Origin of the sequence: Acinetobacter sp. YH12097 (assembly GCF_013419225.1) — a bacterium.
Classification (GTDB): domain Bacteria; phylum Pseudomonadota; class Gammaproteobacteria; order Pseudomonadales; family Moraxellaceae; genus Acinetobacter; species Acinetobacter amyesii.
On the sequence record NZ_VPAN01000002.1, the window covers coordinates 115,344 to 173,014 of the forward strand.

48 protein-coding genes, 1 tRNA gene and 3 pseudogenes (2 of these 52 cut by a window edge) are annotated in these 57,671 nt (G+C 39.9%); 33 read left to right on the plus strand and 19 right to left on the minus strand.

Annotated features, from left to right (window positions below; genetic code table 11):
* On the plus strand, positions 1-2,297 hold the 3' portion of the coding sequence (locus FTU37_RS02085; RefSeq protein ID WP_180123706.1) for an ABC transporter permease. The gene continues 205 nt to the left of window position 1, outside the view; only the last 2,297 of its 2,502 coding nucleotides appear in the window; the start codon falls outside the window, past its left edge; it ends in the stop codon at positions 2,295-2,297.
* A 129-nt stretch (positions 2,298-2,426) separates the two neighbouring features.
* Here FTU37_RS02085 and FTU37_RS02090 read toward each other — a convergent pair whose 3' ends face one another.
* Entirely contained in the window at positions 2,427-3,251 is an 825-nt protein-coding gene (locus tag FTU37_RS02090; protein ID WP_180041178.1) for a rhomboid family intramembrane serine protease, read from the minus strand.
* A 78-nt stretch (positions 3,252-3,329) separates the two neighbouring features.
* Here FTU37_RS02090 and mtgA point away from each other — a divergent pair, with 78 nt between their 5' ends.
* Positions 3,330-4,007, plus strand: coding sequence for a monofunctional biosynthetic peptidoglycan transglycosylase (gene mtgA / locus FTU37_RS02095; RefSeq protein WP_078193019.1), 678 nt, complete (start codon positions 3,330-3,332; stop codon positions 4,005-4,007).
* A 146-nt stretch (positions 4,008-4,153) separates the two neighbouring features.
* A complete protein-coding gene (ppk1, locus tag FTU37_RS02100) occupies positions 4,154-6,235 on the plus strand; it encodes a polyphosphate kinase 1 (protein ID WP_180123707.1) in 2,082 nt (693 codons plus the stop codon).
* Positions 6,236-6,319: 84 nt separating this feature from the next.
* On the opposite strand, the gene FTU37_RS02105 is transcribed toward ppk1, so the two are convergent.
* The 5 genes from FTU37_RS02105 to rubA all read right to left on the minus strand — a co-directional run bounded on the left by FTU37_RS02105 (position 6,320) and on the right by rubA (position 11,023).
* Positions 6,320-6,931 carry a response regulator transcription factor gene (locus FTU37_RS02105; RefSeq protein WP_180113885.1) on the minus strand — a complete coding sequence of 204 codons (612 nt, stop codon included), beginning with the start codon at positions 6,929-6,931 and terminating at the stop codon, positions 6,320-6,322.
* A gap of 757 nt (positions 6,932-7,688) precedes the next feature.
* Positions 7,689-8,594: a LysR family transcriptional regulator OxyR gene (gene oxyR, locus FTU37_RS02110; protein WP_078189933.1), complete on the minus strand. Its 906-nt coding sequence runs from the start codon at positions 8,592-8,594 to the stop codon at positions 7,689-7,691.
* A gap of 11 nt (positions 8,595-8,605) precedes the next feature.
* Positions 8,606-9,544: an alpha/beta fold hydrolase gene (locus tag FTU37_RS02115; RefSeq protein ID WP_218954628.1), complete on the minus strand. Its 939-nt coding sequence runs from the start codon at positions 9,542-9,544 to the stop codon at positions 8,606-8,608.
* A gap of 58 nt (positions 9,545-9,602) precedes the next feature.
* Positions 9,603-10,781, minus strand: a complete 1,179-nt coding sequence (locus tag FTU37_RS02120) for an NAD(P)/FAD-dependent oxidoreductase (RefSeq protein ID WP_180123708.1) — start codon at positions 10,779-10,781, stop codon at positions 9,603-9,605.
* A 77-nt stretch (positions 10,782-10,858) separates the two neighbouring features.
* Positions 10,859-11,023, minus strand: a complete 165-nt coding sequence (gene rubA / locus FTU37_RS02125) for a rubredoxin RubA (RefSeq protein WP_005179369.1) — start codon at positions 11,021-11,023, stop codon at positions 10,859-10,861.
* A gap of 527 nt (positions 11,024-11,550) precedes the next feature.
* Here rubA and FTU37_RS02130 point away from each other — a divergent pair.
* Positions 11,551-12,096 (plus strand): adenine phosphoribosyltransferase, encoded by a 546-nt coding sequence (locus tag FTU37_RS02130; RefSeq protein WP_078189930.1) that lies wholly within the window; start codon positions 11,551-11,553, stop codon positions 12,094-12,096.
* A gap of 90 nt (positions 12,097-12,186) precedes the next feature.
* Here FTU37_RS02130 and FTU37_RS02135 read toward each other — a convergent pair whose 3' ends face one another.
* A complete protein-coding gene (locus FTU37_RS02135; RefSeq protein ID WP_078189929.1) occupies positions 12,187-12,693 on the minus strand; it encodes a YqiA/YcfP family alpha/beta fold hydrolase in 507 nt (168 codons plus the stop codon).
* 460 nt (positions 12,694-13,153) lie between these two features.
* Here FTU37_RS02135 and lysS point away from each other — a divergent pair, with 460 nt between their 5' ends.
* Positions 13,154-14,680 carry a lysine--tRNA ligase gene (gene lysS / locus FTU37_RS02140; RefSeq protein ID WP_078193012.1) on the plus strand — a complete coding sequence of 509 codons (1,527 nt, stop codon included), beginning with the start codon at positions 13,154-13,156 and terminating at the stop codon, positions 14,678-14,680.
* Between the two features lie 358 nt (positions 14,681-15,038).
* Here lysS and trpS read toward each other — a convergent pair whose 3' ends face one another.
* Complete coding sequence (gene trpS / locus FTU37_RS02145; RefSeq protein ID WP_168379231.1) at positions 15,039-16,052, minus strand: tryptophan--tRNA ligase; 1,014 nt, start codon at positions 16,050-16,052, stop codon at positions 15,039-15,041.
* A gap of 202 nt (positions 16,053-16,254) precedes the next feature.
* Here trpS and FTU37_RS02150 point away from each other — a divergent pair, with 202 nt between their 5' ends.
* Positions 16,255-17,181: a DUF808 domain-containing protein gene (locus tag FTU37_RS02150; RefSeq protein ID WP_180007458.1), complete on the plus strand. Its 927-nt coding sequence runs from the start codon at positions 16,255-16,257 to the stop codon at positions 17,179-17,181.
* A gap of 46 nt (positions 17,182-17,227) precedes the next feature.
* Positions 17,228-18,133: a neutral zinc metallopeptidase gene (locus tag FTU37_RS02155; protein WP_180007459.1), complete on the plus strand. Its 906-nt coding sequence runs from the start codon at positions 17,228-17,230 to the stop codon at positions 18,131-18,133.
* Positions 18,134-18,190: 57 nt separating this feature from the next.
* Here the strand turns inward: FTU37_RS02155 and FTU37_RS02160 are convergent, their stop codons facing one another.
* On the minus strand, positions 18,191-18,748 hold the full coding sequence (locus FTU37_RS02160; RefSeq protein ID WP_180026473.1) for a hypothetical protein: 558 nt from the start codon (positions 18,746-18,748) through the stop codon (positions 18,191-18,193).
* A 219-nt stretch (positions 18,749-18,967) separates the two neighbouring features.
* Between FTU37_RS02160 and FTU37_RS02165 the strand changes: the two genes are divergently transcribed.
* Both FTU37_RS02165 and FTU37_RS16650 read left to right on the plus strand, forming a co-directional pair.
* On the plus strand, positions 18,968-20,467 hold the full coding sequence (locus FTU37_RS02165) for a sodium:proton antiporter (protein ID WP_180007461.1): 1,500 nt from the start codon (positions 18,968-18,970) through the stop codon (positions 20,465-20,467).
* Positions 20,468-20,589: 122 nt separating this feature from the next.
* A pseudogene (locus tag FTU37_RS16650) lies at positions 20,590-21,022 on the plus strand (transposase); the annotation flags it as partial.
* Between the two features lie 59 nt (positions 21,023-21,081).
* On the opposite strand, the gene FTU37_RS02175 reads toward FTU37_RS16650, so the two are convergent.
* Positions 21,082-21,222 (minus strand): hypothetical protein, encoded by a 141-nt coding sequence (locus tag FTU37_RS02175; RefSeq protein WP_180026472.1) that lies wholly within the window; start codon positions 21,220-21,222, stop codon positions 21,082-21,084.
* A gap of 132 nt (positions 21,223-21,354) precedes the next feature.
* On the opposite strand from FTU37_RS02175, the gene FTU37_RS02180 reads away from it, so the two are divergent.
* Positions 21,355-21,672: an MGMT family protein gene (locus tag FTU37_RS02180; RefSeq protein ID WP_180123709.1), complete on the plus strand. Its 318-nt coding sequence runs from the start codon at positions 21,355-21,357 to the stop codon at positions 21,670-21,672.
* A 110-nt stretch (positions 21,673-21,782) separates the two neighbouring features.
* Here FTU37_RS02180 and FTU37_RS02185 read toward each other — a convergent pair whose 3' ends face one another.
* On the minus strand, positions 21,783-22,223 hold the full coding sequence (locus FTU37_RS02185; protein ID WP_078189919.1) for a universal stress protein: 441 nt from the start codon (positions 22,221-22,223) through the stop codon (positions 21,783-21,785).
* A gap of 294 nt (positions 22,224-22,517) precedes the next feature.
* Positions 22,518-22,934 (minus strand): hypothetical protein, encoded by a 417-nt coding sequence (locus tag FTU37_RS02190; protein WP_218954629.1) that lies wholly within the window; start codon positions 22,932-22,934, stop codon positions 22,518-22,520.
* A gap of 167 nt (positions 22,935-23,101) precedes the next feature.
* On the opposite strand from FTU37_RS02190, the gene FTU37_RS02195 reads away from it, so the two are divergent.
* Positions 23,102-23,178, plus strand: a tRNA-Met gene (locus FTU37_RS02195).
* A 265-nt stretch (positions 23,179-23,443) separates the two neighbouring features.
* On the opposite strand, the gene FTU37_RS02200 is transcribed toward FTU37_RS02195, so the two are convergent.
* Both FTU37_RS02200 and FTU37_RS02205 read right to left on the minus strand, forming a co-directional pair.
* Positions 23,444-25,069 (minus strand): NAD+ synthase, encoded by a 1,626-nt coding sequence (locus FTU37_RS02200; protein ID WP_180123710.1) that lies wholly within the window; start codon positions 25,067-25,069, stop codon positions 23,444-23,446.
* Between the two features lie 375 nt (positions 25,070-25,444).
* Positions 25,445-25,957 (minus strand): hypothetical protein, encoded by a 513-nt coding sequence (locus tag FTU37_RS02205; RefSeq protein WP_180123711.1) that lies wholly within the window; start codon positions 25,955-25,957, stop codon positions 25,445-25,447.
* 30 nt (positions 25,958-25,987) lie between these two features.
* Here FTU37_RS02205 and FTU37_RS02210 point away from each other — a divergent pair, with 30 nt between their 5' ends.
* The 6 genes and pseudogenes from FTU37_RS02210 to FTU37_RS02235 form a co-directional block, all read left to right on the plus strand.
* Positions 25,988-27,625: an AAA family ATPase gene (locus FTU37_RS02210; RefSeq protein ID WP_373686260.1), complete on the plus strand. Its 1,638-nt coding sequence runs from the start codon at positions 25,988-25,990 to the stop codon at positions 27,623-27,625.
* A complete protein-coding gene (locus FTU37_RS02215) occupies positions 27,613-29,049 on the plus strand; it encodes a VWA domain-containing protein (RefSeq protein ID WP_180123712.1) in 1,437 nt (478 codons plus the stop codon). The genes FTU37_RS02210 and FTU37_RS02215 overlap by 13 nt, the downstream gene beginning before the upstream one ends.
* A gap of 240 nt (positions 29,050-29,289) precedes the next feature.
* A complete protein-coding gene (locus FTU37_RS02220) occupies positions 29,290-30,246 on the plus strand; it encodes a metal-dependent hydrolase (RefSeq protein WP_111884407.1) in 957 nt (318 codons plus the stop codon).
* Between the two features lie 12 nt (positions 30,247-30,258).
* Positions 30,259-31,123 (plus strand): annotated as a pseudogene (locus tag FTU37_RS02225) (SDR family NAD(P)-dependent oxidoreductase).
* Entirely contained in the window at positions 31,120-31,320 is a 201-nt protein-coding gene (locus FTU37_RS02230; RefSeq protein ID WP_180123713.1) for a hypothetical protein, read from the plus strand. The pseudogene FTU37_RS02225 and the gene FTU37_RS02230 overlap by 4 nt, the downstream one beginning before the upstream one ends.
* Positions 31,321-32,760 (plus strand): annotated as a pseudogene (locus FTU37_RS02235) (flavin-containing monooxygenase); the annotation flags it as partial.
* A 334-nt stretch (positions 32,761-33,094) separates the two neighbouring features.
* Here FTU37_RS02235 and gltA read toward each other — a convergent pair.
* Entirely contained in the window at positions 33,095-34,372 is a 1,278-nt protein-coding gene (gene gltA, locus FTU37_RS02240) for a citrate synthase (protein ID WP_078189909.1), read from the minus strand.
* Positions 34,373-35,399: 1,027 nt separating this feature from the next.
* Here gltA and sdhC point away from each other — a divergent pair.
* From sdhC to sucD, 9 genes are all read left to right on the plus strand, one after another.
* Entirely contained in the window at positions 35,400-35,798 is a 399-nt protein-coding gene (sdhC, locus tag FTU37_RS02245) for a succinate dehydrogenase, cytochrome b556 subunit (RefSeq protein WP_078189908.1), read from the plus strand.
* The gene (gene sdhD / locus FTU37_RS02250) at positions 35,798-36,163 is read left to right on the plus strand and encodes a succinate dehydrogenase, hydrophobic membrane anchor protein (RefSeq protein ID WP_078189907.1); all 366 of its coding nucleotides are present in this window, start codon (positions 35,798-35,800) and stop codon (positions 36,161-36,163) included. The genes sdhC and sdhD overlap by 1 nt, the downstream gene beginning before the upstream one ends.
* Positions 36,164-36,175: 12 nt before the next feature.
* Positions 36,176-38,074: an FAD-binding protein gene (locus tag FTU37_RS02255; protein ID WP_078189906.1), complete on the plus strand. Its 1,899-nt coding sequence runs from the start codon at positions 36,176-36,178 to the stop codon at positions 38,072-38,074.
* 14 nt (positions 38,075-38,088) lie between these two features.
* Positions 38,089-38,796, plus strand: a complete 708-nt coding sequence (locus tag FTU37_RS02260) for a succinate dehydrogenase iron-sulfur subunit (RefSeq protein ID WP_078189905.1) — start codon at positions 38,089-38,091, stop codon at positions 38,794-38,796.
* Positions 38,797-39,591: 795 nt separating this feature from the next.
* Complete coding sequence (locus FTU37_RS02265) at positions 39,592-42,414, plus strand: 2-oxoglutarate dehydrogenase E1 component (protein ID WP_111884450.1); 2,823 nt, start codon at positions 39,592-39,594, stop codon at positions 42,412-42,414.
* Positions 42,415-42,430: 16 nt separating this feature from the next.
* The gene (gene odhB / locus FTU37_RS02270) at positions 42,431-43,648 is read left to right on the plus strand and encodes a 2-oxoglutarate dehydrogenase complex dihydrolipoyllysine-residue succinyltransferase (RefSeq protein ID WP_078192990.1); all 1,218 of its coding nucleotides are present in this window, start codon (positions 42,431-42,433) and stop codon (positions 43,646-43,648) included.
* A 60-nt stretch (positions 43,649-43,708) separates the two neighbouring features.
* Positions 43,709-45,139 (plus strand): dihydrolipoyl dehydrogenase, encoded by a 1,431-nt coding sequence (gene lpdA, locus FTU37_RS02275; protein WP_078189903.1) that lies wholly within the window; start codon positions 43,709-43,711, stop codon positions 45,137-45,139.
* Between the two features lie 181 nt (positions 45,140-45,320).
* The gene (sucC, locus tag FTU37_RS02280; protein WP_168379216.1) at positions 45,321-46,487 is read left to right on the plus strand and encodes an ADP-forming succinate--CoA ligase subunit beta; all 1,167 of its coding nucleotides are present in this window, start codon (positions 45,321-45,323) and stop codon (positions 46,485-46,487) included.
* Between the two features lie 13 nt (positions 46,488-46,500).
* On the plus strand, positions 46,501-47,391 hold the full coding sequence (gene sucD / locus FTU37_RS02285; protein WP_168379215.1) for a succinate--CoA ligase subunit alpha: 891 nt from the start codon (positions 46,501-46,503) through the stop codon (positions 47,389-47,391).
* 1,015 nt (positions 47,392-48,406) lie between these two features.
* Here the strand turns inward: sucD and FTU37_RS02290 are convergent.
* The 3 genes from FTU37_RS02290 to FTU37_RS02300 all read right to left on the minus strand — a co-directional run bounded on the left by FTU37_RS02290 (position 48,407) and on the right by FTU37_RS02300 (position 51,941).
* A complete protein-coding gene (locus FTU37_RS02290; RefSeq protein WP_168379214.1) occupies positions 48,407-50,119 on the minus strand; it encodes a flotillin family protein in 1,713 nt (570 codons plus the stop codon).
* Between the two features lie 176 nt (positions 50,120-50,295).
* The gene (locus tag FTU37_RS02295) at positions 50,296-50,934 is read right to left on the minus strand and encodes a YqiJ family protein (protein ID WP_180007473.1); all 639 of its coding nucleotides are present in this window, start codon (positions 50,932-50,934) and stop codon (positions 50,296-50,298) included.
* 464 nt (positions 50,935-51,398) lie between these two features.
* Complete coding sequence (locus FTU37_RS02300; protein ID WP_180123715.1) at positions 51,399-51,941, minus strand: hypothetical protein; 543 nt, start codon at positions 51,939-51,941, stop codon at positions 51,399-51,401.
* A gap of 321 nt (positions 51,942-52,262) precedes the next feature.
* Here FTU37_RS02300 and cysD point away from each other — a divergent pair, with 321 nt between their 5' ends.
* The 6 genes from cysD (at position 52,263) to FTU37_RS02330 (ending at position 57,051) form a co-directional block, all read left to right on the plus strand.
* Positions 52,263-53,177, plus strand: coding sequence for a sulfate adenylyltransferase subunit CysD (cysD, locus tag FTU37_RS02305; protein WP_078189893.1), 915 nt, complete (start codon positions 52,263-52,265; stop codon positions 53,175-53,177).
* 152 nt (positions 53,178-53,329) lie between these two features.
* A complete protein-coding gene (gene cysN, locus FTU37_RS02310; protein ID WP_168378395.1) occupies positions 53,330-54,943 on the plus strand; it encodes a sulfate adenylyltransferase subunit CysN in 1,614 nt (537 codons plus the stop codon).
* A gap of 157 nt (positions 54,944-55,100) precedes the next feature.
* A complete protein-coding gene (locus tag FTU37_RS02315; protein WP_180123716.1) occupies positions 55,101-55,883 on the plus strand; it encodes a GIY-YIG nuclease family protein in 783 nt (260 codons plus the stop codon).
* Between the two features lie 55 nt (positions 55,884-55,938).
* Positions 55,939-56,460: a PadR family transcriptional regulator gene (locus tag FTU37_RS02320; protein WP_180123717.1), complete on the plus strand. Its 522-nt coding sequence runs from the start codon at positions 55,939-55,941 to the stop codon at positions 56,458-56,460.
* Entirely contained in the window at positions 56,457-56,798 is a 342-nt protein-coding gene (locus tag FTU37_RS02325; protein WP_180123718.1) for a DUF3861 domain-containing protein, read from the plus strand. Before FTU37_RS02320 ends, FTU37_RS02325 begins: the two co-directional genes overlap by 4 nt.
* Complete coding sequence (locus tag FTU37_RS02330; RefSeq protein ID WP_168378390.1) at positions 56,791-57,051, plus strand: DUF2798 domain-containing protein; 261 nt, start codon at positions 56,791-56,793, stop codon at positions 57,049-57,051. Before FTU37_RS02325 ends, FTU37_RS02330 begins: the two co-directional genes overlap by 8 nt.
* Before the next feature lie 13 nt (positions 57,052-57,064).
* Here FTU37_RS02330 and FTU37_RS02335 read toward each other — a convergent pair whose 3' ends face one another.
* Positions 57,065-57,415 (minus strand): co-chaperone YbbN, encoded by a 351-nt coding sequence (locus FTU37_RS02335; protein ID WP_180020679.1) that lies wholly within the window; start codon positions 57,413-57,415, stop codon positions 57,065-57,067.
* A gap of 131 nt (positions 57,416-57,546) precedes the next feature.
* Between FTU37_RS02335 and FTU37_RS02340 the strand changes: the two genes are divergently transcribed.
* Positions 57,547-57,671, plus strand: partial view of an NAD(P)H-quinone oxidoreductase gene (locus tag FTU37_RS02340; protein WP_180123719.1) — the 5' portion only. The gene runs 868 nt beyond the window's last position; 125 of the gene's 993 nt are visible here — the first part of the coding sequence; its start codon is at positions 57,547-57,549; its stop codon lies beyond the right edge, outside the window.

Sequence of the window (57,671 nt, forward strand, 5' to 3'; positions counted from 1 at the left end):
CACAAGAGTGGCGACAACAAGCCAAAGCACAGCAATTAAAACAATCGAATGTCACGCTATTTAGCAGCATGGCGCACACTGATCAGCAATTTGTCATGGTTAATGTCAAAGCCGTTGATGCTGCATTTCCATTAAGAGGTGAACTCGAAACAGAACCGAAACTAAACCGCTCCATACAAGCAGGTGAGGTTTGGTTAAGTCCGCGTGCTATGGATTTGTTGGGCGTAAAAGTGGGAGATCAGATCAATATTGCTGATGCTGCTTTTCAAGTCAGTGCCAAAATCATTCATGACACCAATCAAGAGCTTGGCTTCAGTGGTTTTTCACCGACGGTTATAATTGCGCAGTCTGAGGTGGCGAGAACCAATGCCATCCAAGTCGGGAGTCGGATTGAATATCGTCTGTTAATGGCAGGAGATGCACAAAATACCCAGAGATTTGAAAAACTGTATAAGCAGAAATTTGGTGATCAATCTGAAGACCGTGCTGCCAACCCAAATAATACGCAGGTTCAAGATGCGGCTCAAAGCAGTTTAAAACTGAGAAATGCCAGTGAAGGCAGTACACGCTTGATGAAGCCGATTGCCAATCTTGAAACGTTTTTACAACTGGCGAATATTTTAACCATTCTACTTTGTGGCATCGCCATCGCATTAACCAGCCAGCGCTATGTACAACAAAATCAAGATGCTATTGCATTGATGCGCTGTATTGGATCGACCAAACAGCAAATATTAAGTGCTTATCTGGCTTTACTGTTGGTTGTACTCGGGCTTTCAATCCTGTTTGGAAGTTTGATTGGTCTGGGATTGGGTTATGGCTTATTGCAACTGATGCTACAGTTGATTCCAAATTTACAATTAGAGTTTTCAGCCCTTTCCATGCTGCTTGGCCCGCTTCCAATTGCAATATTCACCAGTGCGATTGTGCTATTAGGATTTGTTCTTCCAAGTCTTTGGCAATTATTAGGGACACCGCCAGCACGGGTGATACGACAACAAGAGCGTTCTGTACGTTCCATGCTTTGGATGCTCAGTTTCGGAACACTCAGTTTGGTGGTGTTTTGTGTGGTTTTAACTGAAAATTTTCAACTCACCCTGTGGCTGATTTGCGCCATCATCTTCCTGTGTGTTGGCCTATATATGATGGTCTGGCTCAGTTTAAAGGCTTTGAAAAGTTGGGGGACGAAAATCTCAGCATATATACGTACACCGTATCAAACGGCATTTCAAATTACTGCATTGGCATTAGGGCTAAGTCTGATCACGGTTTTAGCGGTATTGCGCACGGATTTGCTGGAACGTTGGCAACAACAATTGCCACAAGGAACACCTAACCAATTTGTCTATGGATTACCGCCATTTGAGTTACAGGATTTTAATCAACAACTCAAGCTGCATGGTTGGCAAGGGACGCCGATGTACCCGAATATTCGTGGGCGTTTAGTTGCCAAAAATGATCTCCCTTTTTCGGATGCCTTAATTAAAAGCAATAATTCATTACGCCGTGAATTAAATCTTACGCAGGCTGCAACTTTTCCGAAAGATAATCAAATTATCGCGGGCAGTCAGCACTTTCAACAGGTCAATGAAGTATCGGTAGAAGTGAAAACCGCACAAGAGCTGGGTATTCAAATTGGAGATCGACTGAGTTTTAGCCTACCTGAAGGGATTTTACAAGCCAAGGTAATTAACCTTCGCAGTGTGGAGTGGGAAAGCTTTAGTCCAAACTTCTTCTTTATTTTTTCTCCCCAAACCATGGATGAAAATGCCGGCAGCTATTTGGGGAGTTTCTATGTTCCACCGCAAGATAAAAATCAGTTAATTGGTCTAATTCAGCAGTTTTCGAATACCGTGTTTATTGATGTCAGTCTGATTTTGGATGAGATCAAACGCATCGTCAGCGTATTGGTTCAGATTATTACCATCTTGGCGCTGTTGGTCAGTATTTCAGGCATTTTGGTCTTGGTTGCATGTTTGAATTTATTTATGGATGAACGTAAAAAAGAAGTGGCATTACTGCGTTCCTTCGGCAGTTCCAAGCAAAAGCTAAAGTCGATGCTCAGTTTGGAAGTTGGTTTGATGGGGCTAATTTCAGGTGTCGTGGCGTGTATTTTTGCCGAAGTAATCAGTGCGATTGTCAGTTATAAAATGGAACTGGTCATCCAGCTACATGCAGAAATTTGGTTGATCCTCCCACTGGTCATGACCTTAGTCTGTACATTGATTGGACGTTATCGCTTAAGTTATCTTTGCGACATCCCACCCTTAGAAAGTTTGCGTGAACTGAATAGTTAAGGGGGGAGATGTTTAACAGCCGAGCAAGTTAAGAGTGGAGCAGGAACCCAGTGCGCAGTTCAGGTTTAGACATGATTTGATGTGTTTTCAACATATCTGTGTTGATAGCCACAGGGTTCATTCCACTGTTTAACGTGCTGCGAGAGATTGCTTCATCAGCAGGATAAAGTGTTCCCAAAGCGGTAATATCGGTTGGATTAATTGTTGGCAATGTAGATAAAACAGATAGCATCCGACAGTTGCGGCGATTAGACCGATCATTTGAATGATTAGGGATTGATGTACTTTTTGTCCCACATACCAAATGAAAGCCAACGCAGCCCCCATCAACATGCCGCCAATATGCGCGGCATTATTAATTCCACTAATCATAAAGCCCATCGCGAGGTTAATTCCCATCACCATTAATAAAGTTTTTTTATCCAGATAAAATTGCTGTTTAGGTAACATGGGGAGCAGCGAAATAATCGTCAACGCGGCACCCAGTCCCATCACTGCACCCGATGCGCCTGCACCAATACTCGGGAAAAGCTGCTGATTGGCTGCACCTTCGGCCAATAATGCATAGCTATCTTGAATGGTTAAATACCCACTCAACAAACTTCCCATCAGTCCGGCTAAAACATACAGGCCGAGGAAGTAGAAACGACCTAACATTTGCTCGGCAACACTGCCAAAAATATACAAAGCCCACATATTCAACATCAGGTGAATCAGGCCAAAATGAAAAAACATACTGCTGAATAAGCGGATGGGTTCCTCTAAAAAGGTTAAAGGTGCATAATCAGCACCCCAACGCAAAGCATCCAGTGTGTCGGGTTGGCTTACGTTCATTCCATGCAACACTTGCCAGCCAAAGAGTCCAACATTGATGGTAATTAAGAGTGCTGTGATCCACCACAGTTGGATTTGCAGCTTACGGGTTGATACAGCAGGAGGGCTGAGTTCAGACATGCTATTCTTGTACTGTGTCAAAATATTTAAAAATAAGCTTAACATGAAAAAACAGAATTTCTGGAGTAACACACTGACATGAAAGCCTTTATTGTTCGTACATTGTTAATTCTTGTCAGTCTTGTGCTTTTGGTGCAGCTTTGGATCTTTGGTAGTCTGGTGTGGTGGCGTACACATCCTGTGGAATCGACAATGATGATGCGATTAGATTATTGGTCTGAGCCCTCCAAACCGATTAAACACGAATGGCGTGATTACGACCAAATCAGTGATTATGTCAAACATGCAGTTGTTGCCGCGGAAGATGGCAAGTTTTTACAACACAAAGGTTTTGATTGGGAGGGTATGCAAAATGCCTTAGAGCGCAATAAAGATAAAGGCAAAGTGGTTGCAGGTGGATCTACCATTTCTCAGCAATTGGCAAAAAACTTATTTTTATATAATAAGCGTTCATTTATCCGAAAAGGGCAGGAAGCTGTTGCAACATGGATGATGGAACGTATGTGGACGAAGCAACGAATTTTAGAGGTATATCTCAACTCGGTTGAGTTTGGGGATAACATCTATGGCGTCGAAGCTGCAACACAGCACTATTTTGGTAAAAGTTCACGGAGTTTGAGCCGAGAGCAAGCGGCATTTATTGCGGCTATTTTACCCAATCCAAAATATTATGATGAAAATCGACAAGATCGTAAGCTAAATTATCGTAAGCGCATGATCCAAAAATATATGCGTTATAGCCATATCCCAGATTAAGAACGATCTAAACACTCGTCAAATGGCATGGCAGCGATTTGAATTACAACAAAAAGCTCATATTAATGGGCTTTTTTTATGAAATTGTCACAAATTTGAAGCATACTAAACTGAGTACAGCACACATTTTTTAATATGGGTTTGAAATGAATACCGCAGCTGAAGTCGCGCAAGTACCAACTGAATATACTTATAATGATCGTTATATCAATCGAGAGTTATCGATTCTCGATTTTCATCTGCGTGTGCTCGAACAAGCGGTTGATCCGATACACCCCTTACTTGAACGCATGAATTTCTTGCTGATCTTTTCGCGTAACTTAGATGAATTTTTTGAGATTCGTGTTGCGGGAATGATGGAACAGCTAGACTTGGGCAATGAAAGCCGTAGTCCAGATGGTTTGACACCGAAACAAGTATTAGATGAAATTTCTGCGACAGCGCATGCGGCAATTGAGCGCCAGTATCGTATTTTAAATCAAGAAATTTTACCCAAACTGCGTGAAGAAGACATTTGCTTCCTACGCCGTGGTGAATTAACCCCAGCGCAGTCGGCATGGGTAAAAAAATATTTCCAAGAACAAGTTGCTCCGGTTTTAACGCCAATTAGCTTAGATCCCGCACATCCATTCCCTCGCTTGGTCAACAAGTCGCTGAACTTTATTGTGACTCTAGAAGGGAAGGATGCGTTTGGTCGTCAGATTGACTTAGCCGTTGTACCTGCACCACGTTCGCTGCCGCGTGTCGTTCGACTCCCTGATGAATTAACCGGTGGTAAAGAGCATCATGTGATGCTATCGGCAATTATTCATGAACATGTCTCTGACTTGTTCCCCGGTATGACGGCGACGGGTTGTTACCAATTCCGCGTGACGCGTAATGCCGATTTGGCTTTGAATGAAGATGTTGAAGATTTGGCTAAAGCTCTGAAAGGTGAGTTGAATTCACGTCGTTTTGGTCGCGCCGTTCGTTTGGAAGTGACAGAAAATTGTCCGCAGCATATTTATGAATATTTGCTTGATGAGTTCGATTTAGAAGAAGAGCAACTCTATAAAGTAGATGGACCAGTTAACCTTGCACGTTTACTGTCAAACTTTAAACGTCCACATCTACGTTATGACGCGCATATTCCTGTTATACCGAAAGTACTCAAAAAATCTGAAAACATTTTTAGTGCGATGCAAAAGCAAGATATTTTGCTACACCATCCTTTTGAATCATTCGCACCTGTAATTAACCTACTGCGTGAAGCTGCACGTGATCCACAAGTTTTGGCCATTAAACAAACGCTTTATCGAAGTGGTGCAGACTCTGAAATTGTGCAAGTTTTAGCGGAAGCAGCACGTAATGGCAAAGAGGTTACCGCAGTAATTGAGCTTCGTGCACGATTTGATGAAGAATCAAATATTGCTGTAGCCAATGTATTACAAGAAGCGGGCGCAGTGGTGGTGTATGGCATCGTGGGTTATAAGACCCATGCCAAAATGATTTTGGTGGTACGCCGTGAAAATAATAAATTGGTGCGTTATGTGCATTTAGGTACGGGTAACTATCATGCGGGCAATGCGCGCATCTACACCGATTATGGCCTGTTAACCACTGATAAAGAACTCTGTGAGGATGTACATCGCATTTTCCAAGAGCTGACTGGTATGGGCAAAATGGCGAAGTTGAAAAAACTGCTGCATGCGCCATTTACCTTACATGCTCAACTGATCAATTATATTGATAATGAAATTGCCAATGCAAAAGCAGGTAAGCCTGCGCAAATCATTGTCAAGGTCAATGCATTAACTGAAGTCCAGTTGATCAATAAACTGTATGAAGCTTCACAAGCGGGTGTACAGATTGATTTAATTATTCGTTCTATTTGTTGTTTGCGTCCAGGTTTACCGGGGCTGTCTGAAAATATTCGCGTGCGCTCTATTGTTGGACGCTTTTTAGAACATACTCGAGTGTATTATTTCAGTAATAATGGTGATTCACGTATTTTCTGTTCAAGTGCAGACTGGATGGATCGTAATTTATTTAATCGCGTGGAAGCCTGTTTCCCAATTGAAGATCCAGCCTTGAAAAAGCGTATTTATCAATTAGGTTTAGTGAATTACTTAAAAGATAATCAGCAAGCTTGGTTGCTCCAAAGTGATGGGCGTTGGATTCGTACGCATGTTCAAGAGGGTGAGGAAGCACACAATTCACAGCATGTGCTTATAGAAGCATTTAAATAAATGTGTTAGAAAAGTAAAAGGGAGCAATGCTCCCTTTATTTTTTTAATTTATAAGTTTTTTTGAATCATTTATCTGAACTAAATTTAGCTGTAGCTACTAATTTTTCGGTAGATATTTTTAACAAAACCATCAATTTGATACGTTGAAAGTTTTAACTCACGGACCATCTGCTCTTGAGTCGCGCTATGGCTGACCATATCTAAAATTTGGTATTCAGCTGGATTCAGACTGAGCTGTTTAGGTGCTGCATTTTGCGGACTAAAAGTTTCACTCAATAAAAATTTAGCAAAACTAGGATGAAGGGCAGCGCCACCTCTTAAAATGGTTTTCAGTTGGTTATAAGTGTCTTCAATTGGTTGTTGAATCAACATATAGGCAGTTGCACCTAACTGAATCGCATGTAAAGTTAAATCTGCAGACTGTTCATTGACTAAAATGATGAGATTACTTGAAGGATAGATTTTCTTAATTTTATGTATGAATGAGATATCAGACTGTTGCGTGACCACTAAAAAGATTAAATTTGGCAATTGATTGAAAATTTGTTGTTCCGCATCTGCTAAATTTTCTGAAAATGTAATGAGGTCTTCAGGATAACCGAGGTCTCCTAAGATGTTAAACAGCACTGTTTTTGAAGTCATTGATTGATGATCAATGATCAAAACGGGTACTGGCAATAAAAATTCACTCATCATACATTTCGCTCATTTATTATTTTTAATCAAATTGCATTTCCATAATGTGCATGAAAGTGAATTAGAAAAATATACCTAGAAGTAGTGATTTATACATCAAAGTATAATTAAGTTATTGTGATATAATAGAATTTAATTAATGTATGGTTTTTTGTGTTTTTCATTATGTGGAATGCAAAGATTTATAGTTTTTTGTTTTTATTTTTAGAATATTGATTAAATAATCATCATATTTCGATTCGAATTGAAAATAATAATTGAAATGTGAAAACAGTATTTTGACAACTAATAAATTGAACTGTTTCTGATGTGAGTTAATATTCACCTATTGCTTAGTTATTTTAAACATGAATATTAGTGACTATTTGAAATAATGTGATTTATTTCTCATCAATGTTTATTTTATAGCACAAAACATAATTATGAAAAAAGCTCTTTGAAAATGAATCAGACGTACTTTATCTAAAATACCTGAAACTAGTGATTTTAACGAAAGTTATATTTTACTAAGATGTATTAATCTTCTTACTTATCTGGCTAGTGTGAAGATATTATCGAGGCGATGAATTGAGATATACATCAAGTCATATATTACCTTATCAGGCTACCTATTTGGGTTAGCCTTTTCTTTTTTCTAGATATTGTATTTCATCATTTTCAATTTTTAAACTCATCTCAATATTATTATTTCTGGGTTATTAATTTCTGCAAAATAAAAAAGAGAGCACAGGGCTCTCTTTAATATTCATGGATTGAATTAGTGCAGATTACTAGTGATTTTCTGCAAGATTTGAAGCAATACATCAAATTCACTTTGAAGCGGCGTACTTTTACGCGTCACCAATGCTAATGTGCGTGTAGGACTAGCTTCTATTTCTTTCACAGCCAAATCTTCATTGGCTTTGATCATATTGGTATGAACTGCAATTTCAGGCAATAAGGTAAAGCCTAAATCTGCGGAAACCATTTCAACCAAAGTTGGCAATGAGCTTGCTTTTAAACGGTGGTCATTTTTACGTTCACCAATCGGGCAAGCACTCAAAGCATGATCACGTAAGCAATGGCCTTCTTCAAGCAACATTAAACGAGATAAATCTAAGTCGTCTAACGATTTTGCTTGAGCTGCATTTTGGTCAGCTTTGTTGTACACCAAGAACAATTTTTCTTTGTTTACTTCTGCAACTTTCAAGCTACGTGTATCGAAAGGAAGAGCAAGTAATACGATATCTAGATTACCGTGCTCGAGTTTCTCAACAATTTTTTCACTTTGTGCTTCATGTAAATGCAATTGAATTTTTGGTAGTTGCTTATGCACTTCTTCTAATAATGGTGCAAGTAAAAATGGCGCAATAGTAGGAATGACCCCTAGATGTAAATCACCCGTTAGAGGTTCGCTCATTTCACGACTTAAACGCATTAGGTCTTGCGCATCTGCCAATAGAACTCGAGCTCTTCCGACAACTTGTTCACCAAGAGGAGTTAAACGCACGTTTTGACGGTCGCGTTCTACCAATACGCCACCTAGTAAACGCTCAAGTTCCATGATCCCGCCAGACAAAGTAGACTGGGTGACAAAAGAACGACGCGCAGCTTCAGTAAAGTGTAGCGTTTCTGACAGTGTTACTAGATATGACAGCTGTCTTAAGGATGGTAATGCAGCCATAGTGTCCTAATTTATGATTTAAAGTGATCAGCAAACAAACCGCTAAGATATGGAATAAAATGCGGTGGGATATCATGCCCCATTCCATCAATTAATTCAAATTTAGCACCTGAAATAGCCTTTGCAACGGCCTTACCATGGCTTGGCGGCAGCAAACGGTCACGAGCTCCATGAACCACAATGGTTTTATGCTGAATTTGTTTATCTAACTGCAGCAGGGAACCTGTACATAATATTGCTAAAAACTGTTGAAGTACACCCGCTGGGTAATAACTCCGCTTATAGAGTTTACGTGCAGTTTGTATCACTTCAAGCTGATTAATATAGCCTGGAGAGCCTATAATATTAAAAACTTTCAGGCTATGGTTAATAATGCCATCTTCATCGTTAGATTCAGGTTTTTCAATTAGACTAAATAACTGCTTTGGAAATGGCGGTGGAAGTAAGGGTTGGATGTTACTGGTAAAAAGTAAGCTTAAGTTGTGAACTTTGTCTGGATAGCGTGCTGCCACGATTTGAGCAATCATGCCGCCCATCGAAGCGCCTAAAATATGGACTTTATCAAGTCCCATACGATCAATTAACAGTGCAACATCGTCTGCCATATCGTATAGATCATAGGGCGCACCTTGGTTTTCTAAACCTAAGACAAAACGTCCCATCAGTTTAAAGGTGTTGAGGCGTGGACCTGGGGTACGAATTTTACTCGATAGACCAATATCGCGATTATCAAAGCGAATAACTCGGTAACCTTGGTCTATTAGGGACTTACAAAAGAAATCGGGCCAATACAACATTTGTGCGCCGAGTCCCATAATCAGTAAGATTGCAGGATCTTCAGGATGACCACCCACCTCGACATGAAGTTCAATGCCATTGCCTAACTCTACGCGAGTTTCATACATAAAAGAGGCATAAGGTGAAATATTAAACTGAAGGGCACTATTCATTTTTATTTTCCTTTAAAAAGGACGTCTATTATTATCAGGACGTCCTTGTATTTAAACCTTAAACTGAAGCGGGAATCAAGTCCGGAACCTGCTTAGTCAAAGTTAAGCGTTGCTTCCCAGCAGTTGCACCGAGCAGTACAAATCCACGTAATACGCCATCTTGATCGATCGCACGGGCAATCATGCCATCTTCAAGCTCTTCTGTTTCCCATTGGGTTTCTACATCAATAGGCGCAGGAAGGACAGTTAAAGGTGCAGCAGGTGTTTTAACAGCTACAGGCATGGCAGGATAATGCACAGCGGTATGTTCACCATTGAGGGTTTTTGCTAAAGCACGTGCTTGTTGCATGATTGGCATCACGTATGGCAGAAGGGTACCATTAACTTCAGCACAGTCACCGACAGCATAGATATCTGCCAAGTTGGTTTCTAAACCTTTATTGGTTAATACACCGCGACTGGTGTGAATGCCGGCTTGTTTTGCCAAGTTAATCTCAGGCTGTAGGCCAATCGCAGACAACACGACATCTGCCACTAAGCTTTGACCATTGGCAAGGCTCACTTGATAGTCACCATTTTCAATACGTGACACTTTGTCGACTGTTGTGCCTAAAACGAATTGAATGCCCGTTTCCTCTAAATTACTTTGGAATTTAGCGGCCACATGAGATGGCAGTAGACGACCTAAAGGTTGCGGAGCTAAATCGACCACCGATACTTTCGCCCCAGTGTTTTGAAGGTCATTGGCAAATTCACAGCCAATCAAGCCTGCACCTAAAATCACCACACGCTTATCTTCACGTGCTGAAAGTTGTTTACGGAATGCTTTGTAGTGATCTAAATTGTTGACGACATGAATGTCTTCGCTGCCATCACCCGAAATAGCTAAGCGAATTGGATTTGCACCGACGGCTAAAACAAGTTTTGAATACAGTTGTGTTTGAGTTCCATTTTGGCTTTCAATTGTGAGCTCATGTTTTGCTGCATCGATCGCTTTCACCCAACTCTTATTAATAATTTGCATATTGAGTTGAGCCGACATTTTTGCGGCATCACCTAAAGGGATTTGTTCTGGGGCTTTGTTGCCAACGAGCGCATTGGATAATGTCGGTTTAGCATAGTTAATGGCATCATCTGCACAGATCATAATAAGTTCTAGTTCAGGATTTAACTTACGAAATTCACGCGCAACGGCATATCCCGCCATACCAGAACCAATAATGACAATAGGGTGCATACTCAACTCCAAACACATTTCATATTTTTTAAAGACAAAAAAAAGACCATAACGATGATGGTCTTAGATTCTATTTATTAGATTTCAACCATTTCAAAATCTACTTTTGAGACGCCACAATCTGGGCAAGTCCAATCATCTGGGATATCTTCCCATTTCGTTCCTGCCACGATACCGTCTTGTGGCCAGCCTTCTGCTTCGTCATAAATCCATCCACAAACGATGCACTGATACTTTTTCATTCCATTCTCCAAAAACTGACACAAAATTAAGTCAGTAAATACTTCATAACTGTATAAGTTTATACCTTAAGGTTAATTAGCCTTATACAGTAGACTCTTATGTTAAATTTTTACGCAGTTCTAACGATAAAGTAAAGTGGCTAAGAGTTTAATGAGTGAAATTAAAAGCAGAATGGCAGTGAGGGACAATAAATATCATCAAAACCCCAGATCTGGGAAAAATTGTCTGACAATATTTATGCCTATTGAAAGCTATATTGGAATTCATTTCCGTGAATTGGGTTCTAAATACCGCTTTTTCTATATTCATAGACTAAAGTCTTGCAGAAAAAAACTCTAAAATCTTTTATTTTATGATTAGGAAAATATATATTTGATATTTTTTAAATAAATACAATATTAATAATCAATAACTTATGTAAATTTGCTGTATCTTAAATATGCATTTTAGTCGGGCGTTAGCTGTTCTTTTCTTTCAAATCGCGTTAAAATTCACACATTCCTTTCTTAATTTATTTTCTCCTATTATGAGTAATTCTACTGCTGCGGCATTGTGGTCTAACATTCGTACTGTCCAAGATTTTCCAAAACCAGGAATTTGTTTCTTTGACCTTACGCCGTTATTTATGAATAACATCGAATCGTTAACTGATGCCCTAATTGCAAGTATTCCAGCTGAGCAATTGGCAGAAGTAGATAGCTTTATTGCGGTTGAAGCACGTGGTTTTGTTTTGGCAAGCTTACTTGCTCAGCGTACGGGTAAAGGTTTGGTCTTAGTACGTAAAGCCGGCAAATTACCACCACCAGTGGTCGGTGTTGGTTACAGCCTTGAATACGGTTTAGATCGTCTTGAAATGTCAGCTGAAATCGAATCACAAAAAGTGATTATTGTGGATGATGTATTGGCGACGGGCGGTACGCTTCGTGCAGTGAAACAATTGGCTGAAAAATGTAAACACCAAGTTTTAGGCGCAAGCATTTTCTTAGATTTGCCTGACTTGCATAAAGATTTGGGTTTAAATATCTGGTCGGTTTTAGATGATAAAACACGTCCTGAAGCAGATGCTGCCTAAGCGTCAGCTTTAAAATGTAAAAAGCCTTGTCTATGACAGGGCTTTTTTATGTCTGATAAAAACGACGTTGCTACTTATGATTAATATGATTTATTTTTTTAAGTAGTTTAATTCGAGATGTTGGATTAAATCATTAATATTTTCAGGGCATTGTAGACGATGGTGTCCGCCATCCATCACTTGAACTTGCATATAATCTTCGAGTTGTTGTTCTGCTTCATACATATCCAAGATTTCATCACCACGTTCGATATAGGCAATTTGTGGAATATCGTGATCCAAATCCATTTCATTGATTGCAGGGTAGTCGTCGCGAAAGTCTGGATGCAGACTCGGGTTGGCAATTACACACGGAATGCGATGAAACAGCGACATTTTCAAAGCCCAATATGCCCCGAGACTATGACCGACGATGATATCAGGCTTAATGGTTTCAATACTCTCGTGGTAAAAGTCAGCAACAGTTTGAAAATTTAAGTTGCGATAGTCCACTTCAATGCAGAATTTTTGTTTTGCATCGATGGCATGGAATTTAGTGGATTCACGGGAAGAATCCAATCCATGTAAAAACAGAATTTTCGATAAGCAGGAAGTCATTGTTTTTCTACACACTGTTTTCAGACATTTTGGATGTGTTGAATATTTTATTTTTCAACAATTTTATGACTTCATTGTAGAGAGAATTGTCAAAAAGAGAATTTAGCTTTTGGTCTAATTTGTAGGCATTTAAAAGACTTTAGTCTTAAAGAAAATAGATTAAAAGGTTGAATTAAGCTATTGAAATATATTTCAATATATTGATAGTTATAAATATTTTGAAGTGCGCAGTAGTCATTGTGATATCGCTAAATATTGGCTTGCTAAGTTTAAATATTTAACTTTTATCTCGTGCATATCTGAAAGGTATGGATTAAGCAGACCTGAAGGTATAGCTGTCAAAACATCTTACTTTGATAAATTTCAACTTATTGAAAAAATGCGCACATTGCTTACTGCTCAATTCAAAGGAAATCTGCTATGCTATGCAACTTCCGTTTTTTAACTATTTGAGACAGAGATGACGCAACATAACGCTCAATCGACTTCTGAACAAGCCATTTCCGAAAACGATTTAATTGCACAGCGTCATGCCAAGTTAGAGCACATCAAAGAGCACGCCAAGGAAACAGGTGTTAGCCCGTGGCCTAACACATTTAAGCGTGAACACTATGCACAAGATTTACAAGACCAATTCGCTGAAAAATCAAAAGAAGAAATTGAAGCAGGCGAAAAGGTTTATGTAAAAGTTGCTGGTCGTGTGATGTTGAACCGCGGTTCATTCATCGTAATCCAAGATATGACTGGTCGTATCCAGCTTTATGTACCACGTAAAGAGTTGGATGCTGATGTTCTTGCAACTATTAAAGCACTCGATTTGGGCGATATTATAGCCATTGAAGGTTATATTGGTCGTTCTGGTAAAGGTGACCTGTATGTTCATATTGAACATTTTGAGCTTTTAACTAAATCACTTCGTCCTCTTCCAGACAAATTCCATGGTTTGACTGATACAGAAGTTAAATACCGTAAGCGTTATTTAGACCTCATCATGAACGAAGAAACGCGTAAAACTTTTGAAATTCGTGCAAAAGTGGTGTCAGGTATTCGTTCATATTTGAGCAATGAGCGTTTCATGGAAGTTGAAACACCAATGATGCATGTGATTCCGGGTGGTGCGTCTGCGCGTCCATTCGAAACTCATCACAACGCATTAGATATGCCTTTATTTTTACGTATTGCGCCTGAGCTTTATTTAAAACGTTTGGTCGTTGGTGGTTTTGAGCGCGTGTTCGAAATTAACCGTAACTTCCGTAACGAGGGTGTATCAACACGTCATAATCCAGAATTCACCATGATTGAATTCTACCAAGCATATGCAGACTACAAAGACCTGATGGCTTTGACAGAAAATATGCTTGAAAAATTGGCCATCGACATCTTAGGTTCGACTGATGTGCCTTATGGTGATGAAGTGTATAGTTTCAAAGGTCCATTCAAGAAAATTTCGATGTTTGATGCGATTCTTGAACACAACCCAACGTTCACTGCTGAAAATGTATCTGATCGTGAGTTCCTTGCAAACTTCGTTAAAAATGAACTGAAAGAGCAAGTAAAACCTGGTTTTGGTTTAGGCAAACTTCAAACCATCGTATTTGAAGAAACTGTTGAAACAGAACTTCGTCAACCGACATTCATCACAGAATACCCAGCGGAAACTTCACCATTGGCACGTCGTAATGATGAAAATCCACATATTACGGACCGTTTTGAATTCTTCATCGGTGGTCGTGAGTTGGCAAATGGTTTCTCAGAGTTAAATGATCCGATTGACCAAGCTGAACGTTTCCAAGCCCAAGTTGCTGAAAAAGATGCGGGTGACGATGAAGCAATGCATTACGATGCAGACTTCATTGAAGCATTGGAATACGGTTTACCTCCTACAGCGGGTGAGGGGATTGGTATTGACCGTTTGGTGATGTTATTTGCGAATGCTGCAAGTATTCGTGAAGTGATCTTATTCCCTCATATGCGTCATAAAAACTAATTTAGTTTTTGAAATAAAAAACCCGCTTAATGCGGGTTTTTTATTGTTTCAATAGGGGATATTTAATTCTTCTTAGCCAATTTTCAGACAAAAAAATACGCAATGATTGGGGTGTTCACTGCGTATAACAACGAATCTGCTTTCACAGGTTCGGTAAAGGAGAAATGTTATGAATTTAGGTATTCCTAAAACATAAGTAGATAATAGAGTGAACGGTCAGTCATTTCATTGGTGTTCACGTTAAGTGATGTTACCTAACGTTAAAACTAAGGAGATTTTGTGAATACCTTCATAAAAAGTGCCTGTAAAAAAAAGCCTTTCACATTGGAAAGGCTTAATTTTATAGAATTTTTTAAATTTAGAAGTGGAATACACCCAAGCCAGATTTAATCTCATCCAACGTTTGTTGGGTAATATCACGGCATTTATCGGTACCGGTTTTTAAAATATCCATGATGTAGTCAGGATCTTTTTGCAATTCTAAACGGCGTTCACGGATTGGACCGATCAGCTCTTTTAGCACACCTTCAAGACGCTTTTTCACAGTACCATCGCCTAGACCACCACGACGATAGTGTTCTTTTAATTCCGCAACAGCTTCTTTATCAGGATCGAATGCATCGAGGTAAGTAAATACGACGTTACCTTCCACTTGACCTGGATCTTCAATACGTAAATGATTTGGGTCGGTATACATTGCATTAACAGCTTTCTTGATATCTTTATCAGTCGCGTCAAGCACAATAGTATTGCCCAAAGATTTAGACATTTTTGCTTTACCATCAAAACCTGGCAAGCGGCCGACATTAGAGAGTAAAGCTTTACATTCAGGAAGTACGTCACGACCAATTTGACGATTTAAACGACGAACAATTTCATTGGTTTGTTCAATCATTGGAATTTGATCTTCGCCCACTGGAACGACAGATGCTTTAAATGCTGTAATATCGGCAGCTTGAGCCACTGGATAGCATAAGAAACCTGCAGGAATGTCACGTTCAAATCCGCGCATTTGAATCTCAGATTTGATGGTTGGATTACGCTCTAAGCGAGAAACCGTCACAAAGTTCAAATATAACATGGTCAATTCATTCAATGCTGGTAAGCATGATTGAACGCAAATCGTGGTTTTGGTCGGATCAATTCCTACAGCAAGATAATCGGTTGCGACTTCAATAATATTGCGACGAACTTTTTCGAAGTTATCGGCATTATCAGTTAAGGCTTGGGCATCAGCTAAAAGAAGATGTTGATGATGCGAATCTTGTAAACCTACACGTGAACGTAAAGAACCTACAAAATGACCTAAATGTAATTGTCCAGTCGGACGGTCGCCAGTCAAAATCACTGGACGATTATCTTGAGTACTCATTATCTGTTCCAAAGTGGTAGTCAAAGCTACGGCTGATTTTCAAAGAATGTCACCATTGTACGGCATTCTATTTTTGATTGTTACTGACACAGCACAATTGACTGAAAAATGGGTGAATATTTTGTTAATTATTAAAAAACTAAATACAATTTTAGCGGTAAATAGAATTAGAATATTAAAAAATGCCTAAAGGATAAAAATAATGGCGAGTAGCTTATTAATCTTACTGGATGATATTGCAACTGTGCTGGATGACGTTGCTGTCATGAGTAAGATGGCAGCCAAAAAAACAGCGGGTGTCCTTGGAGATGATTTAGCACTGAATGCGCAACAAGTCAGTGGTGTACGTTCGGATCGTGAACTTCCAGTTGTTTGGTCTGTGGCCAAGGGTTCTTTTGTTAATAAATTAATTTTAGTTCCGGCTGCTTTATTGATCAGTGTGGTTGCACCTTGGCTGATTACACCGCTTTTGATGATTGGTGGTTTGTTTTTGTGCTATGAGGGTGTGGAAAAAGTCCTGCATAGTTTGCATCATAAAAAAGCCAAAACAGAAGAAGTTGCTCGTGAAGAGATGACCCATATTGAAACGGATTTGGTGACTTTTGAAAAAGAAAAAGTCAAAGGTGCCATCCGGACCGATTTTATTTTATCTGCTGAAATTGTGGTGATTTCATTGGGTACGGTTGCAACTGCGGCATTTGGGACTAAGGTCATGGTGCTTTCGGTGATTGCAATTATAATGACCGTTGGTGTTTATGGTTTTGTCGCGATGATTGTCAAAATTGATGACTTAGGACTTTATCTCACGCAACAAGCATCACAATTTAAAAAGACCGTTGGACAAGGTTTGTTAGCATTTGCACCTAAGTTGATGAAGACATTAACCATTGTAGGTACGATTGCCATGTTTTTAGTGGGTGGTGGCATCATTACCCATGGTGTGCCTCTGCTACACCATTTTATTGAAGGCTCTGTGGATTATGCAGAACATATTCCTACAGTTGGCAGTATTGTGGGTGCATTAACACCGACTTTAATCAATTTAGTGACAGGTTTTATTGCAGGTTTAATCGTGCTGTGCGTCGTGTCTTTAGTTCAAAAAGTATGGCCAAAGTCGCAAAAGGATTAATCTGTAAACGCACGGATATCAACTATTTTATATAAGGAAGATCACTATGCGCTGGAAAGGTCGAAGAGTTAGTTCAAACGTAGAAGACCGTCGCGGTGGTGGCGGTGCAAAAGCGGGTGGTATCAGTATTCTCGGTTTGGTTGTAGCATTTGTTGCGTGGAAGTTTTTTGGTGTAGATCCGCAGCAAGCTTATCAGGCGACTAAACAAGTGACTTCACAGGGTCAAACGGCTGAAGTCAAAGGTTTGGATAATCCAACACCTGAACAACAAGAAGCGATGGATTTTGTTGGAACGGTTTTGGCCGATACGGAAGATACATGGACTAAAGTCTTCCAAGAACAGTTAAATGCCCAGTATAAAGCGCCTAAATTGGTCATGTTTAATGGTGTGGTCAACTCGGGTTGTGGTACAGCACAAGCTGCAATGGGGCCGTTTTATTGCCCAGCAGATCAGAAGGTCTATATTGATACTGCATTCTTTAAAGATATGCGTACGCAAATGGGCATCACGGGTGAACAAAATCAAACTGAATTGAGTCGTCAAGATCAGGCGGGTGATTTTGCGCAAGCCTATGTGGTTGCCCATGAAGTTGGACATCATATCCAAACGATTTTAGGTATTTCTGAGCAAGTTCAGCAGGCGCGTGCGCAAGCGTCTAAAGCTGAAGGTAATCGTTATTCGGTCATGCAAGAACTACAAGCAGACTGCTTTGCGGGTATTTGGGCGCATCATAATCAACAGCGTACCCAATTTTTAGAGCAGGGTGATGTAGAAGAAGCGATGGACGCTGCACATAAGATTGGTGATGACTATTTACAGAAAAGTGCAACTGGGCAAGTGGTCCCAGATAGCTTCACGCACGGCACCAGTGAACAACGTATGAAATGGTTCCAGACAGGGTTGAAATCAGGCAATATCAATAGCTGTGATACCTTTAACCAAGCCATTTAAAACAAAAAAAGGAGGATGCAAACATCCTCTTTTTTTCATTGAAAAATAGATTGAAACTTATTTATTAAGAAATGATTTAAAGTTTCGAACAATACGATAGCTGACATACAATGCGGCAAATGCGAATAAAGCCACGCCAAAAACAGTATATTTAAGGCCTGAAATATCGTTTTGATAGAACTGTTTTAATTGGGCATCGCTATAGCGTAATTGTTGTTTTTGTCCAGTGCGGCTATTGGTGAAACTCACATTTTGGATATATTGAAATTGTCCGATTTTCAGTAAATCGAGGTGTTGAATTTGTCGGGTGTGTTGCTGATTAAATTCATCGAGACAAATATCTTGTGCATAGTTTTCACAATTCAGTTTGGCAAGATAACCATTATTCGCCAGCATGATAAAAATCGCACGATCGGGTGATTCATTATTGGAGACCAAAACCAATTGTTCTTTGGGTGTTGAATCCAGTGAAACCTTTTTTGCCTGACTAAAATAGTGCTCAGCACGTAAAATTTCCTGTGTCTTGCTAAAACAAGTCAGGATCAGCGCTGCAGTAATGATAAAGATCACAGCAGCAAAAAAGAGTCGAAAAATAGTTTTAATGGTCTGATGCATAGGAGAAATAAATTAGAGGATAAAAATGCATAAAATCGATGCAGGCTTGCTATGTTAAATGATCTTGATAAAAGATGTGAAAAAAACTGAATTTATACACGGTATTTAGATAAAATTCGTTAAAATATTTTATTTTTAAATACCAAATAATTTAGTATTTATTTTTAAAATACCTATATCTCACTCTGTAGGCGACACAGCACCAAAATTGGGAACGAAATGGGAAATTATTTTTTTCTACAGGTTTTTACCGTTATTTTTGCACTTTCGATTGCAACCACCATTTTTAATAAACGTATCTTGGCTTTTCCACAAGCCATAGGTGTTCCCATTGTTTCTGCAATTTTTGTCTTTATTTTGCAATGGGGTGCGAGTTTACTCAATGGCAATCAATTTGTGACGATTAATTTGCACAATATTGAAGAGGCAGTTCGTCATATCGACTTTTATGACTTTTTAATTAATGGCGTGATTTGTTTTATTTTGACCTCTTCAGCCTTGAAATTTAAAGTTTCAGATTTACGTTTACATTGGAAGCCGATCAGTATTTTGGCCAGTATTGCCTTGGTGCTTTGTGCGGTGTTTTTTGGTGTTGCTTTATATGGTTATCAGTTCTTAATTGGTCATCATGTTGATTTATTGGTGTTGTTATTATTAGGCGCTGCTTTAGGTGCGACTGACCCAATTGGGGTTAAAGGTGTATTAAGTTCTGTACGTGCCCCACATCATTTGATGGTGAAATTAGAAGGCGAATCGCTCTTTAATGATGCCATGTGTATTGCTGTGTTTATGACTTTACTCAATGTTTTGCAAGGTGAACATTTTACCGTCATTGGTACGCTTGAAACACTGTTATATGAAATTGTTGTTGCAGTCATTATTGGTTGGGCATTTGGTTTAGGGATTTTACGTTTACTCCGCGGTAAACATGAAATGGAGTCCTTGATTTTAACCACAGCATTATTGGCAAGTGGTTCATATCTAGTCGCTTTATTCGCACATGCATCTGCACCAATTGCATGTGTTATTGGTGGTCTGATCGTTGGGAATAAATGGAAAGAAATCCTCCAAGACCGAGAAATCAGGGAAGTGAACCATTTCTGGCATACCGTGGAAGGAATCATTAATTCCTTCTTATTTACCCTGATCGGTCTCGAGTTATTTATCTTAGATTTAAGTATCAGCTTAATTTTAGGCGGTATGGTGGCGTTTATCATTTTGCATGCATCGCGCTTTGCAGCAAACTATTTATCTTTTGCATTCTTCCCAAGTTTCCGCAAAAAAAGTTACAACGGTAGCCTTGCCATCTTATCGTGGGGTGGGGTTCGTGGCGGTATTTCATTGGCCTTAATCCTTGCTGTTGCCAATATTCCTGAACTCAGTGAATACAGCAGTATTTTGATTGGATATACATTTATTGCAGTCTTAATGTCGGGCCTCGTGTGTGGCCTAGGTTTACCCGCTGTGATGAATGCTTTTTATTACAACCCGAATGAAGAAACCAAAGGTTTCAAAGGTTGGTATCAAAGAATGTGCCATAAAATGAATAAAAAGGGTTTCCAATATATCGTGGGCGAAGATATACATGGTAATGAAACCATCACGGTATATAACCCAGAAGCATTAATAGATACCAAAGCGGATGATGGTGTTGCTGCTGTACATAATCCAGAGAAAGTGCAAGAAGTTCGTCGATTAGAAAATCCCGAAAACTTCTAAATTGCTTTGTTCGATTTAAAAAAAGGAAATGCTTGAGCATTTCCTTTTTTTATTTCTAGCTGTGTTCCATCATGAAACAGCAAAATGTGGGAAATTATGACTGGTCATTCAGCAGGAGATAAAAACATATTGATATTGCGATTAGCTATCAAAAAAGTTCTGATGGACTACATCTACTTGTTGACTCTATAGGTTTGAAGTTATTAGCTGAAGGTGAATCGAAACCTAATAAACATCAGTCTGAAGGTCGACGACAATGGCGTAAACTTCGTATTGGTATAGATGCTGAAAACATTGCAAACATGGACAATTCAGCTCATGACAACAATGTCAGCAGTTCATAAGTACTAGAAAACTTACTTGCATAAATTTCACCTAGTGAGCCAATGAATTCTAGCTATACCGATGGCGCATATGACACAAAATGCTGTAGGCATATCATTTCAGATTTATAAGCACTCTAGTCATTCCTCAAAGAAAAAATGCGAAACCATGAAAAGACAAAAAACTGTGGCTTTGGGAAGAAATGAATTCTTAAAGACAGTCCGACGTGTAAGGTGTGCCGTCATGAAGCTTTTAGTCACATCATGATAAAGTTTATTTGAAGTTCTGCTTTAAATGACGCTGTCTTTTTGCATAAGAAATACGATATCTCGCCATGTTTTTAATTGCATAAATGCGCTCTCTACCAAGGGGCGATATTTATACAAATGGTTGTCATAGCCCAAATGTGTCGATAAAGTTGAATTACTCACTTTGAAAAATACCGATGTGACTTTACAAGATCTAATCGATCACAACCAATTACTGTACTAATCTGTCAAAATTAAGTATTAATCAAAGAGAACCTTCGGGTTCTCTTTTTTATGCGGCTCAAAGGAGATCAGATGAAGCAGAGTGATGAATTGGCAACGCAAATTTTGTCGGTCATTCAATTGATACCGCAGGCGAAGATTGCCACTTACGGACAAATTGCCAAATTAGCGGGTTTACCGAAACATGCACGACTGGTTGGCTATGTACTAAAGCATCTAGATACAACATCAACGATCCCATGGCATCGGGTGGTGAATGCTCAGGGAAAAATCAGCACGCAGCGTTGTAATGAAAAAGGTGAAAATATCCAGCAATTGAAGCTGGCAGCCGAAAATGTCTTTGTGGTGAATGGACGCATCTCATTGAAACAATATCAATGGTTAGCTTAAAAAATCCTTGCCTTAAACATAGAATTTTATTTTTATTATTGATGATGCAGTCAATAAAAAAGCCCTCTAGGATCAGAAGGCTTTTTATTTCACGCTATAAATCTAATGGCTTATTTGCGCACAACCAAAACAGGAATGTCTGAAGCACCCAGCACGCTTTGAGCTACGCTGCCCAAGAAGAATTTTTTGATCCCTGTACGGCCATGTGAACCGATGATAATCAAGTCCGCATGTGTTTCTTCAGCAGCTTTAACCAGTTCTGTATGCACCACTTGACCTTCAAGTAAGCGAGTTTCAACAGTGACACCTTCAGTTGAAAATTTCGCTTTTGCTTCTTCAAGTGTATTTAAAATCGATGCACGAGCACGTTCAATTAAATCATTGGTTTGCGCTGCTGAAATATACTCTGCAGCAATATATGGATCGAGTGTCAGTACTTGAACCACAGTAATTTTACTGCCAAAAGTTTTTGCAAACTCGACAGCTTTAGCCACCGCAGCATAAGAAGTTTCTGAACCGTCCACTGGAACTAAAATATTATTTAAAGCCATCTTATTTCTCCTTATCTGATCAATTGAATTTGGATGGAAAAACCTGAAAAAAAGCGCTACTTACATTGATCATAGTTTCATCATACGCTTTTTTATTTGGGAATAAAACCAAGTAAATTCATAAGGATATTGTGAAATTCGCAATAAAAATATTGCAAAAATATGGACTTGTTTTCAACACGCTTAGCGATAGCAAAAATGCTCAATAATGTAAGCAGCTATGTCTAGATTGTAAGACAATTTGGTGCAGAAAAAATTGAGCTTTGATAATTTCATTTAACAGCGGACATGGTTTTAATCACACTGTTTCTCTTGCTCTGTCAGGGTAATATGCAACGCTTGTTGCTCAAGCAAGCTTAATTTATGCAAAGTATCTTCAGGAAAGATCTGTTTCTGTAGGCGTTGAATCTGTCGAGCTGATAAATACTGATTGGCACAATACATTGCAGCTTCATTGGCGCGAGCAACACTGACTAATTTCTCCTGATCATTGAAGTCGAGTCGAATGATTGGTTGCTGTGCTCGGCTAAGTTGAGCCATGCTGCGCTTTTGTTGCATGCTCAATAAAGGCTGTTTATTAATCCAAGTCGCCACATCACGTCGTACACCATTATAGTCAACAAAAATTGGGGAGACGATTTGGCAGCCCGTCAGTGTCATAACGGTTAGGCTAAGGGTCAGACAGATTTTTTTTATCGAATTGAATTGCATGATAAAACTCTAATTTTTAATCAAAAAATATAGTAATTAGGGCTAAAAATAGCATGATTTGCTTAAATAGTAACATCTTGAACTTTGCTTGTTTAAACTCTGAACAATTGCAAACAAAAATGCTTGACGATAATGTATGAAATCTAGATAATGCCACCACAGTTTACGGCTATGTAGCTCAGTTGGTTAGAGCACCGCACTCATAATGCGGGGGTCACAAGTTCAAGTCTCGTCATAGCCACCATTTTTATAGACCAAGCTCTCAGCTTGGTCTCTTTTTTTGTGCCTAGAAAAAGTCAAATAAATTGAAATAATTACAGCACTAATAAAATGATCTATTCACGATGTCTATGTAGAAATAAAAGAGAACTCAAATCTTTAATATTTGAATTGATAGCTTAACTTTTAATAGGAACATCTCAGTTATTGTGTACTTTTACTGCTGCGTATTTTGCGCCTATAAAAAAGCCCAGTTCTATAACTGGGCTTTTTTGATTTGAATCAAGTAATTAGATACCCGGTTTCCAACCATTCACGATCGGATAGCGACGTTCACGGCTAAATGTACGTGAGCTGATACGTGGACCGATCGCGCCTTGGCGACGTTTGTATTCGTTTAGATCAACCAAACGGATCACTTTTTTCACAACTTCAGCATCAAAACCTTTGGTAATGATGTCATCTTGGCTCATGTCTTCTTCGATATACGCATACAAGATGGCATCCAATACTTCGTATTCAGGTAGAGAGTCTTGGTCTTTCTGATCTGGACGAAGTTCCGCAGAAGGTGGACGAGTAATTACACGTTCAGGGATCACTGGTGTTTCTGAAATGCTGTTACGGTATTTTGCTAGTTCAAATACAATCGTTTTATAAACGTCTTTAAGAACCGCAAAGCCACCGACCATGTCACCGTACAATGTGCAGTAGCCAACAGATAATTCAGACTTGTTACCTGTAGAAAGGACTAAATTGCCGAACTTGTTCGATAAGGCCATTAACAATGTACCGCGAGAACGCGCTTGTAAGTTTTCTTCAGTCGCATCAGTCGGTGCATCGCCAAAGAAAGGGAACAAGGTTTGCATGAAGCCATTCACAATCGGGTTGATTTCGGCAATACCAAAAGTTACGCCCATATTTTTGGCTTGTTCAGCCGCATCTTCAACACTGATTTGTGCAGTATAAGTATATGGCATCATGACCGCTTGAACTTTATCGGCACCAATTGCATCGGCAGCAATCGCTAAAGTTAATGCTGAGTCAATACCACCAGATAGACCTAAAATCACACCTGGGAAGCCCGAGCGTTGTACGTAGTCACGTGTTGCGATCACAAGGCTTTGGTAGATTTCAGCCATGGTATTTAATACAGGGGTGATTGCACCTGTTTTAAAGGCTTTTTGTTCAGCATCGTATTCTGCGATATATAGATCTTCAACAAAACTCGGTGCTTGCAATGCAACTTCACCTGAATTGTTCATCACAAAGCTTGTGCCATCAAAGACAAGGTCGTCTTGACCGCCGACTTGGTTGCAGTAAACCAAATTGATGTTCAATTGTTTGGTCAATGCAGCCATGGTTTCAATGCGATGCTGTGGTTTACCAACTTCATAAGGTGAAGCATTCAACACCAAAGCGGTTTCAACATTTAACTGAGCAAGCTGTTGAACAGTTGGTAAAGCCCAAACATCTTCGCAAATCAATACACCAAACTTATGACCTAAATATTCAAAGACTAGGTGTTGATGACCTTCACTGAAATAACGTTTTTCATCAAAAACGCTATAGTTTGGAAGATTTTGTTTATTGTAAATCCCGAGAACTTGACCATTTTTCATGACAGCAGCAGAGTTATAGCGCTGACCATCTTCAGTTTGATTCACAAAACCAAAGACTAAAACGATGTCCTTAATGCTCGCTAATTGTTCAAAAGCTTGCTGTGTACGTTTATTTAAACTTGGACGTAATAATAAATCTTCAGCAGGATAACCAACTGTAGAAAGTTCCGGAAAAACAATAATATCTGCGTTCTGTTCTTTTGCAACATTGGCTTGTTGAAGCATTTTTGCTGCGTTTGATTCTAGGTTACCAATATGCGGAGAGAACTGAGCAAGTGCAATTTTAAAACTATTCATTCCAACTAAATCCTATTCCTATAGGTGAATACACTTAACACACTGATTTGTATTATTGTGATTATTCAGCGAGTGTATTTAGATACGAAAAATACTGCCGAAAGGCGAAAACAAAACACCATCATCGTATGATAATTCACTTGTTTTGATGCAAAGCAAAAAAATAAGGTGAGCCTATTTTATCTGAATTTAAGCGAGATACTAGAGGTATTCATAGCTTTTAAAAGCCTAGCTGAGCTTATGTGCCATAAAGTAAATATTAATGCTGTTTTTTTGTACTCAAAATAGCGCCAATGGTCGAGCAATAGTGTGAAATAGAATGATCAGGCGATATTCAATTTTATCTAAAAATATTCGCTACAGAGCATGGAAGCTTTATAGCTCAATTTGATGAACAAGTTCTGGATATAAAATAATATTTTTAATTCGCTTTAAATAGATGTCACGTGCAATGTCACCTTGTTGCTCAATGTTGTAGTCAAAAAATGCCTTGTGTGCTTTGAGGGTATAGCGGTATGGATTATATTTTTTAAAACTAAAGAAATACGCCATCTGTAAAACAGCACCCCGACCCAAAACATTGATCTGCTGCTGGTATTGATAAACATGGGCCATCTCATGAATAAACAGGGCACGATATCCTAAAGACGCTTTGGCATAGTCCGCTTTAAACAGTAAATTTCGTGCATGAATATACCCCTGCGGCGCCATGACCACATGTGCCGATTGCCAAGGCAAAAAAGGGTGATTCATCACTTTCACTTGCTCATATTGAATCAAATCACCAAACACACTGCGACACATGGATATTTCACCTGCCGTGAGGGATCGATATTTAAAACCTTCAAGTTTTAATAGTCGAATGAGTGTGTGAAAAAAGGGCAACATGATGAAAGGTGTCTAAATCTCTAAAGGGATGTGCAGTTTAACTATAACCTGAAAAAAAGATATCGCACTGTTGCGCTGTATTTAAAAAGCGATATTTTTGCATCTGCTACAGCGAAAAATCGGTTAGGGCGTTACAATTTAGTTTTCGGTCAAACAGATAGTCAGATGCAAGCACGGATCAATACTTTAATTTCTGAAATCAGCAAAAATATGTATGAACGTGAGCAGATTATTGCTTTGAGTTTGTTGGCTGGTGTTGCGGGCATGAATACCTTTTTATATGGTTTGCCCGGTACAGCAAAAAGTTTGATTTCGCGTCGAATCGCCTCGGCTTTTGAAGTCCATGACTACTTTGAATATTTGATGAATCGTTTCAGTACGCCGGAAGAAATTTTTGGACCGGTATCAATTAAAGCCTTAAAAGAAGATCAATATATTCGTAAAACAGAACATTATTTACCACGGGCAGATTTTGCATTTTTAGATGAAATTTGGAAAGCCAGCCCTGCGATTTTAAATACTTTACTGACCTTGGTGAATGAGCGGAGTTTTAAAAATGGTGACATTGTCCAAAAAGTTCCATTGAATGTTTTGGTCAGTGCATCGAATGAAATTCCCGAACCAAATCAAGGTCTAGATGCCTTGTATGATCGTTTTATTTTGCGCTTAGAAGTGCCGCCGATTGCTGTTGCAGAAAACTTTCATGCACTATTACAGGCCAAGCCGAGTCAAGTCAGTGTTGAAGTCGATGCGACCTTAAAAATAAAAAAAGCCGAGTTGCAAGATTGGCGGGAACAGATATATCAGGTGGAATTACCCGCTTCGATTTTAAATCTGTTTGATCAACTTAAAACTCGACTCAACCATAACTTTGAAGATCACGTGGTCTATGTCTCTGACCGTCGTTGGCAACGTGTGGCTTATTTAGTCAAAGCCTGTGCATTTTTAAATGATCGTCCATCAGTGATTTTGAGTGATCTATTAATTTTAAAACATTGCTTATGGAATCAGCCTGAAGACATTGCTTTTGTTTCGCAGCAGATAGATGACGTATTGGCTGAAAATGGCTTAAATTATGGGTTGCAGTTCGAACAGCATGTGGCAGAGAAGGATGCACTTGAACAGCGGGTGCTCAATCATTTTTATTATACCGATGATGTCTATGAGAGTTATTTAATTCATGGCACTGATTACTTGCGTGCAGTGACCAATCTAGATCGACACTATAAAGATAAAGTGTTGTATCTCGAACTGGATAAAATGGATACGAAAAAGGACTTCTTTGCCTTAGATGATACCGGTGAAGAAGTGCGTGGCATCGTATGTAATTTTAATGGTTCAAGAGTGTGTACGTTAAAAGGTGGCTATTACGGCTTAGAAGAAGTGGTGACGCCGTATATAAAACATACCAAAGGTAGTCCACGCAGCTCTCTTTCAGCACAAAGCCAATATGAGCTGTTACACGAAGTTCAACAGCTCAAAGCACAGTTTCAAACAGAATTGGAACTGTTAACGGAACGATTTAACAGTCAAAAACATCAGTTTAAATCGGTCTTTGTCACTGAACAGGATATTGAACATTTGATTCAATCTATTGAGCAGCAATTGGCACGATATCAGTTGCAGTTGCAAGATTGTGAGCGTCTGGAACAGTTATGTCGCAATTAAAACCGACAAGACACCAAACCCAATCGGCACTCGATGAATTAAGTTCGCAGCTTTATGATGAATTAAAACAATCCAGCTTAAAACATTGGTTGGATGATCATAAAGTGGCAAAAAAGCTCGATCAAAAAATTCAGGAATGGGCCTTTCAGGCAAAATCGAGTTTAGATCAGCAGCATCCCTATGCAGTGGTGCAGCAGCAATTGGAACATTGGCTTGCGTTAAAGCATTGGGAGCAGGGTGATTTTGTTCAATTCCACACTGAATATGCCGCCTTTATGCAAACCTTGGGGATTCCAGAATTCACTGAAATGTGGCAACAGAGCCAACAGTCGTTGCTGACCGAGCAGCAGCGTCAATTACAAATAGAGCTATTCAAAGGCAAATGGCAGCGCAAATTGACCGAAGCCATTGCACATTGGGAGTTTGAACAGCTCCGTTTACAACGAGATGCCTTTTTAGATGAAATCAAAGATTTTCTTGCGACATTGTCGAAAATGGTCAAGTACCATGACAGCGTCGGGTTTGAAACCGGGATTTTTCTAGACTATTCCAAAGGGCAATTGACTGAACACGATGTACAAAACTTTGAGCAATGGGCCAATTATCTCGAGCAAGATCGGGCGCTTAAACGTCTATGTCAAATGATCGGAAGTGCACAGCCGAATATGCCTCGTAAGCGAATTTCTGCTCAGTTAGAACAAGAGCCACAGCAGCTCATCCACACCCCAATGGCGCAAGAGGAAATTACTGGAATTAAATTGGCACAAGAAATCAGTATGGCTTTACCTAGCGAGTTGGCGCTATTAGCCGATCCAGACTTGCAGGTTTTATTTGATTTGAAATATTTAGAATCTAACCTGATGAGTTTTAATCGACAAGGTCAGCAACAGGGACGGGTGATCGAAGACCCACGCCATACACAGCGTCGAGTCGGACAAAAAGGCCCGATGATTGTCTGCTTAGATACCAGTGGCTCAATGAATGGGCAACCCGAACTGATTTCCAAAGCGATTTGTTTGTATTTATCTATTCGAGCGCTAAAAGAAAAGCGAGCGATGTATTTGGTTAATTTCTCGACCAATTTAACCGCGCTGAATTTACACTGTAACAGCGCTTTGGATGATGTCATTCACTTTTTAGGGCAGTCATTTCATGGGGGAACAGATATTATCCCTGCGATGAATCATGCCGTGGACATGCTGAAACAACCGAATTTTGTACATGCCGATGTGGTAGTGATTTCCGACTTTATTATGGGTCAACTGACTGAAGAACTCATGCAAGAGATCACACATTTTAAGCAGCAGGGCAATGGATTCTATGCTGTGGCTATCGGTAATTTTAAACTGGATCATTTAGACGACAGCCTGTTTGATCATCAATGGGTCTATCAATCTGCGACTGGCGAAGTGCAAAAAATCTAATAATCGTCCCTCACAAAAAATACGCCATGACCTTTAATGACAAGCTTTTGAGCCATACAGCATGGATGTTTTAAAGATTGTCTGACAAAGAAAATATTTGAGCATTTTTGCAAATCTAGAGGTCGGTTTTACTAATGGCCTAGTGATCTATCTCACTTAATTTGATCCTCAATCTATGTGTTTTTACTTCAATCGACATGAAGTCAATGAAGGGGAAACACCCAAATTGAGAGCAAAATCATGAGCGCTTTTCAACCGATAAAAAAAACTTTAGCACGCGTATTTGCAGGCCCTGTCTTTGACCCAACAAAACAGTCTGCCGTTGTTCCTATTCGTCATATGAAATTTGATTTCGAACCCGAAAAAATTGATCCAAAATTTTATATGAATGCAGAATTGGCCAGTGCCTATTTTGCGTCATTGTCTATTTTCTTAACTCGTGGCGAAGATTTGGTGATTGATACTGCTCGATATCATCGTGACTTTATTCAAGATCCTGTATTAAGACAACGTGTCACATCCTTAATTGGGCAAGAGGCCATTCATTCACGCATGCATGAAGAAATGAATGAAGCGTATCGTGCAAGAAATCTGCCTGTGCAATTTTTTAGAAAGTTAGAACACTACGTCTTTGCCTATGGTTTTGAACGTATGCCACAGCCAATGAAGTTATCCTTAATGGCAGCAATTGAGCATTTCACCGCAGTGCTTGCGGAATACATGATGAATCATGAAGAAATCTTTTTTAATTCAATAGATGAAAAGCAGCGCGCTATTTGGATGTGGCATATGTTGGAAGAGTCTGAACACAAAGACATTGCCTATGATGTTTATCAAGAATTATCAGGTAATTATGCTTTACGTATAGCAGGATTTTTCCCTGCATTAATTACCATTTTGGGTTTGATTTCGATAGGCGCTTCGATTGTCCCTTTCTACAGAAAGCCATCAAATTTGATTAGCCTAAGCTACTGGAAAGATGTTCCGCGCAGTTTCCAACTGATTTTTGGTCTAAGAGATGGTGTTTATGGCAGCAGCCTCGGGCATATTTTTGATTATTTACGACCAAGTTTTCACCCAAATGATCATGACACTTCTGCATTTCTTGAATATTACAAAAAGCGTTTGCTGAACCCTGTTGATGGTGTGTTAACACCTTATTTTGTCAAAGAATTTACCCCAGCATTAAAACGATAAAAGGACAAAACCATGGGTCTATTTGGAAAAAAGAACAAGCCAAGTGAAAATGCCTGTGTGGTGGTCACTGGTGCAGGCAGTGGTATTGGGCGAAGTTTCGCTTTGGAGTTGGCTCGTCGTGGCGGAACAGTGGTCTGTGCAGATATTCATTTAGAGGCAGCGCAAGAAACGGTGGATCAAATTCAATCCACGACCTCATCAAATGCTTATGCGGTGTAGTGTGATGTAGGTAAGGCTGAAGAAGTTAAAGCACTGTCAGAGCAAGCTGAGCAGTTGATGGGGCATGCTGTGACCTTGGTGATCAACAATGCAGGCGTCGGGCTGGGTGGTAAATTTGATGAGCTGAGTTTAGATGACTGGCAGTGGTGTATGCATGTCAATTTGTGGGGTGTGGTGCATGGCTGCCATTATTTTGTACCCAAGTTGAAACAAAATAAGCAGGGGGGCGCGATTATTAATGTTGCTTCTGCTGCGGCATATACTGCTGCACCAGAAATGACAGCATATAACGTGACGAAGTCGAGTGTGTTGGCTTTGTCTGAAACTTTATCGGCTGAGCTGCGATCGGCAAATATCCGTGTGAATGTGCTGTGCCCAACCTTGGTGCCAACCAATATTATGAAAAATGGTCGCTTGCCCAATCGATATTCAGGCTTGGCTGATCAACTGCTGATGAATCATGCATTTACGACGAGCCACGATGTCGTCGATTTGACATTGAATAATTTAGATGCAGGGAAGTTGTATACCATTCCGCAACCTGATGCCAAATTATTTTGGTGGTTAAAGCGTCTATCCCCGCAAACCTATACCCGCTTATTGGGGGGGTTATCCCTTATTTAACAACTATATTAAAAAGTCGGGAGCAAAAGCATGAACATGCCGACACAATTACATGACGAAGATGTAAAAGCATTAGATCAAGAGAAAACTCAAACTAAAAAGGCAACAACGCAAACTAATGTACGTCGTACTGTAACGTCTTCTGCCAAAGCAAAAAAAGCAGTACAAGACCAATCAGAGTCAGAGCCTAGCCTAGAAAAACCAAGCGTAGAAAATCAAGTGCGTGTCTAAGATACCATTGTAATTGGTGCTGGGATATCAGGTTTAGCTGCTGCTCATCAAATGAATAAACGGGGTTATACAGATTATGTGGTTTTAGAAAAAGCCAATCGCGTGGGAGGTACATGGCGCGACAACACCTATCCAGGTTGTGGATGTGATGTTCCTTCGGCTTTGTATTCTTTTTCATTTGCTCCGAGTCATAAATGGAGTCATTTATTTGCCAAGCAACCTGAGATTCTGAACTACTTAGAGGATGTGGCAGAGCAGCATGCGCTGTATCGCAACATTCAGTTCAATTGTGAATTAATTGCAGCGGAATGGAATGAGCAATTAAAGCAATGGCAATTGGAGACCAGTAAAGGTAAGTATGCGGCAAGAACAGTGATCTTTTCCACTGGGCCGATTACTGAACCGCAAATTCCAAAAATTAAAGGTATTGAAAGCTTTGAAGGTGAAATGTTCCATTCTGCGCGATGGAACCATGCCTATGACTTAAAAGATAAACGTATTGCAGTGATTGGTACGGGGGCATCTGCGATTCAGTTTACTCCTCAGATTCAACCTATTGCCAAAAATGTGGTGGTGTTTCAACGGACTGCGCCATGGGTATTACCAAAAGCAGATTTACCACTGAATGACCGTGCGAAAGGCATCATTACCCGTTTTCCGACTGTTCAAGAAACTTGGCGCAAAAGTGTGGCCGGTATATTAAATGGTATTAATTTAGGGCTGCGTAATCCTTCACTGTTAGAGCCTGTGAATTATTTGGGTCGTCAGTTGTTGAAAACACAAATTCAAGATGCTGAATTACGTGAAAAAGTAACACCAAACTTTTCTATTGGTTGTAAGCGTCTTTTATTTGCCAATAACTATTATCCTGCGTTGCAGCAAGCCAATGTTGAACTTGTGCCACATGGTTTAGTTGAAATAGAAGGTAATACCGTCATCGCTGCAAATGGTGAACGTCATGAAGTCGATGTCATTATTTGGGGCACAGGATTTGAAGTTTCTCATCCGCCGATTGGACAACGTGTAAAAAATGCCAAAGGGGAGTTATTGTCAGAACTTTGGAAAAACAGTTCTCCTGAAGCGTTTTTGGGTACCAGTATCGCGCAAGTACCTAATGCCTTTTTGGTGCTCGGGCCAAATATTTTGGTTTATGACTCATTCATTGGTATTGCAGAAGCACAGGTTGGATATATTGTTGATGCCTTGGTAAAAATGAAACAAGAGAAGATACAGCGGCTTGAAATTAAGCCAAATGTATTGGCGTATCACAATGCAAAAGTGCAGACACATCTACAGACTACAGTCTTTAATAGTGGTGGTTGTAAGAGCTATTACTTAGATGCCAATGGACGCAATTTTGCAGCTTGGCCGTGGTCACTGAAACAGTTAAAGCAGCGTCTTAAACAGGTGGACTTGACAGACTATGAGTCGGTTGCCTAGAGAATATTGCTTAATAAAAGTTACTTAACTTAATAAGCCAAAATAAAGCATCATCAATATTTAAACCTTTTGTTTACAGCCTAATTTCTACGTGGAATTAGGCTTTTTTTATGACGATATCTGATGAAGCAGTGTGAGATTTTCTAGAAAATGGCGATTTAAAATATACTCAGCAATAAACAGCATACTTTATAGCTTGTGAGGCATCGTTTTATCTAATGATTGAGCAGGAAAATTCAGTCAGATAGGGCTGTTTTAAAGTGCAAAATATATCTAGCTGCATAAAAAAACCGCCCCAAAGGGACGGTTTTTAGATTCGCACAATTCTTTCAAATTAACGACCTTGGATATCGCGTTGAGTTTCGCCAGTGTAAAGCTGACGAGGACGACCGATTTTGTAAGGTGCGCTGTGCATTTCTAACCAGTGGCTGATCCAACCAACAGTACGTGCAAGAGCGAAGATTACAGTAAACATTTCTGTTGGGATACCAATCGCTTTAAGGATGATACCTGAGTAGAAGTCTACGTTAGGGTATAGGTTACGTTTGATGAAGTATTCGTCAGAAAGCGCAATACGTTCAAGTTCCATAGCCAAAGCAAGTTGTGGATCGTTGATACCAAGTGCAGTTAACACTTCGTCACAAGTCTCTTTCATTACTTTCGCACGTGGATCGAAGTTTTTGTAAACTCGGTGACCGAAGCCCATAAGTTTAACTTCTTTAGTTTTCACTTTTTCCATGAACGGAGCAACGTTTTCTACAGTGCCGATTTCATCAAGCATCTTAAGAACAGCTTCGTTCGCGCCGCCATGAGCAGGTCCCCATAGAGCCGCGATACCCGCAGCGATACATGCGTATGGGTTAGCGCCAGTAGAACCAGCAAGACGTACTGTAGAAGTAGACGCGTTTTGTTCGTGGTCAGCATGAAGCGTGAAGATACGGTCCATTGCTTTAGCAAGAATAGGGTCAACTTTGTAATCACGGTCTGCAGGAGTAGCAAACATCATGTACAAGAAGTTTTCTGCGTAGCTTAAGTCGTTACGTGGGTAAACGAATGGTTGGCCTACTGTGTATTTGTAAGTCCAAGCAGCTAAAGTAGGAACTTTAGCGATTAAGCGAATAGCAGTGATTTCGCGGTGGTCAATGTTTTCAACATCGAAACCGTTGTGATAGAACGCAGAAAGCGCACCAACAACACCACACATGATCGCCATAGGGTGAGCGTCACGACGGAAACCATTGAAGAAACGGCCAACTTGATCGTGAACCATAGTGTGGTTACGAACTTTAGCATCGAATTCTTGTTTTTGTTCAGCAGTAGGAAGCTCGCCGTTCAAAAGAAGGTAGCAAGTTTCTAAATAGTCTGCTTTAGTAGCAAGCTGGTCGATTGGGTAGCCACGGTGTAGAAGAACACCTTTACCGCCGTCAATGAAAGTGATTTTAGATTCACAAGCAGCCGTTGAGACAAAACCAGGATCAAAAGTAAAGTGACCTGCGGCCAACACATCTTTAACGTCAATTACATCTGGGCCTAGAGTGCCACTGTAAATTGGTAAGTCAATTTCTTTGCCATCAAGCTGTAAAACGGCTTTTTTGCCAGTTGCTTCAGACATTCAATAGATCTCCTGTCCTGGTGAATGTTTTATCTGACTCAGTACTAATCTTTTAATGCGAGAATCAGACGGATCAAAAATTTGCTCTAAGATTAGAGGGAACTGAAATTTTGTCAATTATACTTATGGATATAAATTGAGGATCATTCATTGAAATGAAGCACAATTCATCCGCTTAAAAAATGAGTAAAATTACAGTGCCGACGCAGTATAATAAGTCAAATTGCAGGGGAGGTGCAGATTAAAAAAAGCCTATTGCCTTAATTGTAAGCAATTTTTAATTCTTAAAAACTCTGAAACAAATATGAATTACAAGACCGCTATTTCATTAAATTATTATAATTTTCGTAACTTACACACATCTATGGCTCTAAATTGCTGTTTTCTTATTCATAATTAAAACGACTTAATCGCCATTAAAAAAAAGTTCGTTTGGTTAAAAAATAGTTAATTAAACGCCTTAAAAAGCTTAATAAATGAGCATTTTTGTCATTGGAATGGGAAATAATGGTGTTTTATTGAACGGATTTGCTGTTGCTAAGATTTTTATGCACAGACTAAGTACTTATTTCGTTTCATGATCTTTGAGTTTTATCATTTGAGAAAATGATGCACATTTATTTTTATGATTAAGGCTTGGCGAATGTGCTGGAAGATTTTAAAATGTAGTGGGAAAAGAAAGATTTAGATTTGTTCATCTTTAGTCTAAAAGTTTAAATCACCATATACACACAAAAACAATAAATGAAATTTACATTTAACTGATTAAAACCAACAAGATAGTCTGATTTTCTTAGATAAATAAGGTATTTGTTTTTAGAAAAGTTATTGTTAATGATTCTTATTTAAGGATATTTTGCAAAATTCCTAATTGTCTTCGTTTGTGTTTTGAAAGTTCACGTTTTATAATTCCCTGTCGTTTATAAGATCAGACAGCTGCAGAGTTTATTATATTGTAATGTCTGACTATGCTAGCTTTCCTACGAATTAATTCCAACAAACTCCGGATGGAGTTTTTACTTACAGGATGCCCGCTGTGAAAAGCAACAGACCTGTCAATTTGTCCATGGGTCAAGTTTTAGAAGTAAACTTAAAATCCCCTGTGGCTATTGCATCAATTTTACACCGTCTATCAGGTGTTATCGTATTTTTACTCGTACCGGTCCTTCTTTGGATTTTAGACAAATCTCTATCTTCACCTGAAGGTTTTGCGCAAGTTCAGGCTGTGTTTGACAGCTTTATTGTGCGTTTTGTCGTATGGGTATTTGTAGCCGGCTTAATTTATCACCTTATCGGTGGTATCAAGCATCTATTTGCAGATCTTGGCGTTGCTGAAGAACTTCAAAGTGGTCGTATCGCAGCTACTATTTCATTGATCTTGTCTGCAATCGGTATTGTTGCAGCATTTGTATGGATTGTTCTCTAATGAAAAGTGCTACAGGTTTAACAGGATCAGGTTCACGCGATTGGTTTATCCAACGTGTAAGTGCCGTTGTATTGGCTGTTTATACTATTGTTGTACTGGGCTGGATCCTTTGCAATAGCGGATTCACTTTTGAGCAATGGTATGGCTTTATGATGACAACACCAATGAAGATTTTATCTTTATTGTCTGTCTTATCTCTTGTTGCGCATGCTTGGATTGGTATGTGGCAAGTATTCACTGACTATGTGACTACTCGTCAAATGGGTCCTTCAGCAAACGGTCTGCGTTTAGTGCTGACTTCTGCAGTGATTGTTGCAGTATTTGCATACGCGATCTGGGCGATCCAGATTTTTTGGGCAAATTGATAGGAAGATATCATGGGCGCTATAACCCCTAAAGAAGATTACACAAATATTCCACACCAAACTTTCGATGCAGTCATCGTTGGTGGTGGTGGTTCAGGTATGCGTGCTTCTTACCAACTTGCTCAAGCTGGTTTGAAAGTTGCTGTACTGACTAAAGTATTCCCAACTCGTTCACACACTGTTGCAGCGCAGGGTGGTATTGGTGCATCTCTTGGTAACATGCAAGAAGATAACTGGCACTACCACTTCTACGACACAGTTAAAGGTTCTGACTGGTTAGGTGACCAAGACGCAATTGAGTTCATGACTCGTGAAGCGCCTCAAGTTGTTTATGAACTTGAACACCTAGGTATGCCATTTGACCGTAACGCTGACGGTACAATTTACCAACGTCCGTTTGGTGGTCATGCTGCGAACTATGGTGAAAAACCAGTTCCACGTGCATGTGCTGCTGCCGACCGTACAGGTCATGCTCTTCTTCATACGCTTTATCAAAGCAACGTGAAAATGGGTACTCAATTCTTCGTAGAATGGATCGCACTTGATTTGATCCGTAACGAAGCAGGCGATGTACTTGGTGTGACAGCAATTGACCAAGAAACGGGTAAAATTGCAGTATTCCAAGGTAAAGCTACATTGTTTGCTACTGGTGGTGCTGGTCGAGTTTACCGTGCATCTACTAACGCTTATATCAACACTGGTGACGGTCTTGGTATGGCAGCTCGTGCAGGTATTCCATTACAAGATATGGAATTCTGGCAATTCCACCCAACAGGTGTTGCGGGCGCAGGCGTATTGTTGACAGAAGGTTGTCGTGGTGAAGGTGCGATCCTTCGTAACGATGCTGGTGAGCCGTTCATGGAACGTTATGCTCCGACACTGAAAGACTTGGCACCTCGTGACTTCGTATCACGCTCTATGGACCAAGAAATTAAAGAAGGTCGTGGCTGTGGTCCTAAGAAAGACTACATCTTGCTTGATATGACGCATCTTGGTGCTGAAACAATCATGAAACGTCTTCCATCTGTATTTGAGATTGGTAAGAAATTCGCGAACGTTGACATCACTAAAGAGCCAATTCCTGTAGTACCTACAATCCATTACCAAATGGGTGGTATTCCTACAAACATTCATGGTCAAGTGGTTGTTCCTGTATCTCGTGAAACTGAAGCTTTGGTTGCGAACTACAACAAAGAAACTGATGTGTACTCACACAACGCGGGCGACCGTGATTTCACTAAACCAGTGAAAGGTTTTTATGCAATCGGTGAATGTTCATGTGTATCTGTACATGGTGCAAACCGTCTAGGTACAAACTCATTGCTTGACTTGGTTGTATTTGGTAAAGCTGCTGGTGAACATATTGTTGACTACGTAACTAAACACCATGGTGATGAATACGCTCCATTACCTACAACTGTTCTTGAAAACACTTTGAATCGTGTTCGTCATCTTGATGAATCTACTTCTGGTGAAAATGCTCAAGAAGTTGCTGATGCAATCCGTGACATCGTTCAAGACCACGCTGGTGTATTCCGTACATCTGCACTTCTTGAAGAAGGTGTGAAACAGATTCTTGCGATCGAACCACGTGTACGCAACATTCACTTGAAAGACAAATCTAAAGTATTTAACACAGCACGTGTTGAAGCTCTAGAAGTTGAAAACTTGTATGAAGTTGCAAAAGCGACATTAATTTCTGCAGCTGCACGTAAAGAATGTCGTGGTGCGCATACAGTGGTAGATTTCGAATTACCACCTGATCATGCTGACTACCCATACGGCCGTCGTGATGATGAGTGGATGAAACACACTTTATGGTTCTCTGTAGATAACCGTCTTGAGTACAAACCAGTACGTTACAAGCCTTTATCTGTAGATGCTATTCCACCTAAACCACGTACATTCTAATTGGGAGAAGTAAGATGAGTAGAGGTACTCGTACATTTAATATCTACCGCTACGATCCTGATAAGGATGCAGCTCCGTACATGCAAACTTTTAAACTAGAGTTGACTGACAAGCACCGTATGTTGCTTGATGCGCTTCTAGCATTAAAAGTACAAGACGAATCATTAACATTCCGTCGTTCATGTCGTGAAGGTATTTGTGGTTCTGATGGTGTAAACATCAATGGTAAAAATGGTTTAGCGTGTCTTTGGAACCTAAACGACTTACCAGAAGTGATTACAATTCGTCCACTTCCAGGTCTTCCAGTTATTAAAGACTTGGTTGTAGATATGAATCAGTTCTACGATCAGTACAACAAAATCCATCCGTTCCTAATCAACAATCAGCCTGCGCCTCCTAAAGAGCGTTTGCAGTCTCCTGAAGAGCGTGAACATTTAGATGGTTTGTACGAATGTATTCTTTGTGCATGTTGTTCAACTTCATGTCCATCATTCTGGTGGAACCCAGACAAGTTCTTGGGTCCTTCAGCATTGTTGAACGCATATCGCTTCATCATTGACTCTCGTGATACAGCAACTCAAGAGCGTTTGGCTCGTCTTGACGACCCATTCTCATTGTTCCGTTGTAAAGGTATCATGAACTGTGTATCTGTATGTCCTAAGGGTCTTAACCCAACTAAAGCAATCGGTCACATCCGTAATATGCTTTTAGATCTTGGTTAATAGATTTAGCAGTAAAAAAAAGCGCACCATTGGGTGCGCTTTTTTTGTCATATATAAAAATGATGATAGTGAAAGTTATTCGCTGTCATTGCAGAGTGCTATAAATGGATTTCATAGAAACGTAGTGAATTAAAAGTATAAAGTGATAGATAAATGGTTATTTATTGATGAAACGCTCGTTCAAGTCTGTCAAAAGGATTAGAAGATGTTATTATGTAACGTAGTAAAAAGAGAGAGGATAGGAATGTCAGCTCTCTTTTGTTTTTGTATATGAGATGAGGTAAAAATCGAACGTAGACTTTTGTCTTAATTGAAAGATCATTTTATATGTAGCACCATATCATAGATGAAAATACAAACAGTGTATTTCGCTAATTTATGAGAGGTATGTGTCAAAAAAATCAATTGAAAATGCTCGAACGTGTTAGCATTTAAAGTATCACTATATGTAAAAAATGACTTTGAATTGGGTACATTTTTTCTACAATTTAAGCGCTGTAGACGGTATATAAATGTTAATAAAGTCGCTTTAGAAAAGATAATTGCGAAAAATTTATTTTTTCTAAGATGATTTGCAAAAATTGCCCGATTTATGTCGGGTATTTCTCAATGAGTAATGATGCCGCTGAGGGCGTTATTGTTCATTAATCACATTGGGTAATCCTAATGTAGTGATAACGCCTCAAGGCTTAAGCCTAATGGGGACTAATGTCATATTACCAATTTGACATTACTAATCATGGGTTCGCTTAAAAAGCATCCTGAAATGTTTTGCAATAGGAAATGGGTCCACAAATGCAAGAAGTTGCTGACGCACTGCGTCTTGACACTGAACTTAGCGCTGACAGTGCAGCGTATATTGAAGAACTTTATGAGCAGTATCTAACGGCTCCAGACTCAGTAGAGGCTGATTGGCGTGAATACTTCGATAAATTCCCGAAAGGTGATCAACCACACAGCAATGTACGTGAGCAATTCCTATTATTAGGCCGTAATTCAAGCCGTGTTCAGCCTGTAGTGCAAAGTGCAGTAAGTTCTGAGCATGAACGCCGTCAAATCGGTGTATTACAGTTGATCGCTGCATACCGTAACCGTGGTCATCAAAACGCAAAATTAGATCCACTAGGTCTTGCAAAACGTGAAATCGTGCCTGATCTAGATCTTGCTGCGCATGGTTTAACTCAGTCTGACTTAGACACTGTATTTAATACAGGTAACCTTGCAATCGGTAAATCTGAAGCAACACTTGGTGAAATGGTTCAAGCAATGGAAGCAACTTATACTGCTTCGATTGGTGTTGAATACATGCACATTGTTGATACAAAAGAAAAACGTTGGATTCAACAACGCCTTGAAGGTACTCGTGGTCAATTTGGCTACACTGCAGACCAGAAAAAACATATCCTTGAACGTCTAACTGCAGCTGAAGGCCTAGAAAAATACCTTGGTAACAAATTCGTTGGTGCGAAACGTTTCGGTGTTGAAGGTGGTGAATCTTTCATTCCTATGGTGAATGAACTTATTCAACGTGCGGGTTCGGTAGGTTGTAAAGAAGTGGTTATCGGTATGCCTCACCGTGGCCGTTTAAACCTTCTTGTAAACATCATGGGTAAAAACCCAGCTGATCTATTTGGTGAGTTCGAAGGCAAATCTCTGCATAAAAAAGGCTCTGGTGACGTTAAATACCACCAAGGTTTCTCTTCAAACGTCATGACTCCGGGTGGCGAAGTTCACTTGGCATTAGCGTTTAACCCATCACACTTAGAAATCGTTGGACCTGTAGTAGAAGGTTCTGTACGCGCACGTCAAGTACGTCGTAAAGATATCGGTGGTGATGATGTATTACCAATCATCGTTCACGGTGATGCTGCATTTGCAGGTCAAGGTGTAAACCAAGAAACCTTCCAAATGTCACAAACTCGCGGTTATACCGTGGGTGGTACAGTTCATATCGTCGTGAACAACCAAGTTGGTTTCACAACGTCTGACCCACGTGATGCGCGTTCTACAGAATACTGTACTGACATCGCGAAAATGATCCAAGCACCGATCTTCCATGTGAACGGTGATGATCCTGAATCTGTATTATTTGTTTCTCAATTGGCACACGATTTCCGTCATACATTCCGTAAAGACGTTGTAATCGATATGTTCTGCTACCGTCGTCGTGGTCATAACGAAGCCGACGAGCCAGCTGCAACTCAGCCAATGATGTATCAAATCATCAATAAAAAAGCGACTACACGTACGCTTTATGCTGACAAGCTTGTACAAGAAGGTGTTCTTGATCGTGCTTCTGCTGATGCAATGGTTGAACAGTATCGTTCTGACCTTGAAGCAGGTAAACACGTTGCAAATGCGTTGGTACTTGAGCCAAATACAAAAATGTTTGTGGACTGGAAACCTTACCTAGGCCACGAATACACAGACAAATGGGATACCACTTTCCCAATCGAACGTCTAAAAGAGCTTGGTGCGAAAATGCGCGAGCTTCCAGAAGGCTTCGTGATGCAACGTCAGGTTGCTAAAGTGATTGATGACCGTCTGAAAATGCAGACTGGTGAAATGCCATTGAACTGGGGTGCTGCTGAAACATTAGCTTACGCGTCTCTTCTAGATGAAGGTTTCCTTGTTCGTTTAACAGGTGAAGACGTTGGTCGTGGTACATTCTCACACCGTCATGCAAAACTTCATAACCAAGTAGATGGTTCAACTTACATTCCATTATGTAACTTGAAAGAAAACCAACCACGTACAGCTATCTATGACTCATTATTGTCAGAAATGGCGGTTCTTGCATTCGAATACGGTTATGCAACGACTCTTCCGAAGAGCCTTGTCATTTGGGAAGCGCAATTTGGTGACTTCGCAAACTGTGCACAGGTTGTAATCGATCAGTTCATCGCGTCTGGCGAAACTAAGTGGGAACGTGTATGCGGTCTGACTATGCTTCTTCCACATGGCTTTGAAGGTCAAGGTCCTGAGCATTCATCAGCTCGTTTAGAGCGTTTCTTACAGCTATGTGCTGAAGAAAACATGCAAGTGATCACACCGACTACACCAGCGCAGATTTACCATGCGATGCGTCGTCAAGCACTTCGTCCAATCCGTAAACCAATGATCGTGACTTCACCGAAGTCTCTTCTTCGTCACAAACTTGCAACTTCTACATTAGAAGAACTTGCAAATGGTTCATTCCAAACTGTGATCGACGAAATCGACAACATCAACAAGTCAGACGTAACTCGTCTAGTGCTTTGTGGTGGTAAGGTTTACTACGACTTACTTGAAAAACGTCGTGAAAAAGAATTGAACAACACAGCAATCGTTCGTATTGAACAATTGTATCCGTATCCAGAAGCACGTCTTGCTGAAGTTCTGGCACAATATCCAAATGTTAAAGAATTGGTTTGGGCTCAAGAAGAACCGAAGAACCAAGGTGCATGGTTATTCATCGCTCCGCGTCTGTATGACGACGTGATGAAAGCGGGCAAACAAGTTCGTATTAGTTATGCAGGTCGTGAAGCTTCTGCTGCACCGGCTTGTGGTTCACCATATTTGCACGCAAAACAACAAGCTCAGCTCGTAAATGATGCTTTAGCTATCGTAGCTGAATAACAGGAGATTCTTAATAATGGCAACCGAAATTAAAGCACCGGTATTCCCAGAGTCAGTTGCTGACGGTACAGTTGCAACTTGGCACAAACAACCAGGTGAAGCAGTATCACGTGACGAAGTGATTTGTGATATTGAAACAGATAAAGTTGTTTTAGAAGTTGTAGCTCCTGCTGACGGTACGATTTCTGCAATCGTTAAAAACGAAGGCGATACAGTTTTATCGAACGAAGTGATTGCGACTTTTGAAGAAGGTGCTGCTTCTGGCGCTGCTCAAACTCAAGCTGTTCAATCAGAAGAGAAAGTAGAACAAGCTGCTGCGCAAACTCAAGCGGGCGCTGCTCCTGTTGTTGAACGTGCTCAACCTGTTGCTGATCAAGCTCCTGCAGTGCGTAAAGCATTGACTGAGTCTGGCATTGCTGCTGCTGACGTTGCTGGCACTGGCCGTGGCGGTCGCATCACTAAAGAAGATGTTGCAAACCATCAAGCTAAACCAGCTGCTCCTGCTGCTGCGCCATTAAGCGTTGCTGTTGGTGAACGTATCGAAAAACGTGTTCCTATGACTCGTCTTCGTAAGCGTGTTGCTGAACGTCTACTTGCTGCAACTCAAGAAACTGCAATGTTGACTACGTTCAACGAAGTAAACATGAAACCAATCATGGAAATGCGTGCGCAATACAAAGATGCTTTTGAAAAGCGTCATGGTGCACGTCTTGGCTTCATGTCATTCTTCGTTAAAGCGGCAACTGAAGCACTTAAACGCTACCCAGCTGTAAACGCTTCGATTGATGGCAATGACATCGTTTACCACGGTTTCTACGACATCGGTGTTGCTGTATCAAGTGACCGTGGTCTAGTGGTTCCAGTTCTTCGTGATACTGACCGCATGAACTATGCTGAAGTTGAAAACGGTATCCGTGCTTACGCTGGTAAAGCGCGTGATGGTAAATTGGGTATCGAAGATATGACTGGCGGTACATTCACTATTACTAATGGTGGTACTTTCGGTTCATTGCTTTCTACACCGATCTTAAATACGCCACAAACAGCGATTTTGGGTATGCATAAAATCCAAGAACGTCCTATGGCTGTAAATGGTCAAGTCGAAATCTTGCCAATGATGTACTTAGCGCTTTCTTATGACCACCGTCTAATCGATGGTAAAGAAGCAGTAGGCTTCCTTGTAACAATCAAAGAATTGTTAGAAGAACCAGCTAAGCTAATCCTTGATCTTTAATACTTCAGAATAATGCAATGGGCTTAGAGCGATCCTCTAAGCCCATTTTTGGAGATACACATGTCTCAATTTGATTTAGTTGTTATTGGTGGCGGTCCTGGTGGTTATGAAGCTGCTATCCGCGCTGCTCAATTAGGCTTTAAAGTAGCTTGTATTGAAAAACGTATTCATAAAGGTAAACCATCTTTAGGTGGTACTTGCTTAAACGTGGGTTGTATCCCATCTAAAGCATTACTTGATTCATCTCACCGTTATGAAGATACCGTTCATCACTTAGATGACCACGGTATTACAACAGGTGAAGTGAAATTTGATCTTGCAAAATTACTTGATCGTAAAGACAAAATTGTTAACCAACTCACAATGGGTATCGATGGCCTACTTAAAGGCAACGGTATCGAATGGTTAAAAGGTACAGGTAAATTACTTGCAGGTAAGAAAGTTGAGTTTGTATCTCACGAAGGTGAAACTCAAATTTTAGAACCTAAATATGTAATTCTTGCATCGGGTTCTGTGCCAGTAAATATTCCAGTTGCTCCTGTAGATCAAGACATTATTGTTGACTCTACTGGCGCGCTTGAGTTCCCAGAAGTGCCTAAACGTCTTGGCGTAATTGGCGCGGGTGTCATTGGTCTAGAACTTGGTTCAGTATGGCGTCGTCTAGGTGCTGAAGTTGTTGTATTTGAAGCAATGGATGCATTCTTACCAATGGCTGATAAAGCTTTGGCAAAAGACTACCAAAAAGTATTGACTAAACAAGGTCTTGATATCCGTGTTGGCGCTAAAGTTGCTGGTACAGAAGTAAATGGCCGTGAAGTTACTGTTAAGTACACGCAAGGTGGTGAAGACAAAACTCAAACTTTCGATAAATTGATCGTTTGTGTTGGCCGTAAAGCATATGCAGAAGGTTTATTGGCTGAAGATTCAGGCATTAAACTCACTGAACGCGGTCTAGTTGAAGTAAACGATTGGTGTGCAACTTCGGTTGAAGGTGTATACGCAATTGGTGACTTGGTACGTGGTCCAATGCTTGCACATAAAGCAATGGAAGAAGGCGTAATGGCTGTTGAACGTATGCACGGTCACGCAGCTCAAGTGAACTACGATACTATTATCTCTGTCATCTACACACACCCAGAAGCGGCGTGGGTTGGTTTAACAGAAGAGCAAGCGAAAGAAAAAGGCCATGAAGTGAAGACTGGTCAATTTGGCTTTGCTGCGAATGGTCGTGCAATGGCTGCTGGTGAAAACGCAGGCTTTGTTAAGTTTGTTGCTGATGCGAAAACAGATCGTCTACTTGGTATGCACGTGATTGGACCTGCAGCGTCTGATATCGTACACCAAGGTATGATTGCACTTGAGTTTGTATCAAGTGTTGAAGACCTACAGTTAATGACTTTTGGTCACCCGACATTCTCTGAAGTCGTTCACGAAGCTGCGCTTGCAGTCGATGGACGTGCGATTCACGCGATTCAGCGTAAACGTAAATAAGATGTAAAAAGAGCGGCTTAGGCCGCTCTTTTTTGTTTCAGATGGTTGTTTTAATTTGAATAATCATCTAAAAATAAAGATAAGAAATATTTTAAGATTTAAAAAAGGTTAAAGCTGCTTTGACGGATGTCTGGGCTTTAATGGGTCATAACAAAGCGAAAAAAGAGTAAAAGGTTGTTCAATGAATCTACACGAATATCAAGCTAAAGCGTTATTAAAAAAATATGGTATGCCAGTCCAAGAAGGCGTATTTGTAACAACCGCAGAAGAAGCAGTCAAAGCTTTTGAGCAACTGGGTGGTAAGTTTGCAGTTTTAAAAGCCCAAGTCCATGCAGGTGGCCGCGGTAAAGCGGGCGGCGTAAAAGTGGTAAAATCTGCGCAAGAAGCCACTGATTATGTCAACCAAATGGTCGGTTCACGCTTAGTCACTTATCAAACAGATGCATTAGGTCAGCCAGTCAGCGGTATTTTGGTGTCTGAAGATGTCTATCCTGTAGAGCGTGAATTGTACCTAGGTGCTGTGGTTGACCGTTCTAGCCGCCGTGTGACCTTTATGGCATCGACTGAAGGTGGTGTGGAAATTGAAAAAGTTGCAGAAGAAACCCCAGAAAAAATTATTAAAGTTGAAGTTGATCCTTTAGTTGGATTGTTACCATTCCAAGCACGTGAAGTGGCATTTGCTTTAAACCTAAAAGATGGTCAAGTGAATCAATTTGTCAAAATCATGTCTGCTGCCTATCAAGCATTCATTGAAAATGATTTTGCTTTATTTGAAATTAACCCGTTATCTGTACGTGAAAATGGCGAGATTTTATGTGTGGATGCAAAAATTGGTATCGACTCGAATGCCTTATACCGTTTACCTGAAATCGCAGCGTTACGTGATAAATCGCAAGAAAATGAGCGTGAGCTGAAAGCATCAGAATTTGATTTGAACTATGTTGCCTTAGAAGGCAATATTGGTTGTATGGTCAATGGTGCTGGCCTAGCGATGGCAACCATGGACATCATTAAACTCTATGGTGGTCAACCTGCAAACTTCCTAGATGTAGGCGGTGGCGCGACCAAAGAACGCGTAATTGAAGCCTTTAAAATCATTTTGGCCGATAGTTCTGTACAAGGTGTATTAATCAACATTTTTGGTGGGATTGTACGTTGTGACATGATTGCTGAAGCAATTATTGCAGCGGTTCAAGAAGTAAATGTGACTGTACCTGTGGTTGTTCGTTTAGAAGGGAACAATGCAGAGTTGGGTGCAAAATTACTTGATGAATCAGGTTTGAAATTGATTTCTGCAAATGGCTTGGCCGATGCTGCAGAAAAAATCGTTGCTGCGGTAAAAGGCTAAGGGAGTAGAGATCATGAGCGTATTAGTTAATAAAGACACCAAAGTATTGGTACAAGGTTTTACCGGTAAAAACGGCACATTTCATTCAGAACAATCTATTGCTTACGGCACAAAAGTGGTTGGTGGGGTGACTCCGGGCAAAGGCGGCACACAACATTTGAATCTGCCCGTATTTAATACCATGAAAGAAGCGGTGCGTGAAACGGGTGCAACGGCAACCTCGATTTATGTACCTGCACCATTTGTCCTAGATTCAATTATTGAATCGATTGATTCAGGTGTTGAGCTGATTGTGGTGATCACTGAAGGTGTGCCGACACTCGATATGCTAAAAGCTAAACGTTACCTAGAAACCTATGGTAATAATGCACGTCTAATTGGTCCGAACTGTCCAGGGATTATTACCCCAGGTGAATGTAAGATCGGTATTATGCCGGGGCATATTCATCAACCAGGTAAAATCGGCATTATCTCGCGTTCAGGGACGTTAACCTATGAAGCTGTAGCGCAAACCACCAAGCTGGGACTAGGTCAGTCTACCTGTATTGGGATCGGTGGTGACCCTATTCCGGGTATGAACCAAATTGATTGCTTAAAGCTGTTCCAAGACGACCCGCAAACTGAAGCGATCATCATGATTGGTGAGATTGGTGGTACAGCAGAAGAAGAAGCAGCTGAATATATCCAGTCGAATGTTACAAAGCCTGTTGTTGGTTATATCGCGGGTGTGACTGCACCTAAAGGCAAACGTATGGGACATGCAGGCGCAATCATTTCGGGTGGTAAAGGCACAGCAGAAGAGAAATTCGCTGCTTTTGAAAAAGCCGGAATGGCCTATACCCGTAGTCCTGCTGAATTAGGCTCGACTATGTACGAAGTGCTGAAAGGCAAAGGTTTGGTTTAATCGCCATACTTAAACATCAAAAGAGAATCTTCGGATTCTCTTTTTTTTTTACGCAAAAAAAAGCGTATTTCAGCCGCTATGCAAAAGCCATAAGGGCATGGCTATGTGTTCTGCTTTGGGGTGCAGTGACGCTGCATAAACGGATGGAATATTGGTTGTTCAATAACTATGAAATGTAAAGAACACATAATAATCCGAATATGTGATGATTGCGAGGATGGTCATAGGTTTATGATTTTTAAAAATAATTTCGTATAGCGTGCAGTATATTGATTTTAGGGAAAATAACTAATTTAATTGAGATTTTTAATGGATCTTTATCATCAAAGAGCTTTTTTACTTGGATGAAGCCTAATATTTTCAATAGAAATTATTTTATTTGTAATTTTCTCAAGCCTTATACAAAGGATGGTAGATCAGGAATATGAGAAGGGGGAGCTTTAAAATTGGTGAAATTTGCTATCTCAGTGATGAAATTTTTTTAAGAAAATCTACATGAGCATATACATCTATAGTCAGCTATTATTTTTTAGTTGATGGTTTGAAGTGCAAAAACCTTGTTAGGCCCTATTTTCAATTTAATAAGCAATTTCCAAGTTTTATAAAAACAATAGATAGAACAAAATGTTATCGAGCTGAATATATAGAAGTAAATATCTTATTCTGTAAGATGAGAAGGATATATCAATTAATTGATTTTAAATATTTTGTTTCATAATTTTATGCTGTTTGCTCTATAGCTTCTAAATGAGTATTTTTATGAAATACGCCATTTGTTCATTGATTTAACATCAGGCTGTGATGCGAAATATAAATGTCAGAAACCATTAAAAGCGCTCTGATAAGACAGAAAATGTTGTTCATTTCTTTGGGAGATTGTATGCCCATAAGTACAAGTATCTAAGCCATAAAAAAAGCAGTGCGGACACTGCTTTTTTAATTCATTTAGAATGTGTTGCTCAAGCAATCACTTCTGAATAAAGAGATTTGATGGAGCCCTATCTCAATCAAAAACTTAGTTTTTGCTGGTTTTTAAGCTCTGAGTTAAACCGTTAATATCGCCACCTTGGATACCAAGCTCACTCATCAAGCTATCAATCAGTGGGGCCTGGCTGCGGTAGCGTAGGGCACTATTCACCACTTGGTCTGACAAGGCAACATTACCGCTGCCTTCGTGGTGAGCATCACCTTGGCAAGAACCTGCATGACCACCATTTAGGCCATTCACTTGCAAAATCTTAATGTCATCAATGTTTTCCATTGGTTTCACACTTTCGCGAATGATTTCAGGTAAGTATTTCAGCATCGCTAAACGAATTTGCATTTCAACCTGTTCAGATGACAATACGTTGTTTGCTTCGTTCACTGCACGTGTACCTTCAGCATCAACTTGGTATTGTTTTTCCATCGCCTGAGCCAAGAGAACTTTTGCGTCAGCTTCACCTTTGGCTTTTAAGCGAACTTTTTCAGCTTCGGCTTCAGCTGCAATACGGATAGCTTCTGCATCATCTGCTGCTGCTTGTTTACCTGCTTCTGCCGCGACAGTAATGGCAATCGCATCTTTCTCCGCTTTTTCTTTCGCAGAGACCAATTCAACAGCTTTTTGACGTTCAGCTTGTTGGATTTGACGAACGGTAATGACTTCTTCTTCGGCTTTTACCGCTTGAGCACGGGCTTGATCGGCATGCGCTTTAGCTTCAGATTCAGCACGAGATTTTTCTGCAATAGCAATGGCACGGTCTTGCTCAGCCAACTCAATGGTTTTCTTTTGTTCCACTTGGGCTTGCTGAATAATTTGTGACTTTTGAATATTTTGATTTTCAACGTCACGTGCAGCAGTAATACGCTTTAAGTCAACTTCACGTTCAGCAGCAATACGCGCTTCTTCGGCTTCACGTTTTTTAGCAGCTTCTTGTGATGCAATTTCTGCAAGCTGTTCTGCACGACGGATTGAAATTTCACGTTCTTGTTGCAGTTTTGCATATTCTTCTTCACGCAAAATTTGTAGACGTGCTTGTTCTGCTTCTAAGTTCTTGGTCTTAATTGCAAGATCTGCATCTTGTTCAATCGCATTACGTTTACGACGACGGTCTTCAATGGTTTCTGTCAGTTTAGTTAAACCTTCAGCATCGAACGCATTTTGTGGGTTAAAGTATTTAAAGCCTGTTTGGTCTAAGCCAGTTAATGAAACGGTTTCAAGTTCCAAACCGTTTTTATGTAAATCTTCAGACACCACTTGCTGAACTTTTTGAACGAAGTCGACACGTTTTTCATGCAACTCTTCCATCGCCATTTCTGCGGCAACTGCACGTAGAGAGTCAACGAATTTTCCTTCGACCAAATTCTTTAACTCATTTGGCGACATGGTCTTTTGACCTAACGTTTGTGCTGCGGTAGCAATCGAATCTGCGGTTGGTTTCACACGGACATAGAACTCCGCCATCACATCGACACGCATACGGTCACGTGTAATCAGCGCTTGGTCATCTGCACGGCGTACTTCAAGACGTAGGGTGTTCATATTGACAGGGATAATTTCATGCAGCACCGGAAGCACAATAGCACCGCCACCTAAAATCACTTTTTCACCGCCGAAGCCTGTACGCACAAATGAAATTTCTTTACTTGAGCGACGATAAAGTCGAGCAATAATAAAACCAATAAAAATAAGTGCGGCAAAAATTATCCCGACTGAAACAAGGATACCGCTTGGAATAATGTCTAACATGGACGTTTATCTCTTTTGTTGTAGTTCAAGTTAACCCTCTAAAGTGCTAACAAGTTTGGTTTAAAAATCAGTATTTTGTTGATTCATCATGACTTCGAGATTTGCTGAACGTATGACGCGTTAAATGTATTTATATGGTGTTAAAAGAACTGATCGAGCATCAATTCATTCAAAATTTAGAGCATGGTGGCTTGGAAGCCTACATTTGTTTTTTGGGTTAAAACCACTGATTGACCTTGGCTGAATATTTCATCTTGTTCAGGTTCAACCAAAATATAATGGGTCAATCCATGTTGATCTTTGACTTTGGCTTGAGCAGGGGACTGTGGTCGTGCATCACCCAAAATGATCGTGGCCGTTCTACCGATCAATTCATCACTATAAATGGCGGTTGTTTCATCTTGCGGTAAAATACGGGCAATGAGCATTGCGCTAAAACGTACGAAGGGCATGCACAGAAAAATACAGGCTGGTGCAATAATCCATGCACTGAACATCATACTGGTCATTTGGTTAACGATGGCTTGAATAGCAAAGCCCAACAAACTATAGACACATAAGAAAATGATGAGCCATACAAACAGTGGAATACGACCCAAATACAACCAATCGAGCACACGTGTCACGATACCTGCATCGGCATCTACACCTAGCTCTGCATTATGACCAACATCCTCAGGTAGGAATTGATCTAAGAAGCCTTGAGAACCACCCCCTAAAATTGTTAACACAATCTCAAAAAGTCCAAACAAGAACATTAAGCAGAGACTGATGCTAAACACGATATTAGACGGGTGAGTAAACAATTCCCACATTATATTTATCTCTATATTTATGCTTATAAAAAATCAAAAAAAATAATTCTGGCCGAATTTTTTTCAGTAAATAAAATAACATTATCTGTCGAAATTGTGTAAAAAAATTACAGATCAGATTAACAAAAAGTCGGCTTTTATGTGAGCTATTACTAAGTTTTTCTTTAAAAATAGTTGATCAATTAAATCAGGATTATCTAAATCTAAAATGAATAGCACTTCTACTTTACCCATTTAAGATTTAAGTCATTGTGATCAATCAAATTTTCAGTCTAATTGCAGATATATAAGTGGTCGTGCTCAAGGGAGAGAAATGGCCTGTTAAACGGCACAGAAAACAATGTTAGGAAATGTAAATTTATAAGCGTCACAGCAGTGCTGAGGGCTTTGCCGTGACTTTCGATGTCATATGAAGATTTGAACTGGCGTTCAATAGAGCGCTTTTTAGGTGGCTTTAACCGTTTTTATAACAATGAAGTTTGAATGCGTACTTTCATATCTAAAGCCGCTTGAACAATAAAGGTTTTCATCCACTTCACTTGTTCGCCCATCGGATTGGTTTTAATCGCAGTGTCTAAAAAGCCCATGCTTTCAAGTTGAAACAATTGTTTTTCGATCTCTTCTTCTAACTGGGTGCTATTGGCTGCGAGCGGGAAGTGGATTAAGTAAAATGCTTTGGGGAAATTATAAAAAGCATAGAGCAGATTAAATGCACGTTGATCGGCCTTTAAATTGCCAGCGCCAATTTCATAGCCACGATCTTGGTTACTATGAGTCACCCCAATCAAAAATTCGAGTTTATTGTCCAAAAGTCGTAGGCCGAACTGAAGGCCAATTTGGTCTGCACTCAGCTCATGTTGGATAAAGTTATTCAGCGGGCTGCCGTCATCATTTAAGGCTTCTTGGAGCACGAGGATGTGTGAAGAATGCTGATAAATATAGCCAGCAAGACCTGCTGCTTCTATCAGCGACTTTAAGGTTTCAAGCGTATAGTGACTATATGGCATATCAATAACTATTGGAGAGTGATATAGCTACTTTAGGTACTTTGAGCGAGTTTGAATACCGATTGTTTAGAGGATTTAGCGATTAGTTAATTGATAAAAAATTGCGTAAACTTAAGGATCTCGGACTAGAATAATAATGAAATTGATAAGTCTATTGTATTAAATTAATTAAAATTGATAAGCAGTATCAGACAATTTGTATATGACGAATAAGAATATCAATATCACAAAACAAGCAATCGTTATGAAAGCTTAATCACTATAATGTATATATATCTTTAAAAGTGTAATAAGTACACATATTCTAAGCTGGTGTTGTCCATGTCATTAAATGAGGAAAGACTTACTCATCTTAAACAGCTTGAAGCTGAGAGTATTCATATCATCCGTGAAGTTGCTGCTGAGTTCGAAAACCCAGTCATGCTGTATTCAATCGGTAAAGATTCAGCGGTCATGCTGCATCTTGCTTTAAAAGCATTCTATCCTGCCAAACTTCCATTCCCACTACTGCATGTAGACACGGGTTGGAAATTTAAAGACATGATTACTTTCCGTGACAACATGGCAAAAGAGCATGGCTTTGATTTGATCGTGCATCAAAACAAAGAAGGTAAAGACGCAGGCGTGAATCCGTTCGATTACGGTAGCTCAAAATATACTGATATCATGAAAACTCAAGGCTTAAAACAAGCACTTGATAAATATCAGTTTGATGCGGCTTTCGGTGGTGCGCGCCGTGACGAAGAGAAATCTCGTGCCAAAGAGCGTGTTTACTCATTCCGTGATACCAAACACCGTTGGGACCCTAAAAACCAACGTCCTGAACTTTGGAATCTTTACAACGGTAAAGTGAACAAAGGCGAAAGTATTCGTGTGTTCCCATTGTCTAACTGGACTGAGTTGGATATTTGGCAATACATCTACCTCGAAAATATTAAATTGGTTCCTTTGTACTTGGCTGCTGAACGTCCAGTGGTTGAGCGTAACGGTACACTGATCATGGTTGATGATGAGCGTATGCGTTTGAACGAAGGTGAAGTGCCACAAATGAAATCGGTGCGTTTCCGTACTTTAGGTTGTTACCCACTTACAGGTGCGGTTGAATCAACTGCAACAACTTTACCGGAAATTATCCAAGAGATGCTTTTAGCCACCACATCTGAACGTCAAGGTCGTATGATCGACCATGACGAAGCAGGTTCGATGGAAAAGAAAAAGCAGGAAGGTTACTTCTAAGAATCTCATAATCTCCCCCTAACCCCCTCTTTACGAAAGAGGGGGAACTCCCGAGAAAGAACGGAGCCAAGTCTCCCTTTCTTAAAGGGAGATTTAGAGGGATTAAAAAGATTCAGAAACCGATTTCAAAAGAATATGTGGAGCTTTGAGCAATGTCTCATCAATCAGATTTAATTAGCCAAGACATCTTGGCGTATTTAAAACAACACGAAAATAAAGACCTTCTACGTTTCCTCACTTGCGGTAACGTGGATGATGGTAAATCGACTCTAATTGGTCGTTTGCTTTACGATTCAAAATTGATTTATGAAGATCAATTGCAAGCGGTGACTCGTGACTCTAAAAAAGTCGGTACTACGGGTGATGCGCCTGACTTGGCTTTACTTGTAGATGGTCTGCAAGCGGAACGTGAGCAGGGTATTACCATTGACGTGGCTTACCGTTATTTCTCTACTGAAAAACGTAAGTTCATCATTGCTGACACCCCGGGGCATGAGCAGTACACACGTAACATGGCAACTGGTGCGTCGACTGCCGATTTAGCGATCATCTTGATTGATGCGCGTTATGGCGTTCAAACCCAGACTCGTCGTCACTCATTTATTGCGAGTCTTTTGGGTATTCGTAATATCGTGGTTGCAGTGAACAAAATGGACTTGGTTGAATTCTCTGAAGCGCGCTTCAATGAAATTCAAGCAGAGTACAATGAGTTCGTAAACCAATTGGGCGACCGTAAACCTGCGAACATTATCTTCACGCCTATTTCTGCGTTGAATGGTGATAACGTTGTAAACAAATCGCCAAATACACCGTGGTACCAAGGTCAGACTTTAATGGAGACTTTGGAAACTGTTGAAATTTCGCATGATACGAGCAAGCACGAATTCCGTTTCCCAGTTCAATATGTCAACCGTCCGAACCTCGATTTCCGTGGCTTCTGCGGTACGATTGCACTTGGTGAAGTGAAAGTTGGCGATACCATTACTGCATTACCATCTGGTAAGTCTTCGACTGTTAAAGAAATCGTGACTTTTGACGGTAACTTAGACCATGCTGTTGCAGGTCAAGCGGTAACACTTACGCTAAATGATGAAATTGATATTTCACGTGGTAACGTTTTAGTTAAAGCAGGCGAACAGCCATTAATTTCACGTTCTGCACGTGCCTCTGTGGTATGGATGACAGATGCGCCTTTAGTGGTTGGTAAACTGTATAACGTGAAGTTTGGTACACAAACCATTCCTGCGAAAGTTGCGAAAATCAACTACCGTACCAATGTAAACACATTGGAAAAAACGGAAGTTGAACAGCTTGAACTGAATGCGATTGCAGATGTAACGATTGAGTTTGATGCGCCAGTGGTATTTGACCGTTACCAAGACAGTCGTTACACAGGTTCATTCATCTTTATTGACCGTTTAAGCAACGTGACTGTTGGTGCGGGTATGGTTGAATCTGCGGTTGAATGGACTGCACACAACGAGCCTGTAACTGCTGAAGCGCGTGCTGCACGTTTAGGTCAAAAACCTGCTGCTGTAACTGTAACTGCGAAAGCACTTGAAAATGCGCAAGCGATCGAAAGTTTGTTGATTCAGCAAGGTGTAGTTGCGATTGCGAAAGCTGGTTTAACTGTAGAGCAAGTTGCACTTGTACGTGAAACAGGTGTGGTTGTGATTACAGATAGTGCTGAAGGTACTGATGTGACTTATGCATTCGAGACTGCTGAAGAAGTTGCTGAGAAAATTGTTGAGTTGGTTCGTCTATAATAGATTGAATTGATTTAAAAAAGACCCGCCGCAAGGCGGGTTTTTTTATTAGGAAATGAATATATAATTTAAAAAGTGCTTATGTTTTAATCAAAAAAACAAATATTATTTCGTGGTAATCTATTGTAAATAAACAATATAAAATCAAAAGGGTTGTATGAATATTAGGCAAAAACTTATTGATGTTGGTTTTAAAAATGTGGGGTTCTGGAATATTGGGAGCAGTAAGGAATTAATTTATAAGTTAAATTATTCATCTGGTGTAGAAAATATACTGTATGCGTTTATAGAGAATAATGAATTGCTCTATATTGGTAAAACTACACAAAATTTAGATAATAGGTTTAAAGGTTATCTAAAGCCAGGTCGTACCCAAACTACAAATATTCGAAATAATTTTGAATTAACTAGATTGATTAGCATGGGCAAGGTCATTGAAATTTGGTTATTTGAAGATGTTGGATTAATGAAATATGGAGGGTTTAAGCTTAATCTAGCTGCTGGTTTGGAAGATAGTTTGATAAAAGAATTGAAACCTAAGTGGAATGGGAATAGGTTCAAAATCAATGAAATCAATGAAATCAATGAAATCAATGAAATCAATGAAATCAATGAAATCAATGAAATCAATGAAATGCCAATATATAAGTTGACTTTGCATGATACGTATTTTAATTGGAGCTGTATTAACTTTGGAATTTCATATTCTAGCTACTTAGGTACGCATGAAAGTCAAATGGATATTTATGTTGGTGATGGTGCTATTCCGCTAGATATAGCTAAAATAGATCGAAATGCTAATAAAAATGGATCAGTTAGGATAAGGCCATTTAAGGGTAAAAAATTACAATTCTGGTTTAGTGAAAATTGTAAACCGATGGAAGTAGTTAATATTTTAATTGAAGCTCCAAACAAAATAAGAATTAAAAAAGTAGGTTAATATAATTCAATTGTATTAAGATATATCTTAATTAATCTTAAGGTGTATCTTTGCGATGTCAAATTCAGACCTTCTCGACGGTAGCGATAGTCTAGTTAAAACCCGAAAACGTCTGTTTGAAGCAGGGCACATGAAACTATTGGTGCTGCATCTTATTTCCCAAGCGCCTAAGTTTAGTTACGACATCATTAAAGATGTCGGCGCAATCGTTGGCGGCGGTTACAGTCCAAGCACAGGGACAATTTACCCAACGCTGAATTACCTCGAAGAACAGCAATACATACACGCAGAACTGAATGCCGAAGACCGTAAACAATACAGCGTTACGCAGTCAGGCATACAACACCTAGATGCAGAAAAAGCCACAGTAGAGAAAATCCTCTGCCGTTTTGATACCCGCAAGCAAATTCATAACAATGAACAATATGTCGACATTAAACGCGCGATGGAAAACCTAAAAGCATCACTGCGCATCAAAATTCAGCACTGTGAACTGACACCTGAACAGGTGTATGCCATTGCAGAAAAAATCGATCAGGCGGCTGTCGAAATCAGCCGTATGGAGGTGACGCAATGAAACAGCATCAATATGAAATTACGCTCAAACACATTGCTGATGCGCAGGGCAATCCATCGACCTATACCGAAGCTTTGCAGTTTAATGCCTACAACCATGATGACATGTTTAAGGTGCTGGAGCATTTGAGCAAAGCGCAATTGTTAGATGATGAAAAGACCAAAGCCTTTGTCGTAGGTCTGAAACTGTTTGGTGAAACCTTGCTGGAAAATAAAGATCATCCTTTATTTAAAGATTTCATGCCGCATTTTGGTCAGTTTATGAAAACACTGAAACAAACCGTGAAAACTAAAAATGCACAATCAGCAACGATAGAACAAGGTGAAAGCCATGAATAGTCTCCCCAAATTTCATCCGAAGCATCTCACGTGGTTAATGCCTTTGATTCTATCTGGCATTATGAGTGGTTCAATTTCTTGCTTTAATATTTATTTAAAAGTCGGTGCGGTTGAGGGCTTTTTAGGGATTTGGTTAGATGCTTGGAGCCTATCGTGGATGATGGCTTTTCCGCTCATTTTGATCGTGTTGCCATTGGTGCGTAATACGCTAATGAAGTTTGTACGCCTACCAAATGAGCCTGCATCCAAATAAAAGGTACATCTATTTAGTCATGAGTTGAGTGTGACTGCATCGCATCTTGAATGATGGCTGTTAATTCAGTCAGTGATTTGACACCTGCAATACGTTGAATCACTTTCCCGCGATAAAACAGCAAGGTAGAGGGTAGTCCATAAACGTTATAACGCAATGTCAGTATCGGTGAGGAATCAATATTCACTTTGCCAAATTTAAGCCGTGTATGCTGCGCTGACATTTGACTTGCGCACTGCTCAAATACTGGGAAGTTCTGTACACAGGGCGCGCACCAGTCTGCATAGAAGCGAATCACGGCAAAACCATCAAACCATTCATAGTCACTGGCGTTATCTTCATTGTATTCAACGATCTGAGACATGCTTGGCCTATTATTCATTTACGAAATACACTACAAATTATACATAAGTCCATGTTTATTCATTCTGCGCCATTTCTATGTTCAAATAGTGCAGAGATAGATGAATATTCAATAATTGAAAAGGGAAAACAATGTCACAGCAAAGCATGCAACAGGTCATTATTACTGAGCCGGGTGGTGTCGATAAACTGGCCTATGAAAGCGTTGCCATCCCAGAAGCGAAAGCAGATGAAGTGTTGGTTAAAGTGCATGCCTT

Bases quoted from the DNA above. Each gene is read 5' to 3' on its own strand.
- FTU37_RS02090 (WP_180041178.1), bottom strand. From the start codon at position 3,251: ATGTCTGAACTCAGCCCTCCTGCTGTATCAACCCGTAAGCTGCAAATC.
- mtgA (WP_078193019.1), top strand. From the start codon at position 3,330: ATGAAAGCCTTTATTGTTCGTACATTGTTAATTCTTGTCAGTCTTGTG.
- ppk1 (WP_180123707.1), top strand. From the start codon at position 4,154: ATGAATACCGCAGCTGAAGTCGCGCAAGTACCAACTGAATATACTTAT.
- FTU37_RS02105 (WP_180113885.1), bottom strand. From the start codon at position 6,931: ATGATGAGTGAATTTTTATTGCCAGTACCCGTTTTGATCATTGATCAT.
- oxyR (WP_078189933.1), bottom strand. From the start codon at position 8,594: ATGGCTGCATTACCATCCTTAAGACAGCTGTCATATCTAGTAACACTG.
- FTU37_RS02115 (WP_218954628.1), bottom strand. From the start codon at position 9,544: ATGAATAGTGCCCTTCAGTTTAATATTTCACCTTATGCCTCTTTTATG.
- FTU37_RS02120 (WP_180123708.1), bottom strand. From the start codon at position 10,781: ATGCACCCTATTGTCATTATTGGTTCTGGTATGGCGGGATATGCCGTT.
- rubA (WP_005179369.1), bottom strand. From the start codon at position 11,023: ATGAAAAAGTATCAGTGCATCGTTTGTGGATGGATTTATGACGAAGCA.
- FTU37_RS02130 (WP_078189930.1), top strand. From the start codon at position 11,551: ATGAGTAATTCTACTGCTGCGGCATTGTGGTCTAACATTCGTACTGTC.
- FTU37_RS02135 (WP_078189929.1), bottom strand. From the start codon at position 12,693: ATGACTTCCTGCTTATCGAAAATTCTGTTTTTACATGGATTGGATTCT.
- lysS (WP_078193012.1), top strand. From the start codon at position 13,154: ATGACGCAACATAACGCTCAATCGACTTCTGAACAAGCCATTTCCGAA.
- trpS (WP_168379231.1), bottom strand. From the start codon at position 16,052: ATGAGTACTCAAGATAATCGTCCAGTGATTTTGACTGGCGACCGTCCG.
- FTU37_RS02150 (WP_180007458.1), top strand. From the start codon at position 16,255: ATGGCGAGTAGCTTATTAATCTTACTGGATGATATTGCAACTGTGCTG.
- FTU37_RS02155 (WP_180007459.1), top strand. From the start codon at position 17,228: ATGCGCTGGAAAGGTCGAAGAGTTAGTTCAAACGTAGAAGACCGTCGC.
- FTU37_RS02160 (WP_180026473.1), bottom strand. From the start codon at position 18,748: ATGCATCAGACCATTAAAACTATTTTTCGACTCTTTTTTGCTGCTGTG.
- FTU37_RS02165 (WP_180007461.1), top strand. From the start codon at position 18,968: ATGGGAAATTATTTTTTTCTACAGGTTTTTACCGTTATTTTTGCACTT.
- FTU37_RS02180 (WP_180123709.1), top strand. From the start codon at position 21,355: ATGAAGCAGAGTGATGAATTGGCAACGCAAATTTTGTCGGTCATTCAA.
- FTU37_RS02185 (WP_078189919.1), bottom strand. From the start codon at position 22,223: ATGGCTTTAAATAATATTTTAGTTCCAGTGGACGGTTCAGAAACTTCT.
- FTU37_RS02190 (WP_218954629.1), bottom strand. From the start codon at position 22,934: ATGCAATTCAATTCGATAAAAAAAATCTGTCTGACCCTTAGCCTAACC.
- FTU37_RS02200 (WP_180123710.1), bottom strand. From the start codon at position 25,069: ATGAATAGTTTTAAAATTGCACTTGCTCAGTTCTCTCCGCATATTGGT.
- FTU37_RS02205 (WP_180123711.1), bottom strand. From the start codon at position 25,957: ATGTTGCCCTTTTTTCACACACTCATTCGACTATTAAAACTTGAAGGT.
- FTU37_RS02215 (WP_180123712.1), top strand. From the start codon at position 27,613: ATGTCGCAATTAAAACCGACAAGACACCAAACCCAATCGGCACTCGAT.
- FTU37_RS02220 (WP_111884407.1), top strand. From the start codon at position 29,290: ATGAGCGCTTTTCAACCGATAAAAAAAACTTTAGCACGCGTATTTGCA.
- FTU37_RS02230 (WP_180123713.1), top strand. From the start codon at position 31,120: ATGAACATGCCGACACAATTACATGACGAAGATGTAAAAGCATTAGAT.
- gltA (WP_078189909.1), bottom strand. From the start codon at position 34,372: ATGTCTGAAGCAACTGGCAAAAAAGCCGTTTTACAGCTTGATGGCAAA.
- sdhC (WP_078189908.1), top strand. From the start codon at position 35,400: ATGCCCGCTGTGAAAAGCAACAGACCTGTCAATTTGTCCATGGGTCAA.
- sdhD (WP_078189907.1), top strand. From the start codon at position 35,798: ATGAAAAGTGCTACAGGTTTAACAGGATCAGGTTCACGCGATTGGTTT.
- FTU37_RS02255 (WP_078189906.1), top strand. From the start codon at position 36,176: ATGGGCGCTATAACCCCTAAAGAAGATTACACAAATATTCCACACCAA.
- FTU37_RS02260 (WP_078189905.1), top strand. From the start codon at position 38,089: ATGAGTAGAGGTACTCGTACATTTAATATCTACCGCTACGATCCTGAT.
- FTU37_RS02265 (WP_111884450.1), top strand. From the start codon at position 39,592: ATGCAAGAAGTTGCTGACGCACTGCGTCTTGACACTGAACTTAGCGCT.
- odhB (WP_078192990.1), top strand. From the start codon at position 42,431: ATGGCAACCGAAATTAAAGCACCGGTATTCCCAGAGTCAGTTGCTGAC.
- lpdA (WP_078189903.1), top strand. From the start codon at position 43,709: ATGTCTCAATTTGATTTAGTTGTTATTGGTGGCGGTCCTGGTGGTTAT.
- sucC (WP_168379216.1), top strand. From the start codon at position 45,321: ATGAATCTACACGAATATCAAGCTAAAGCGTTATTAAAAAAATATGGT.
- sucD (WP_168379215.1), top strand. From the start codon at position 46,501: ATGAGCGTATTAGTTAATAAAGACACCAAAGTATTGGTACAAGGTTTT.
- FTU37_RS02290 (WP_168379214.1), bottom strand. From the start codon at position 50,119: ATGTTAGACATTATTCCAAGCGGTATCCTTGTTTCAGTCGGGATAATT.
- FTU37_RS02295 (WP_180007473.1), bottom strand. From the start codon at position 50,934: ATGTGGGAATTGTTTACTCACCCGTCTAATATCGTGTTTAGCATCAGT.
- FTU37_RS02300 (WP_180123715.1), bottom strand. From the start codon at position 51,941: ATGCCATATAGTCACTATACGCTTGAAACCTTAAAGTCGCTGATAGAA.
- cysD (WP_078189893.1), top strand. From the start codon at position 52,263: ATGTCATTAAATGAGGAAAGACTTACTCATCTTAAACAGCTTGAAGCT.
- cysN (WP_168378395.1), top strand. From the start codon at position 53,330: ATGTCTCATCAATCAGATTTAATTAGCCAAGACATCTTGGCGTATTTA.
- FTU37_RS02315 (WP_180123716.1), top strand. From the start codon at position 55,101: ATGAATATTAGGCAAAAACTTATTGATGTTGGTTTTAAAAATGTGGGG.
- FTU37_RS02320 (WP_180123717.1), top strand. From the start codon at position 55,939: ATGTCAAATTCAGACCTTCTCGACGGTAGCGATAGTCTAGTTAAAACC.
- FTU37_RS02325 (WP_180123718.1), top strand. From the start codon at position 56,457: ATGAAACAGCATCAATATGAAATTACGCTCAAACACATTGCTGATGCG.
- FTU37_RS02330 (WP_168378390.1), top strand. From the start codon at position 56,791: ATGAATAGTCTCCCCAAATTTCATCCGAAGCATCTCACGTGGTTAATG.
- FTU37_RS02335 (WP_180020679.1), bottom strand. From the start codon at position 57,415: ATGTCTCAGATCGTTGAATACAATGAAGATAACGCCAGTGACTATGAA.